The following is a 57142-nucleotide window of genomic DNA, read 5'->3' on the forward strand; positions in this document are numbered from 1 at the left end:
ACGCCGGTCGCCGCCGCCGACGGCGCGATCATCGGTCAGGGCGCCCGATTCGACGGCCAGTCCGCGCTGACCATCCCGGCCGGCCCGCCGCTCGCCACCGCCGAGGGCGGCGAGATGACGTGGTCGCTGTGGCTGAAGAGCGCCGCGCCGCAGCCGCGCGCCGTGCTGTATGCGCGGCGCGACGGCGCCAACGCGCTGATCATCGGCCTCGACAACGGCGTGCCGTTCGTCGAAGTGACGGCGGCCGGCGCGACCCAGCGCGGCGTCGGCGGCGCGGCGATCCCCGCCGCCACCTGGCATCATCTCGCCGTCACAGCCAAGGCCGGCCAAATCGTGATCTATGTCGACGGCGCGCAAGCCGGGACGCTCGCGGCGGCGCTGCCGGCGCTGACCGGCATCGCCTCGGTCGGCAAGGATGCGGCCGCCGCGGCTCCGGCGCCGGATGCCGCCGCGGCCCCGGTCGCGGCCGACGCCGCCGCGGCCCCGGCTGCTGCCGGCGACGCCGCGGCAGCACCTGCCGCAACGCCCGACGCCGCAGCCGCGCCGACGGTGCCCGCGGATGCGGCCGTCGCGCCGGACGCGGCCGGCGCCGCGCCGCTCATCGGCTTCGTCGGTGATATCGACGAATTTCAGATCGCCAAGGTCGCGCGGCCTGCCGGGTTCATCAAGGTCGCGGCGATCGGACAGGGGCCGGACCAGGCCAAACTCACAACCTTCAGCGTCGACGAGGAAACCGCAAGCTGGCTCAGCGGCTACTTCGCCGTGATCCTGAAGTCGGTCACGCTCGACGGCTGGATCGTGATCGGCATCCTCGCCATCATGATGGTGATCAGCTGGGTCGTGATGGTCGACCGGGTTTCGTATCTGAACCGGGTCACCAAGGGCAACACCGTCTTCCTGAAGCATTTCCGCGAGGCGGCGAACGATCTCGAAGGCGTGCTGCAGCTCGACAGCGAGGAGAGCGATCCCAGCCTCGGCGGCGGCGTCGACGTCAAGCATCACAAGATCATTCACGCGTCGCCGCTGTATCGGCTGATGCATCTCGGCGCGCAGCAGATCCGCTTGCGCTTTTCCGGCAACGGCGGCGCTCGCGCGCTGTCGCCACAGGCGATCCAGTCGATCCGCGCGGTGCTCGACAGCGGCCTGATCCACGAGGCGCAGCGCCTCAACAAGATGATGGTGATGCTGACGATCGCGATCTCCGGCGGGCCGTTCCTCGGCCTGCTCGGCACCGTGGTCGGCGTGATGATCACCTTCGCGGCGATCGCGGCGTCCGGCGACGTCAACGTCAACGCGATCGCACCCGGCATCGCCGCGGCGCTGGTCGCGACAGTGGCGGGCCTCGCCGTCGCGATCCCGGCGCTGTTCGGCTACAACTACCTGACCATCCGCATCAAGGACGCCACCAACGACATGCACGTCTTCGTCGACGAGCTCGTCACCAAGATGGCCGAGTCCTACCACCAGCAGCCCGGTGCGCCGCGCCGGCAGGCCGCGGAGTGAGACGATGCAGGTCCATTCCGACAGCAAGCCCTACGACGACATCAACATCACCCCGATGCTCGACCTCGCCTACGTGCTGCTGGTGATCTTCATCATCATGACCACGGCGACGGTGCAGGGCATGAAGGTCGATCTGCCCAAAGCGAGCACCGCGCCGAGTCTGGCGCAGCAGACCACCAAGGCGGTCACCGTCACCAACGAGGGCAAGATCTTCCTCGACACCATTCCGGTGACGCTGTCGGAGCTGGAGCAGCGCCTGATCCAGCAGCGCGCGCTGACCCCGGAGTTTCCCATCGTGGTGCGCGGCGACAGCCAGACCCAGTACCAGAACGTGGTCGACGTGCTCGACCTGCTCGGCCGGCTGAACTTCACCCAGGTCGGCATGGCGACCAAGCCGCTGGTGAGATGAGCGCGGAGGCGGATGGCGGATGGACCTGCGCGACGACAGCGATGACGACGAGGACCGCCCGTCGTGGCGCCGCATGGCGCTGCCGATCGGCAGCGGCGTGGTCGTGCTCGCCGTACTGGTCGCGGGGGTCGTGGTCATGCTGAGCGGAGACCAGGAGCCGCCGCGCAAGGTCAACGAGCCGACCATCGTGACCATCATGCCGCCTCCGCCACCGCCTCCGCCGCCTCCACCGCCGCCCGAGCGCGAGCCCGAGCAGAAGGTGGTGGAGCAAACGCCGGTGAAGCAGGAGATCATCGAGGAGAAGGCGGTCGAGATTCCGAAGGATGCGCCGCCGGACCCGAGCGATGCGCCGCCGGACGGACCGCCGGCGCTGGACGCCGACGGCAACGGGCCGGGCGAACTGCTCGGCAAGAAGGGCGGCCGCGGCCTTATCGGCAGTGGCGGCGGCGGAGGTGGCGGCGGCGGCACGAGATGGGGCTGGTACGCCAGCATCGTGCAGGCGCAGATCGAATCGGCGCTGCGCTCCAACGAAAAGACCCGTCACGCCGTGATGCGGATTCAGGTTCGGCTGTGGGCCGATGGAACCGGCCGGGTCAATCGCGTGCAACTGGTGTCTTCGACCGGCAACAGCGAACTCGATTCGGTTCTGCGCGACCAGGTACTCGGCGGATTGACGCTGCGCGAGCCGCCGCCGCGCGACATGCCGATGCCGATCATCACGCGGGTGACCGCACGGAGTCCGTCGTGATCGGTCTGCAAACCCGTTCCAAAGCTTGCCGGCCCTCGCGCCGGCGGTCGAAGCGTGAAGTAACAAGGAGTTCCGTGATGCGCCGATGTGAGATGATGGGATGGAGGCTGGCGCCGGTGTCGGCGGCGCTCGTGGCGCTCATCGTTCCCGCGGCCGCGCAGGACAAGGCCGATCCGGCCGCATCGCTGAAGCTGCCCAAGGTCTCGCGGGCGGCCCCGCCTTCGTCGAACGCCACCGTGAACCTGATCAACCTGCTGGTGAAGCAGGGCGTACTCACGGAGGAACAGGCCGGCGCGCTGGTGAGACAGGCCGAGGACGAGGCCTATGTGGCGCGCCAGGCCGTGCGCGACGCCGCCACCAAGGCGGAGGGGGCCGAGAAGTCGGCGGCGACCGCGGTCGAGGCGACTTCGCCTCGCGGCACCAAGCGGGTCACCTACGTGCCGGAGATCGTCAAGAAGCAGCTCCGCGACGAGATCCGCAAGGAAGTGATGGAAAAGGCCGAAAAGGAAAACTGGGCATCGCCGGGCAAATACCCGGAATGGGCACAACGCATCCGCTTCTACGGCGACGTCCGCCTCCGTCACGACAGCAGCTTCTTCCCCACGGGGAACTACCCGTACACGGTGAACTACAACGCCATCAACACCGGCAGCCCCTACAACGTGCTGAGTGACGGCACCTATGGCAATCCGTACTTCTGGCCCACTTTCAACGTCGACCAGGACCGCCATCGCGAACGGCTAAGGGCGCGGCTCGGCATGGAAGCTGACCTGTTCGACGGCTTCTATGCAGGTCTGCGGATCGCGACCGGCGAGAGCAATGCGCCGGTGTCTTTCAACCAGACCCTTGGCGGCTCGGGAGGAAACTTCAGCAAATACAACATCTGGCTCGACCGTGCCTTCGTGCGCTACAGCCCATGGAACGACATCGCGCTGAGCGGCGGTCGGTTCGACAATCCATTTTTCGCTTCGACGGACCTGGTGTTTCACCGCGATCTCGGCTTCGACGGTGTCGCGGCTCAGGTGCAGCACGAGATCAGCCCCGGTTTCACACCTTTCTTCGTCGCCGGTGCATTCCCGATCTTCAATACCGACTTCAACGTCGGCTCGAGTCTGGATTTCACCAACACCAACGTGCTGCCCGGCAAGGCACCGAGCCGCGACAAATGGATGTTCGGTGGACAGATCGGCGCGCGGGCTGAATTCAGCCCCGATGTCAGCCTGAAATTCGGCACCGCTTATTTCGACTTCACCAACGTCCAGGGCAAGCTGTCGAGCAGCTGTTTGGTCGCCACCGCGACGGACTTTTGCAGTACCGACCTGCTGCGACCGTCATTCGCACAGCGCGGCAACACCTACATGGCACTACGCAACATCGTGCCCCAGTACGACGGTACTAATCTTCTTCCGCAGTACCAGTATTTCGGCCTTGCGTCCGACTTCCGCGAGCTTGTCGTCAGCGCCCGGCTCGATCTCGGCCAGTTCCATCCGTTGCATATCGTGATCGACGGCGAGTATGTCCGCAACCTCGCCTGGGACGCTGCCGATATCGCCGCCAAGGTTGCGGCGAATCCCTTGCCGGCCGGTCCGATCGCCGGCTGCAGCTCGGCCACCAATTGCACCCAGGTCTATGCCGGCGGCAATCAGGGTTGGCTCGGGCGGATGACCGTCGGTCACCGCGAGATCCGGCAGTTGTGGGACTGGAGCGCCTTCGTCGGCTACAAATATCTGGAGTCCGACGCCGTGCTCGACGCCTTCGCGGATTCCGATTTCGGTCTCGGCGGCACCAATCTCAAGGGATACTTCGTCGGCGGCAGCCTCGGCCTCGGTTCCAACGTCTGGGCTACCGCGCGCTGGATGAGCGCCAACCAGGTCGCGGGCGCGCCCTACGCCGTCGACATCTTCCAGCTCGATCTCAATGCGAGGTTCTGACGATGCGCGGGATACTTGGTCTCGCCGGCCTGGGCCTTTGCCTCGCCTGGGCCGGGCCCGCCCTGGCGGAAAATGAAACCGCGCGCCTGCGCGAGGCGCTGCGCTCAGCCACCGCACAGGTTCGTTCGCTCGAAGACCAGCGCGCCGCGCTCCAGGCCAAGCTGACGGCCACCGAGCAGGAGCGCGACACCGCAAAGAAGCAGAACACCGCGCTGCGCGCCGAGGTCAAAGAAGTGAACCAGGCCTACCGCCAGGCGGTGAAGGACTTCAACGACCGACTCGCCGAGCGAGACGACACGCTGGAGAAGTGGAAGAGTGCCTACGCCGAGGCGGCGTCGGTGGCTCGCGCCAAGGACGCCGAGCGCGCCAAGTTCGAAGGCGAGGCCAAGGCGTTCCGGGCCAGCACCAAATCCTGCGAAGCCAAGAACGGCAAGCTCGTCAAGATCAGCAACGACGTCGTCACCAAGTACGAGGCGATGGATCCGCTCGAAAAGGTGCTCGATCACGATCCGCTGTTCGGGATGCAGCGTGTCCAGCACCAGAACCAAGCTCAGGATTTCCGCGACCAGATCCTCGATCAGAAAGCCAAGCCATGACCCGTGCCGTCGTCACCAGCGGACTGCTCGCTGCAATCACCTTGGCGCTCGCGCTTGCGGAAGCATCGGCGCAGCAGCGCACACCGCAACAGCCGGTCCAGCCTCAGCAGGCCGCCGCACCGCAGCCCGGCCGTGCCGCGCAGCCGGTGGCGGACGCCGGGTCCGCAGTGAAGGATAGCGACGTCGTCGCCAAGATCGGGGGCAGCGACGTCACCGCCGCCGAGGTGCGATCGGCGATCAGCTTCCTCGATCCGCGGCAGCAGGCGGCGCTGGCGCGCGATCCGGCGCTACTGAGTCAGACCGTGCGCGCGATCCTGGCCAATCGCTTGGCTTACAAGGAGGCGCTGTCGAAAAAGTGGGAAGAGCAGCCGGCGGTGCAGGCTCAGATCGCGCGTGTCCGCGAGAGCGTGATCGTCGACGGTTATCTCAAATCGGTGACGGCGCCGCCTGAATCCTATCCGAGCGAGGCCGAGGTCAAGGCTGTGTACGATGCGAACGCCAGCGCGCTGCTGCTCCCGCGCCGGTTTCGGCTCGCCCAGGTGCTGATCGCGCTGCCCAAGGACGCCGACAAGGATGCCGATGAGGCGGCGCGCAAGAAGCTCGCCGAGGCGCTGAAGAAGCTGAAGGCGCCCGGCGCCGACTTCGGCAAGCTCGCCAGGGAGCTGTCCGAGGATCCAGCCTCCGCAGAACGGGAAGGGGAATTAGGGTGGGTCGGTGAGCCCGACCTGCGACCGGAAATTCGCAGCCAGGTGACCGGCCTGGCGAAAGGCGCCGTGTCGGAGCCGGTTCGGCTCGACGACGGCTGGCACGTGCTCAAGCTGCTCGATACCGAGGCGGCGCGGCAGCGAACGCTGGCTGAAGTCCGCGACGGCCTGGTGCAGCGTCTGCGGGCCGAGAAGGCCGAGGCCAACAGAAGGGCCTATGTCAACGAATTGTTGAAGCAGTCGCCGCCGGTGCTCAACGAGATCGCGCTGTCGCGACTGATCGAGGCCAAGACGGAATCCCGATAGCGAACGACTTCGGGCCTCGACCCGTGAGCCTGTGCCACGCCGATCCGGCGAAAGTGCCTTATAACATATACCGTTAACAATTAGTTAAACTATCACATTCGTATGATATTGCGTCTGCATCGGATTGCTGCGGTGCAGGTGCGACGTGACGGACACCATCAACCCGGTCGATGCTCTCGACGCGGACCATCAGGCCGCCAGCCTCCGGGACGCAACCAAGCAGCGCTTTTCGCTTCCTTTCGCAGTCATCGGACCGGCGCTGGCGCTCGCCGACACTTTGATCATCGTGGCTGCTGGGACGCTCGGCGGAGTGCTCTATCAACAGGCGCTGGGAGGCATCGTTCAGGTCAGCATCTATGCCGGCCTCGGGCTGGTGGCGAGCTTGCTGTATGTGCTCGCTGCGCACCGGGCCGGTCTGTATCGGGTCAACGGCGTCATCGAGCCGCGTCCCAGCCATGGCCGCGTTGCGGCGAGCTGGTGCTTTGCGATGCTGGCGCTGGCGGTGATCCTGTTCATGCTCAAATCCGGCAGCGAGGTGTCGCGCGGTGCGATCGTCTGCATGTTTGCACTCGGCGCCTGCGGATTGTTGTGGTGGCGGCGGTTCGCCAAGCAGCGGTTGCGTTCCGCGCTCGCAGCGGGTGCGATCGCCGGCCGGCGTGCAGTGGTGATCGGGACTCGCGCCGAGCTGACTCGCTACTCGCGAGGCGTGTTGCTGCGCGACTTTGGTCTGGACGAAGTCGATCGCGTCATTGTGTCCCGTCCGGAGGCGGTCGACCGGGGCGCCGAGCTGCCGTTGCAACGGATCAACGTCGCGGTCCAGCGTATCCGGGCCTCGACGGCCGAGGAAATCGTGCTGGCGTTGCCGTGGTCGAACAACGCCGAATTCGAGACGCTGCTCGATCGCCTCCGGATATTCCCGCTGCCTGTCCGTCTGCTGCCGGATTGCGCAGTATCGTCGATCCTGGATCGACAGGGAGCGTCGGTCCCGCACGTCTATATGGTCGAATTGCAGCGACCGCCGCTGACCGCGCTGGAGCGCGGCGCCAAGCGGCTGCTGGACGTCATGGTCGCCCTGACCGCACTGGTGCTGCTGTCGCCGCTGCTGCTGGTGGCCGCGGTCGCCATTAAACTCGAGTCCCGAGGTCCGGTCATCTTCCGGCAGCGCCGCCACGGGTTCAACGGCCGGCCATTCATGATCTACAAACTGCGTTCGATGCGGGTCCAGGAAGACGGGGCGGCGGTGGTCCAGGCCACCAAGCGCGACCCGCGCGTAACCCGGGTGGGGCGGATTCTGCGCGAGACCAGCATCGACGAGCTTCCGCAGCTTGTGAATGTTCTGCAAGGGTACATGTCGGTGGTCGGGCCCCGTCCGCACGCGCTGGTGCACGATCACGAATACGGCAAGCTGATCGACAGCTACGCCTTCCGGCATCACGTCAAGCCTGGCATCACCGGCTGGGCGCAGGTTCACGGCGCGCGCGGCGGAACTCCGCGTCTCGAATTGATGGAACGGCGAGTCGCGCTCGATCTTTGGTATATCGACAATTGGAGCCTGGCGCTCGATATCCATATCATGATCAAGACCTGTTTCGAATTGATCAGGCGGCGGAATGCGTACTGACCCGTTGCGATGAGAATAGGATACCGTCTTGGGCCTGTCATATCGTCCCGCCGCGATCTTGCCTGCCCAGCGGAAGCTCCGTCGACGATCCGGTGAGTATCGGTTGTCGTCGGCGATCGCGCCGAACGGCAGCGGGGAGTTGCAGCCAACCAAATTTGTTGGGAGGCCTATTGAAAACTTTGGGGAATCACGCTTACTAGATTCTCTCGCACAGGTTCGTCGTGCGAGATGTGGTTCGGAGACAGCGACATGGTCGGTAGGAGGCATCCCTCTGAGGAAATTGCGACCAAGCTCGCCCAAGCCAACGAACTGGCAGCCAAAGGCAAGACGCAGCGAGAGATTTCCAAGGCGCTCGGCGTCAGCGTTATGACCTATCATCGCTGGAAGAAGATGCCAATCTCATCCGCAGGCTCGACTGCCACAGGCGACACCCGAGAGGACGATGCGCCGCAGGCCGAGTCCGATGATGCGCTCAAGCATCTCGAGCTGGAAAATTCCCGGCTGCGTAAGTTGGTGACCGACCTTCTGCTCGAGAAGATCAGCCTGGAGGAAGAGCTGCGCGACCGACATGCGGCGCGGCAGCGGCGATCCGAAAAAACCAAGTAGCTTCCCTGGCGAAGCCACGGCCGCGGCCTCCAACCGGAGGGCGTTTTCTTGGCACGGGGCGTGTAGGCTCAGGGGGACGATGGCGTCGAGCGGCGTCTTTCCGGAAGCCGCGTCGGTGGTCCCGGTCACGCCGCCGATCTCTGCTGCGCGGACGGCGGCCAGTTCGACGCATAATAGCCGCCGCGGTACAACCCCGGCTGCTCGAACCGTTCCAGCGCTCGCAGGTCCACCTTGTTCAGAACGACCCCGAGCAGTCGATCGTAAAGCTCGGGGCGCGCCATCAGGTGATGTTGCACCGTCCGGATCGGAGTCTTGCCCCATTCCACCACGAATACCAGCCAGTCGATCAGCGGCAGCGTCGCGCGCACGTCGATCACCGGCGCAATCGGCGGCAGATCGACGATGATATAGTCGTAGCGTCGCCGCAGGTCCTCGATCAGGCCAGAGAACGCCGGCGACGACAAGATTTCGTCTCCGTGCACGGGATGGTCCGCGCTCAGCAACGGGAGCAAAGCCAGTCCTGTGTCTGGTGCGCACCCGATTGCCCGGTCGAGAACCGCCTGGCCCTCGAGCACTTCGAGCCATCCGGCGGTGGGGCGCGGCACCAGGACGCTGGCGAGCGTCGGGCTTCGGAGATCGAGGTCCAGCAGGATCACGCGCTTGCCGGCGTCGGCCATCAGCATCGCGAGGTTGCAGGCGATCGTCGACTTGCCCTCGTTCGGCAGCGTCGAAGTGACGCCGATCACCTTGTTGTCGCGCACCGCGGGGCGCAGCTCCGCGGTCACCTTGATGGCGCGGAACGCCTCAGTGAAGATCGACAGCGGCTCGTCGACGGACCGCCGCATCAGCGGCTCGGCGATCGCCAATGGCGGGACGGTGGAACCCTCGGTCGCGGCACGCGGCTCATCGCCGGACTCTCGCTTCCGTGCCCAGCGGCCGTCGCGCGGTGCGCCAGCGCCGCGCCCCAGGCGAGTGCCGATTGACGGCACGACCGCCAGGCATTTGGTCCGCAGCGCCTGTTGGATCTGCTTCTGGGTGCGGAACGTGCCGTCGACCGCCTCACGCAGCGCCGCCACGCCGAAGCTGAGAATGATCCCGAAGGCTGCGGAGATCGCCAGCACCAGCGAGGTGATCGGCTTGCTCTTGTGCAGCGGCGGCGACGCAGAATTGATCACCCTGGCTTCCGTGATCGGAAACGACTCCTGCTGGATCACTTCCGCGTAGCGGCCGAGAAAGCTCTCATAGATCGTGTGATAGGTCTTGGCCGAGCTTTCCAATTCGGCGAGACCGATCCTGTCCCTGTTGGTGCTCTGGCCTTCCGACACCAGATTGGCCAACTCGGCCTCGAGATTCTGCTCGCGTGTCCTGGCGATCTCGTAGTCGCTCTGATAGCTCGCAGCAATCCGCCCGAGCTCGGCGGCGATGTTCCGGCTGAGCTCCTGCATCTGCTCGCGCAGATTGACCGCGGCGCTGTGATCCGCGCCGTAGCGCGCCGACAGGCTGGCGGCTCGTCCCGACAGGTCGAGATACTGATTGCGCAGCCGGGTCACGACGTCGTTCTTGAGCAGATCGGAGACCGCGGCCTCGCCAATGTCCAGCTTGCGGATTTGTTCGATCCGGTCGAGCCGCGCTTTCGCCTCGGTGGTGGCCCCGCGCGCGGTGGAGAGCTGGCTATTGAGGTCGAACAGCTGCTGCTCGCCGATCAGCCGGTTCTGACCGCCCGCCGCCGTCGTGGCGTGGCCGCCGCCGAAATCGACGATCTTGTTCCTCTCTTTGTATTCGAGAACAGCCTTGTCGGCGGCGGTGACCTTCGCTCTCAGCTCGTTGATGCGGTCCTGCAGCCAAGTGCTGGCGCGCCGGGTCGTCTCGTATTTGGCGTCGAGCTGGTCGTCGATATAGGTCTCGGCGATGGCGTTGGCGATCCGCGCGGCGAGTTCGGGATTCCGCGCGGTGTAGGAAATGTTCAGGGCATAGGTCCGCTCGACGCGGGCGATGCTGCGACGACCGAGCAATTCGTTGACGGCCCGCCGCTCCTGGTCCACGGCGCCGTTGTCGGACCAGGACACCAGGTTCCTGATCCGGCCGAGGGTGCCGCCCGAAGAGACGAAGTTCGGATCGTCGGCCAGCCGCAATTGCCGCACCACGGCGCGCGCGATCCGTTCGGACGCGAGAATCTCGACTTGCGAGCCGACCTGGATGGTGTCGAGCGGCATGTCGGCCGAGGACTGCAACTGGTTCTGAAAGATCCGCAGCTTGCTGCTGTCGATCAGCAGCGTCGCGGTCGCGGTGTATTCCGGCGGCGTCGTGGCCAGATAGGCGATTCCGACAGCGACGGTCGCGGCCGGAATCCCGATGAAGATCACGATCTGGCGGCGGAGGAATCCACCGAGTTGCTCGATCAGAGACGCCATCTGCGCGGCGGGGCTCTCGTCCCGGGACATCTCGTGATCAGCCGGATCGGATGATCGGCGCGACAGCATATCCATCGATGCGGTATCCTGGCCGAGCACTCGGTACGCAATCCGCCCCGAGGCCGAAGACTGCGGCGTGACGATCGCGCAGCCATCGATCGCGCAGAACCCGCACGTCGCCGGCGTGCGGCCGATCGGTCACATTCGTGTCTAGCCAAGAAATAATACACAATTGTAACAGATGATATTGGCGACACAGCAAGACGTCGACATATCATGCCGGTCGGGCCCCGGTGTAGCGATGTGGCCGAGCCCGTGTTCGAAGGCGCAGGGACAGGGCGTCGCGGTGATCCGCGGTTGACCGGCGCGGCTGGCCGGTCCGGGGCTCCGGGCCCTGAGCCCTCCTCAGCGCCTGAAGTCCGGCCTGCGCTTCTGCTGGAATGCGGCGACGCCTTCGGCGAATTCGGCGCTGCCGAACGCGGCACCCTGGGCGAAGGCTTCGAGTGCAAAGAACTGCTCGATCGGTTCGAACGCGCCGTTGATCAGCATCTTGGTAAGGCCGAGCGAGGTGGCGGGACCGGCGGCGAGCTCGGCGGCGAGCTTCAGCGCCTCGTCCATCAGCGTATCCGCCGGCACCACGCGTTTGGCGATGCCGAGGGACAGCGCCTCATCCGCTTCGACCCGGCGGTTGGTGAGCAGGATGTCCTTGGCCCGCATCGCGCCGATTGCGCGCGGCAGTGTCAGCGCCAGGCCGAGATCCGGGGCGGCACCGAGCCCGGGAAACGCCGCGCGGAAGTAGGCCTGGTCGGACATCAGCACGATGTCGCACAGCAGCGCCAGTGAGAAGCCGGCGCCGGCCGCGGAGCCGTTGACGGCGGCGATCACCGGCTTTTCGGCGGTGAGCAGCATCTTGGCCCAGCCGTGCGTGACCTGCATCCGCCGCCGTACCTGCGGCGCGCCGCGCTCGCCCATGTTGTTGATGTCGCCGCCGGCGCAGAACGATCCCGCGCTGCCGGTGATGACCAGAGAGCGAACCGCCGGATCGGTGAGCAATTCCGGGAGACGCGTTTCCAGATGCTGCTTCACCGCCGGCTGCAGCGCGTTGCGCGTCGACGGGCTGTTGAGGCGAACCACCACGACGTCGTCATGGCGTTCGAACACGACGGCATTGCCGTCGGCTGCGCTGCCTGCAGGCATGTGTTTCCACCCTTGTGTTGTTTCGGGTGACGATAGCGCAGTTGGCGAGAATTTGCGAAAACGATTTTCGCAATGCTAGAACGCGTCCCAAGCAACGATAGCAACAGGGTGGAGCGCGACATGCAATTGACGGCGGGCTTGCGCAAGGCGGCCTCGTTCCGCGCCGAGGAAACGGCCCTCGTCACCCCCGAGCGCAGCTTCAGCCACGGCGATTTGCTGGACCGGGTGGCGCGCCTTGCGGGTGTGTTCCGCCGCTTCGGCGTCGGGGCCGGTGAACCGGTCGCGATCCTCGCGGCCAACGGCCGCGAGTATATCGAGTGCTATTTCGCGGTGCTCTGGGCCGGCGGGGTCGTGGTGCCGGTGAATTCCCGGTTCTCGCTGCCGGAAATGATCGAACAGGTGACCGACGCCGAGCCGTCGCTGCTGGTGTGCGATCACAGCTTTCTGAACAGTGCCGTTCAACTCGCCGAGGCTTGCCGCTGCCTCACCGCCGTGATCGCGGCGGCGCCGAACGTGGCGGGGCTGCCGAAACTCCATGATTACGACGCCGCGGTCGCGGACGAGCGGCCCTGCGCCGACGCTGGCCGCGGCGGCGACGATCTCGCCTGCCTGTTCTACACCGGCGGCACCACCGGCCGTGCCAAGGGCGTGATGCTCAGCCACCGCAACCTGTGGGTCAACGCGGTGGTGACGTCGCTGTCTTTCGGCTTCGACGAGACTACGGTGGCACTCCACGCCGGCCCGCTGTTCCATCTCGGAGCCGGCGCGCGCGTCTACACCACCTCGATCATGGGCGGGCGTCATGTGGTGATTCCGCGTTTCTCGCCGAACGACGTGCTGGCGGCGATCAGCCGGCACAAGGTGACGGTGGCGACGTTCGTCCCGACGATGCTCGGCATGATCCTGCAAATGCCGGATCTCGACAGCTACGATCTGTCGAGCCTGAAGCTGATCACCTATGGCGCCTCGCCGATGCCGGAGGCGGTGCTGCAGGAATGTCTGCGGCGGTTTCCATCGATCAGGTTCGGCCAATCCTACGGCATGACCGAGCTGTCGCCGGTCGCGACCATTCTGTCGCCGGCCGATCATCTGCCGACCGCGCCGCGGCATCGGTTGCGCTCGGCGGGGCGGCCGATCGTGTCGGCCGAAGTCAGGATCGTCGATGCCCAGGATCGCGAGCTGAAGACCGGCGAGGTCGGCGAAGTGGTGGTGCGCGGGCCGATGGTGATGATGGGCTATTGGAAGCAGCCGGAACTGACGGCGCAGGTGCTGCGCGGCGGCTGGATGCACACCGGCGATTCCGGCAGGTTCGATGCCGACGGCTATCTCTATATCTCCGACCGGATCAAGGACATGATCATCACCGGAGGTGAGAACGTGTACTCGGTCGAGGTCGAGAACGCGATCGCGGCGCATCCAGACGTGCTGCAATGCGCGGTGATCGGCATTCCGCACGCCAAATGGGGCGAGGCGGTGCATGCGGTGGTGGTGCGCCGCGCCGGATCGTCGCTGACGGCGGAGCAACTGATCGCGTTCTGCCGCTCCGCGATTGCCGACTACAAATCGCCGCGCAGCATCGAATTCCGCGACGACCCGCTGCCACTGTCCAGCGTCAACAAGATCAACAAGGCGGCGCTTCGCGCGCCGTATTGGACCGACAAGGACCGGCGGGTGAATTGAGGTGTCTTCTCAGGCACCGCGCCGCCTCTGTCGTTGTTGCGAGCGAAGCGATCCAAAGGCGCAATGCAAGGGAGCTGGATTGCTTCGCTTCGCTCGCAATGACGTGGTGAGGGCGGCCGCTTTCTCGAATTCTAGCAGCGGAGACGTCTCATCCCCCCAGCGCGAAGCTTATCGCCTTGGCGGCGCGGGCCAGAGCAGGACCGTGTTTCTCGATCAGCTGCTGCTGCGACACCAGATAGGCCGGGCCGCCGAAGCTGAGCGTGTAGACCGGCCCGCCGTTCGGCGGGACGATCGCGGCGCCCACGGCGTTGATGTCCTTGCGCCATTCGCCGATCGAGATGCAGAAGCCGCTCTTCGCCATCTCCCGCGCCGAACGGGCAATGGCCTTTTCCAGCTTGGGCCAATCGTTGCCATGGTGGGCGCGGAGCTCGGCGAGCAGCGGGGTTCGCTCGTCTTCTCCGATCGCCGCCAGATAGGCTCTGCCGAGCGAGGTGGTGGCGATCGGCACCCGCGAGCCCGGCGGCAGGCGAAGGCCGATCAGCGCGTCGCTCTCGCAGCTTTCGATGTTGAGCATCATCAGCCGTTCGCGGGTGCCGAGCCCGACATGCAACTGGCTGTCCTCGGCCAGCCTGGTCATGATCGGCAATGCCGCCTTGCGAACGTCGAGATTGGCGAGCGCCGCATAGCTCAGCGCCAGCGCCCGCGCGCCGAGCTGATAGGTCGCCGAGCGCGGCTCATAGGTGAGATAGCCGAGCTGGATCAGCGTGTGGGTCATCCGCGAGATCGTCGGCTTCGGCAGGCCGGTGCGCTCCGCGAGTTCCTGATTGCCGAGCGCACGGTCGCCGGCGCGAAAGGCGCCGAGCACTTCGAGGCCGCGCGCCAGCGCCGAGACGAACAGCCGGCCCCCGGCGTCGTCGCGATCGGCGGCATCCGCGCGCGGCCGGCGTGCGGCTCGCTGCAGCGATTGACGTTCCACCCGGCGCTGTGCGCGATCTTCAGCACCGGCCGACGCGGATTGTTTCGCGGCTTTCACGGGTGTGCGTGGCTTGGCGGTCGTGGGCCGGTGCGTGGTTGTCTTAGCCGCCATGATGGTGTGTTCCGTGCGGCGCGGCCGCGGGTAGCCAGTGCGAAAATCGATTTCGCATATTGTGCGACCGCCGCTGCGGTGGCAAGCTGCACAAAAAACAAGAGGAAGCGGAAGGATGCCCATCGACCCCGCGCGCTTGCGCAACTGGCCCATTCCCGAGATCGAGCAGAGCTACACCGAGCGCGACACCATGCTGTACGCGCTGGGCGTCGGCTATGGCGACGCGCCGCTCGATGCGAACCAGCTTCGCTACGTCTACGAGCAGGATCTGCAGGTGCTGCCGTCGATGTCGGTGGTGCTGGGCTATCCGGGATTCTGGCTCGGCAATGAAGACACCGGCGTCGATTGGCGCAAGGTGCTGCACGGCGAACAGGGCTTCGAGATCTTCAAGCCGCTGCCGCCGAAGGCGACGGTGGTCGGCCGCTCGCGCGTCACCGGTCTGTTCGACAAGGGCGCCGGCAAGGGAGCGGTGCTGCTGTCGGAACGCGACGTGGTCGACAAGGCGACCGGCGAGCTGCTGTGCCGCCTGACCTCGACCACGATGCTGCGCGGCGACGGCGGGTTCGGTGGGCCGTCCGGGCCATTGCCAGTCCCGCATGCGCTGCCCGATCGCGCACCCGACCTGTCGTCGCGGATCGCGACCTCGCCGCGCGCCGCCCTGCTGTATCGGCTGTCCGGCGACTACAATCCGCTGCACGCCGATCCCGAGGTCGCGCGCAAGGCCGGGTTCGACAAGCCGATCCTGCACGGGCTGTGCAGCTTCGGCGTGGTGTGCCGTGCCTTGGTCGAACTCTGCTGCGATGGCGATCCTACGCGTCTGACCAAGATGCAGGTGCGGTTCTCGTCGCCGGTGTACCCCGGCGAGACCATCGTCACCGAGGTGTGGAACGATGCGGAAGGACGCACCTCGTTCCGCGCCAAGGTCGCCGAGCGGGACGTCGTCGTCATCAACAACGGCTTCGCCGCAGTGTCGTAATGAATTCGGTGTTATTCCGTTTGCAGGAAATTGTCGCGATCGAGCCTCGCTCTGATTGCGATGAGTCAGATGCGGTTGTGAGCGCGCGCTCCAATCGCGGGGGCACAATGCAGATTGGTAGTTCGCCGGAGTTTTGAGTGTGACTTTCGGCGGGCATCGCGTATAAGTCCGCCGACGCTGCAGTAACAACAAACAACAAAGAGGAACGCCCGTGTCCATTTCCCGACGTTCATTCGGAATCGGTGCGACTGGTCTGGTGCTCGGAACGGTCGCAGCGCCCTGGGTCCGCAACGCCAGCGCAGAGCCGGCGCCGATCAAGATCGGCGTGATCAATTCGATGAGCGGCGGTCTGTCGGCCTACGCCCAGGAAGGCAAGCCGGCGTTCGACTACATTATCGACCAGATCAACAAGAACGGCGGCATCAAGAGCAAGGACGGCGCCAAGATTCAATTGCTGCAGGCCGACGACGCCAGCCAGCCGGCGCGCACCGCGACCGAAGCGCGGCGCCTGATCACCGAGGAGAAGGTGCCGCTGCTCACCGGCACCATCCTCAGTGCCCAGATGCTGGCGCTGACGCCGGTGCTCGACGAATTGAAGGTGCCGACGCTGTCGATCTGGGCCGGCGGCGCCAAGTCGAACTACATGTTCTCGCTCGGCTACCCGTATGATCGCGGATACGCGCAGTCGATGCACGATTTCATCGTGTCGCTGCGCGACAACGACAAGTTTCCGATCAAGACCGCGGCGATGTGCTACTCGAACTATGAGGCCGGTCAGCAGGTCAACAAGTTCCTGGTCGACAAGCTGAAGGCCAGCGGCATCGAGGTGATCGGCGAAGCGCCGCTCGACACCAAGGCGCAAGATCAGACCTCCGCAATGATCCGCATCCGCTCGCTGAAGCCGGACGTCGTCACCGGCTTGGTGACGCCGCGCGACGGCATTCTGATGCATCAGGCGCGCTACAATCTCAACTATCAGGGCAGCCTGTTCGTCGGCGGCACCGGCGGCTATTCGGACCTGTCGCTGTGGAAGGATCTCGGCCCGGAGATCGGCAAGGCGGTGCTGACGCGCAACCTGTTCGGCATGACCGGATTCAGCCCCGGCGCCAAGATGGACTCGATGCAGAAGATCATCACCGAGCTCCGCGACGTCGCCAAGCTCGACCGCATCGGTCAGGGAGCTGTTCAATACGCTCAGGGCGCGCGCGTGCTGCAGCAGGTGTTGGAGAACGCCAAGTCGCTCGAACCCGACGCGTTGCTCGAGGCATTCAAGGGCTTCAAGATGCCGTTCGGCGACCCGCATCTCTACATCGCCAAGCCCAAGGGGCTGCAGTTCGCCGAGGATCGGCTGCTGACCGACGGTTCGGCGATGATGATCCAGTGGATGCCGGATCAGAGCCAGGAGGTCGTGTTCCCGAAGGAGTTCGCGCAGGCCGCTCCGCGTCCCAAGAGCTGATCCGGTCGTGCCCCTTCTCGAAGTCGACAACATCAGCAAGCGTTTCGGCGGCCTGCTCGCGCTGAACGACGTCTCGTTCGGCGTCGAGCAGGGCGAGATCCTCGGCATCATCGGCCCGAACGGCGCCGGCAAGACGACGCTGTTCGGCGTGGTCTCCGGCTTCATGCCGCCGTCCAGCGGCGACGTCCGGTTCGACGGCCAGCGCATCACCGGCATCTCGCCGGATCGGCTGACGCGCCGCGGTTTGGTGCGCAGCTTCCAGATCGTCCAGACCTTCGCCGACATGACGACGCTCGACGTCGTCACAACCGCGGCGTTGACACGACGGCCGCTGCGCGACGCGATCGACTACGCGGCCGAAGTGCTCACGCGGGTCGGCCTCGGCGCCAAACTCGACGAAACCCCGGCGACGCTGTCGCTGCAGGACAAGAAGCTGCTCGAGGTCGCCAAATGCGTTGCGACCGATCCGCAGTGCATCCTGCTCGACGAGGTGATGGCCGGCCTGACCATGGCCGAGACCGAGGCGCCGATGGCAATCATCCGCGACCTCAACCGCTCCGGCGTCACCATCGTGATGGTCGAGCACGTGATGCCGGTGATCATGCGGATGGCGACCCGGATGGTGGTGATCAATTTCGGCGAGAAGATCGCCGAGGGCACACCGGACGAGATCATCAAGGACCGCAAGGTGATCGACGCTTACTTCGGAGAGCATCTCGATGCTTGAGGTCGAAGGTCTGGTCGCAGGCTACGGCGGCTCGCCAATCCTGCGCGACGTCTCGGTGCGGCTCGCGGCCGGCGAGATCGTCGGCCTGCTCGGCGCCAACAATGCCGGCAAGACGACGCTGATCAACTGCCTGTCGGGGATCGTGCAGCCGATGTCCGGCCGCATCGTGTTCGACGGCCAGGACGTCACCCGCGCCACCGCGCGCGAACGCGTCGAGCTCGGCATCATCCAGGTGCCGGAAGGGCGGCTGGTGTTCCCGGAGATGAGCATCCGCGAGAACCTGCTGCTCGGCGGGTTCTGCGATCGCGCTCGGCCGCATCGGCCGGCGCAGATGGATAAAGTGCTAGAGCTGTTTCCGCGGCTGAAGGAGCGGCTGACGCAGGCCGCCGGCACGCTGTCCGGCGGCGAGCAGCAGATGCTGGCGATCGGCCGCGGGCTGATGGCGGAAGCGCGCATCCTGATGCTGGACGAGCCGTCCCTCGGCCTGTCGCCGTTGTTCGTGCAATACATCTTCGAAATCATCGACCAGTTGCACAAGAGCGGGCTGACCATGCTGCTGGTCGAGCAGAACCTCAATCTGACGCTGCGGCATGCGCAGCGCTGCTACGTGCTCGAGCGCGGCCATGTCGCGGTCGAGGGCGAGGCCGATTTGGTCAGAAGCGATCCGCGCACGCGGCAGGCTTATCTAGGTCTGTGAACGGAGACGGCAAGTGAGCGAATTTTGGCAGGCCTTGGCGCAAGGCGTTCTGATCGGAAGCACCTACGGGCTGCTCGCGCTGGGCATGGGGCTGGTGTACGGCGTGTCCGGCATCGTCAACTTCGCCCACGGCGATTTCATCTCGCTGGCGATGTTCATGTCGCTGGCGCTGTTCTCCGCCTTCGCGCTCGATCCTTACGTCTCCGCGGTGATCACCATCCCGGTGATGGCGCTGATCGGAGGGCTGGTCTATCGCTACCTGTTACGGCCGATGGCCGGGCATCAGTTCCTGATGATCGTGCAGCTCACGCTGGGTCTCAGCCTGGTGCTGCAGAACGGCATCCTGATGGTGTTCGGCGGCCAGCCGGCGCGCACGCCGTCGATCGTCGAATCCAAGCTGATCATCCTCGGCGACGTCGTGCTGCGGCTGCCGCATCTGATCGCCTTCGTGGTCGCGTTCGCGATGGCGATCGGGCTGTACGTGATGCTGCGCTCGACCGATTTCGGCCGCTCGATCCGCGCGGTTCACCAGAATGCCCGCGCCGCGGCGCTGATGGGCGTCGACGTCGGCCGGGTTCAAGTCGTCACCTTCGCGATCGGCGTCGCGATCCTCGCTGTCGCCGCGGCGCTGCTGCTGCCGGGCACGCCGATCACTCCGACCCAGGGCCTGCAATATACCGTGATCACGCTGCTGGTCGTGGTGCTCGGCGGCATGACCAATTTCGTCAGCATCATGCTCAGCGGCCTGGTGATCGGCATCTCCGAAGCGTTCGGTCAGATCTACGTGTCGGATACGCTCGGCCGGCTGGTGCCCTACGTGATCTTCGTCGTGATCATGCTGTTCCGGCCACAAGGCCTGACCTGGAGGACGTCATGATCGGTAAGGGCTTCTATCAGACCCTGGCGTCACCGTGGTTGTGGGGCGTCCTGGTTGTCGCGGCCTGCCTGCCGCTCCTGCTGAACAGCTATCATCTGCACCTTCTCACCCTGGCGCTGGTCTATGTGGCGCTGGCGTCGGCCTGGAACATCGTCGGCGGCATGGCCGGCCAGGTCTCGCTGGCGCACAGCCTGTTCATCGGCACCGGCGCAATGCTGGCGGCGGCGCTGCAGGTCAAGCTCGGCATCAACATGTGGGCCGGGCTGGTGATCTCGGCCGCGATCGCCGGCGCGCTCGGCGCGATGATCGCCTGGATCGACTTCCGGTTTCAACTCGGCCATTTGTCGTTCGTGCTTATCACGCTGGCGTTTGCCGAGATGGGGGCGATCATTGTCGAGGGCTGGGAATTCCTCGGCGGCGCCTCCGGCCTGCTGCTTCCGCGTGATACCGGCGACCTGCTGGCGTTCCAGTTCGGTGGCGGCCACGGTGCGTTCTGGGTGATGCTCGGGCTGGCGGCGATCATCGTGCTGGTCAACGTCGCAATCCTCAACGCGCCGCTCGGCTACTATTTGCGCACGATCCGCGATAACGAGAAGGCCGCGCAGGCGATCGGCGTCAACGTGCTGCGCCACAAGATCACCGCGATGACGATTTCGGCGGTGCTCACGTCGATCGTCGGCACCTGCTATGTCCGCTATCTGACCTTCGCCGATCCATATCTGCTGGCGACGCCGGTGATCACCATCGAGATCGTGCTGTTCGCCACCGTCGGGGGGCTCGGCCGCGCTTTCGGTCCGGCGCTGGGCGCACTGCTGCTGGTGCCGCTCGGCGAGGTGCTGCGCGGCCAGCTCGGTGGTGCGGTGCCGGGGCTGCACTACTTCATCTACGGCGTCGTCGTCATCGTGGTGATCCTCGCCACTCCGCGCGGACTGTTGCCGCTCGCCGAGCGGGCTTGGCGCGGCCTGCGCCGCCGCGGCCCCGAGCCGCGGCCGGCGTCTGTGTCGTAAAGCCATAGAGACTGCGGGCCGGGAGATTATTCTCCCGGCAGCAGCGCGGCTGCCGTCGTGCGACGGCTCGCGGCGCGGTTCAGTTTGAAGCCTTCGATGAGCCCGTAGATCGCCGGGATCACGATCAGTGTCAGCAGCGTCGACGACACCATGCCGCCGATCATCGGCACCGCGATCCGCTGCATGATCTCCGATCCCGTGCCGCTGCTCCACAGGATCGGCAGCAGGCCGGCCATGATCGCCACCACGGTCATCATCTTCGGTCGGACGCGCTCGACCGCGCCCTCCATGATCGCACCCTGCAGATCGCGCTGCGTCAGGCTCCGGCCCTCGGCGAGGCATTTCGCCTTGGCGGCGGCGAGCGCGTGATCGAGATAGATCAGCATCACGACGCCGGTCTCGGCGGCGACGCCGGCCAGCGCGATGAAGCCGACCGCCACCGCCACTGAGAGGTCGAAGCAGAGCCCCCACATCAGCCAAAGTCCGCCCACCAGTGCGAACGGCAGCGACAGCATCACGATCAGCGTCTCGGTCAGCGAGCGGAAGTTCAGGTACAGCAACAGGAAGATGATCGTGAGCGTGACCGGCACCACGATCTTCAGCCGTGCGGTGGCACGTTCTAGATACTCGTACTGTCCGCTCCAGGTCACATAGGTGCCGGGCGGGAAGCTGACGCCGTCCTGCACCGCCTGCTTGGCATCTGCGACGTAGCCGCCGAGGTCGCGGTCGCGAATATCGACATAGATGTAGGTCGCGAGCTGGCCGTTCTCGGTGCGGATCGCGGTCGGGCCGCGCGCCGGCTGCACTGTTGCCACCTCGCCGAGTGGCACGGCGCCGCCGGCCGGCAGCGGCACCAGCACGTCGCGGGCGATTCCTTGCGGATCGTCGCGCAGCTCGCGCGGATAGCGCATGTTGACGGTAAAGCGCTGGCGGCCTTCGACGGTGGTGGTCACGGTTTGGCCGCCGAGCGCGGTGGCGATGGTGTCCTGCGCGTCCTGGACCGCCAGCCCATAGCGCGCCAGAGCCGGTCGATCCGGAACGATCTCCAGATAGTAGCCGCCGATGGTGCGTTCGGCATAGGCCGAGGAGGTGCCGGGCACGGTCTTGAGCACCTGCTCGACCTGCTTGGCGAGGCGGTCGATCTCGGCAAGGTCAGTGCCCATCACCTTGACGCCGACCGGAGTGCGGATGCCTGTCGACAGCATGTCGATCCGCGCCTTGATCGGCATCGTCCAGGCATTGGAGACGCCGGGGAATTGCAGAGCCTTGTCCATCTCGGCAATCAGCTTGTCGGTGGTCAGGCCGGGGCGCCATTCCGTTTTCGGTTTGAGATTGATCACCGTTTCGAACATTTCGGTCGGCGCCGGATCGGTCGCCGTCGATGCGCGGCCGGCCTTGCCGTAGACCGAGGCAACCTCGGGAAAGCCGCGGATGATGCGGTCCTGGATCTGCAGCAGCTCGGCGGCCTTGGTGATCGACAGGCCGGGCAGGGTGGTCGGCATATAGAGCAGCGTGCCTTCGTCGAGCGACGGCATGAACTCGGTGCCGAGCTGGCGTGCCGGCCAGATCGAGATGCCGAGCACCACCAGCGCCAGCACGATCACCAGCGTCTTGGCGCGCAGCACACCGCGGATCACCGGACGATAGATCCAGATCAACGCTCGATTGATGATGTTGCGGTGTTCCGGGACGATCCTGCCGCGGACGAAGATCACCATCAGCGCCGGCACCAGCGTCACCGACAGCAGCGCCGCCGCCGCCATCGCGAACGTCTTGGTGAAGGCGAGCGGCCCGAACAGCCGCCCCTCCTGCGATTCCAGCGTGAAGATCGGCAGGAACGACACGGTGATGATCAGCAGGCTGAAGAACAGCGCCGGCCCGACCTCGGATGCGGCCTCGATCAGGATGGTGACTCGCGATTTGCCCGGCTCGGCGCGTTCGAGGTGCTTGTGGGCGTTCTCGATCATCACGATCGCGGCGTCGACCATGGCGCCGATCGCGATCGCGATGCCGCCGAGGCTCATGATGTTGGAGCCGAGGCCGAGCAGCTTCATCGCCGCGAACGCCATCAGCACGCCGATCGGCAACATCAGGATCGCCACCAACGCGCTGCGGACGTGGAGCAGAAACACGATGCACACTGCGGCCACCACCAGGCTCTCTTCCAGCAGCGTGTGCTTCAAGGTGTCGATCGCGCTGTAGATCAGCGTCGAGCGGTCATACACCGGCACGATCTCGACCGATTTCGGCAGGCTGCTGGCGATCTCCTGAAAGCGCTTCTTGACGTGTTCGATCACGTCGAGCGCGTTGACGCCGAAGCGCTGCAGCACGATGCCGCTGGCGACTTCGCCTTCGCCGTTGAGCTCGGCGACGCCGCGCCGTTCGTCCGGGCCGAGTTCGACCCGCGCGACGTCCTTCAGCAGCACCGGCGTTCCGCCGCTGGCCTTCAGCACGATGTTGCCGAGGTCGTTGATGTCCTTGATGTAGCCCTTGCCACGGATGACGTATTCGAACTCCGACAGTTCGACGGTGCGGCCGCCGACGTCGGCGTTGGAGGCGCGGATCGCCTCGCGCATCCGCGCCATCGTGATGCCGCGGTCGCGCATTCGCTGCGGATCGAGCACCACGTTGTACTGCTTGACGAAGCCTCCGATGCTCGCGACCTCGGCGACGCCTTCGGCCTTGGCGAGCGCAAACCGCAGATTCCAGTCCTGGATCGCGCGGGTGTCGGCGAGGTTCAGCTGCTTCGACATCACCGCATATTGATAGACCCAGCCGACGCCGGTGGCGTCCGGGCCGATGCTCGGCGCGACACCCGTCGGCAGGCGGGAGGCAGCGCCGTTGAGGAATTCCAGCACCCGCGAGCGCGCCCAATAGATGTCGGTTCCGTCCTCGAAGATGACGTAGACGAACGACACGCCGAAGAACGAGAAGCCGCGTACCACCTTCGACTTCGGCACGGTCAGCATCGCTGTGGTCAGCGGATAGGTGACCTGATCCTCGATCACCTGCGGCGCTTGTCCGGGATATTCGGTGTAGACGACGACCTGAGTGTCGGAGAGATCCGGAATAGCGTCGAGCGGCAGATGCAGCAGGGCGTAGAGGCCTGCGGCTGCCGCAAAGCCGGTGCCGAACAGCACCAGCAGCAGATTACGCGCCGACCAGGAGATGATGCGGGCAATCATTGCTGGGCTCCGGTGTGATCATGTGAATGGCTGTGGGACGACGCGGAGGGCTCGGCGGCAGGCGCGTCCGCCGCTTCGGCAAACCCCTTCAGCGCCGCCTTCAGGTTGCTCTCGGCATCGATCAGGAAGTTGGCCGAGGTGACCACCGCTTCGCCTTCGTCGACCCCATGTTTGATCTCGACGATGCCGTCGCCGCGTCGTCCGAGCGTCACGGCGCGCGGCTCGAACCGGCCATCACCCTTGTCGATCAGCACGATGCGACGACTGCCGCTGTCGAGCACCGCCGAGGTCGGAATCGTCAGCACCGGCGCGTCGCCGCCGACGTCGATCTCGGCATCGACATACATGTCCGGCAGCAGCTTCAGGTCGGGATTGGCGAGCTCGACCCGCAGCCGGGTGGTGCGGGTGTCGCGATTGACCTGCGGATAGATCACCGCAATCGTTCCGGACAGCGCGCGATCCGGGAAGGCGCGCGCCCGGATCGTCACCTTCTGGCCGACAGAGAGAGAGCCGAGATCGCGTTCAGCGACGTCGACCAGCGCCCACACCGTCGAGATGTCGGCGATCCGAAACAGCACATCGCCGACATTGGCGCGCATGCCCTCGGTGGCGTTGCGTTCCAGCACGATGCCGTCACGCGGCGCACGCCACTGCACGCGCACAGGCGCGGTCCGCGTTCGATCCATCTCGGCGATGGTTTCCTCGGGCACGTCGAGATTAACCAGCCGCTGCCGGGAGCCGCGGCCGAATGCTTCGATCGTGCCGGTGGTCTTCGAGTTGATGGTCGACAGATATTCGGCGGCGGCCGAGCTGATCGCCGAGCTGTAGATCTGCATCAGTGGCTGCCCGGCTTTGACGAAGCTGCCGGTGGTGACGTCGGCGATCTTCTCGACGAAGCTCTCGCTGCGCATCGCGATCACCGAGACGCGGCGCTCGTCGAGCTGGATCACGCCCGGCGCCTTCACCAGCACATGGAGGGCGCGGCGCTCGGCCGGCTCGGATTTGACGCCGCTACGCTGGATCTTGCCCGGAGAGAGTTTCACCGTGCCGTCGGTGCTGTCCTCGCCCTCATAAACCGGGACGTAGTCCATCCCCATCGAGTCTTTCTTCGGCACCTTGGAGATGTCGGGCAGCCCCATCGGATTGCGGTAGTACAGGATCTTGCGACTCGGATCGGGCACAGGCTTCGGCGCCGGCTGCGTCGAGGGCTCGTCCGCTTCGTAGACCGGCAGAAAAGCGTGACCTTGGGCGTCGGTCTTCGGTACAGCCGACCAGCGCGGCGCGCCGGATGGATCGCGGTAGTACAACGGCGACCGCTCGTCAGCCGCGGCAGGCGCAGCGAGACAGAGTCCGATCAGAAGCAGCAGGAATGGTGAGCGCAGTGTAGCCATGACGTGCACCGTCGCGCGCCGCGAGGGCGCAGTTCGATTGTCGGGAGAAGTGAAAGACGGCGGCGCCGCGGCATGCGGCGCCGCTTGCGCCTACTTGAACGCCTTGACGATCACCTTTCCGGTGACGGTTTCGGGCTCGCCTTGGACCTTCGCCGACAGCGTGATCAGGTAGCGGCCCGCCATCGGCAGGTCGGTCTTGAAGGCGTACACGCCGGGCTCGGGCGACGGCAGCGCCGTCACTGGCGACACCATGTCGGCCATGTTGTCCGGCGCCATGTCGACGCGGGTCTTGAAGATCACCGCGCCTTCCACCGGTTTGCCGGTGGTCTTGTGGGTCAGGCGAATGCTGACGGTGACGTCGTCGCCTTTCTTGATTTCGGCCTTAGTGGCCTCGAACGCGTAGTCACCCGCACCGGCGATCGCGGCGGTCGCAAACAGGGTGAGCGCGGCGGCGACGGCCGCTGCGGTGCTTAATTTCGCAGTCATCATGATCTCCAAACGTGTCTGATCTCGTGCCGCGGCCTGACGGCACGCAGCAGCTAGCGGCGCGGGCGACGTGCCCGCGCGGTTCGTCAGCAGGAGATCAGATGCGAGGAGGTCGGAACGGCGGGCTGCCGGCGTGGTCCGGCACGAACAGGTCGGCCGGCGGGAAAACCGTGCCGGCGGGCTGGGCGATGAACTTCACCGGCACAGAAGGAGCCGGCGAGAAACCGACCGAGGCGCCGACGCAGCAGAACCCGAGGGGGCATTTGGCCGGATGTTGCGGCAGGGACGGCGTTGCTGGCGCCGCATCGGCGGGGATGCCGTGGCAAGATTCGAGGGCGGCGGTGACGTGGTCAGCGTGGGCGCTGACGTGATGCTCATGGTGTTGGAGGTGCTGCGCGGCTTCCGCCGGTCCGGTAGGCAGCATGACGGCCGACGCCGAGCCGACCGGCAAAGCCGCCAGCGACAACGCGATCATCAGCGCCAAGATCGTCCGGAACAGTCGCATTCCGCTTTCAGTTCGTCGCGAGCTATCTATCAATTCGATAGCAGCACCATGGTCGTGCGACTTGTCACAGGTCAAGATCGAAGTCGTATTCGGCTTTGCCGGCTGCAAGTCGACCTTGTCGTCCCTTATACCCCTGCCGGGTATTTGATGGCAAGGTGGATGGCGCCGCATTGCGATTGTCACAACAACGAGAGTCTCTCGTCTCGGTTTCGCGAGGATGTCGTGACGTCGATGGCATGAGAAGGATTTTTCCTTTTACTCCGCATTTCGCGTCAAAGACCGTCAGAGTTCGTCGCTTTGACGCTGCCTGCGTTGTTTTTATTCTCCGGGCATTGCGAGGCGCAACTTCGCCCGGTAGTCGATAGGGAACGCCGCCACGAGGGCGGCCACCTGGAATCGATGAACGAGCCGATCATGAATGCTCCCTGGCAACCGCCTGCGGGAGAGCGCCCCGCCTTTGTGTCGTCACAGCCCACGACCGGGATCCTGATTGATCGCGTCCGCAAGGTGTATCCGGCGCGCAAGAGCAGCACGGAAGTGGTCGCCCTGGACGACATCAGCCTGACCGTGCCGAAGGGCTCGATCCTCGGCGTGATCGGCCGCAGCGGCGCCGGCAAGTCGACGCTGATCCGGCTGATCAACGGCCTCGACAAGCCGTCGAGCGGCCGCGTCGTCATCAACGGCGTCGAGATCACCGCGCTGTCCGAGCGCGATCTGCGCACCGCGCGGCGCTCGATCGGCATGGTGTTTCAGCATTTCAATCTGCTGTCGTCGCGCACCGCGTTCGGCAACGTCGCACTGCCGCTCGAGATCGCCGGCACGCCCAAAGCCGAGATCGAAAAGCGCGTGCTGCCGCTGCTCGACATGGTCGGGCTCGCCGACAAGCGCGACCGTTATCCGGCGGAGCTGTCCGGCGGCCAGAAGCAGCGCGTCGGCATTGCCCGCGCGCTCGCGACCGAACCCTCGGTGCTGCTGTCGGACGAAGCGACGTCCGCGCTCGATCCGGAAACCACCGACCAAATTCTCGAGCTGTTGAAGCAGATCAATCGCGATCTGCATCTCACCATCCTGTTCATCACCCACGAGATGGCGGTGGTGAAGGCGCTGGCCGACCGCGTCGCGGTGATCGAAGGCGGCCGCATCGTCGAGGACGGCGCGACCTTCGATGTGTTCGCCACTCCGCGCCACGAGGTGACGCGGCGTTTCGTCTCGTCGGTGACCGGCAGCGGCGCGCCGGACTGGCTCTTGGAAAAACTACAGCCGCAGCAGCCGCCGGGCGGAAGTGCGGTGCTGCGCATCACCTTCAAGGGCAGCGACGCCAGCCAGCCGCTGCTGTCGCGGGTGTCGCGCGGCGTCGGCGTCGATCTCAACATTCTGTCGGGGCAGGTCGAGATGATCGCCGGCCATCCGTTCGGCACGCTGATTGTGACGCTCGACGCCGCGCCCGAGGTGCTGCGCCAGGTGATCGCGCAACTGTCGGCCGGCAACAATCTGGTGGAGCAGCTCGGCTATGTCGCCTGAACTCATTCGCATGATTGCGTCGTCGACGCTCGACACCCTCTACATGGTCGGGCTGGCGGGTCTGTTCGGCACGCTGATCGGCCTGCCGCTCGGCATCTTCCTCGCCACTTCTCAGCCCGGCGAGCTGTTCGCCGCGCCGGTCGCCAATCGCCTGATCGGCGTCGTCGTCAACGCGACGCGCTCGACGCCGTTCATCATCCTGGTTGTGGCGATCGTGCCGCTGACCCGGCTGATCGCCGGAACCTCGATCGGCACCGCGGCGGCGACCGTGCCGCTGACGATTGCGGCGATCCCGTTCATCGCCCGCGTCATCGAGGCGGCGATCCGCGAGGTCGACCACGGCCTGATCGAAGCCGCGCGTGCGTTCGGCGCCAGCCCGCTGCAGATCGTGCGCAAGGTGCTGCTGCCCGAAGCGATGCCGGCAGTGACGATGGCGCTGACCCTCACGCTCGTCAGCCTGCTCGGCTATTCGGCGATGGTCGGCGCGGTCGGCGGCGGTGGCCTCGGCGACCTCGGCATCCGCTACGGCTATCAGCGCTTCATGCCGGAGGTGATGCTGACCGTGGTGCTGGTGCTGATCGCGCTGGTGCAGGGCGTGCAGACGCTCGGCGACACCCTGGCGCGCAAGCTCGATAAGCGCCGCATCCGCCGTCACTGATTTTCGCTGTTCAGACCAGGAGTATCCGATGCGCCGTCTTGCCGTTTCCCTGATCGCGTTGGCCTTCGCCGGCGCCGCCCATGCCGAGACCATCCGGGTCGGCGTCACCGCCGGCCCGCACGCCGAGATCCTCGACGTGGTCAAGAAGGTCGCCGCCGAGCGCGGCCTCGACATCAAGCCTGTCGAGTTCACCGACTACGTGGTGCCGAACCAGGCGCTGGCGCAGAAGGAACTCGAGGCCAATTCGTTTCAGCACGAGCCGTATCTGAAGGCGCAGCTCGCCAAGACCGGCTGGACCATCGTCAAGGTCGCCAACACCATCGCGTCGCCGCAGGGCGTGTATTCGGTCAAGGTCAAGGCGCTCGCCGATCTGAAGCCGGGCGCCACCGTGGCGATCGCCAACGATCCGTCCAACGGCGCGCGCGGCCTGCAGATCCTGGCGCTGCACGGCCTGATCAAGCTGAAGGACGGCGTCGGCGCCACCGCGACGGTCGCCGACATCATCGACAACCCGAAGAAGCTGAAATTCGTCGAACTCGACGCCGCGCAGCTGCCGCGGTCGCTGCAGGACGTCGATCTGGTGTCGATCAACAACAACTACGCGGTGCAGGCCGGCCTCGATCCGTCCAAGGACGCGCTCGCCCGTGAGAATGTCGAGGGCCCCTGGGTCAACATCATCGCGGTGCGCGAGGAAGACAAGGACAAGCCCTGGGTCAAGCAACTGATCGACGCCTATCACTCGGACCCGGTCAAGCAGTTCGTCGAGACGCGATTCAAGGGGACGTATATCCCGGCGTGGTGAAGGCGCACCTTTCACGCAACCACAAACGTCATCCCCCGCGCATGCGGGGGATCTAGTATTGCAGTGCTTCAGTGACTGACGCAGGGCGCCTCAATGGCAACGCTCTGGGATACTGGGTCGCCCGCCTTCGCGGGCGACGACGGTAGAGGGTGAGGCATACTCAGCAGCTCGACAGCGAACATTGAACCGTTAAGGCGCGTCGCGGTATCGCTTGTTACCAAACGCCCATTCCCGTCATTGCAAGCGCAGCGAAGCAATCCACAAAGCCTCGTGCGCGGAGCTGGATTGCTTCGTCGACTTCGCCTCCTCGCAATGACGATGCGGAGAGGTGCGGCGGAACGTTGAGGCTCCGCCGCCTGGTCCTCAGACCTCTTCGTCAGCTCCACACCCCGCTGCGTCGATCCTCGACCCGTTTGGCCTTGTGAGTGGCGCGGGGCAGGGTGTCGGGCTTCAGCACCGTGACCGCGGCCGAGACGCCGGTGATGGCCTTGAGCTGCGTTCGAACCGGTCGGCGAGCGCATGGGGCTCGCCGTTGTAGCCGTGGATGTGCTTCACTTCGACGGTGAGGCGATCGAGGTGATTGATCCGATCGACCACCAGCCGATATTCGCCGGTCAGCTCGTGATCCTGCCGCGCCACCGCCTCGACGTCACTCGGGAACAGGTTGACGCCCTTGATGATCAGCATGTCGTCGCGCCGGCCGTGGACGCCGTTGAGGCGGATCGCGGTGCGGCCGCAGCGGCACGGCTCCGGATTGAAGCTGACGATGTCGCCGGTGCGGAACCGGATCATCGGCCGCGCGGTCTTCTGCAGCGTGGTCAGCACCATTTCGCCGCGGTCCCCCGCCTTCACCGGTTCGCCGCTGTCGGGATCGATCACTTCGACCAGGATGTGATCCTCGGCCCAGTGCAGCCCGTCCTTCTCCTCGCACATTCCGGCGCAGGAGCCGAAGATGTCGGACAGGCCGTAGTAGTCGTAAACGGACGCCCCCCATAGTTGCTCGATCCGGTTGCGGGTTTCGGGAATCGAGCCGCCGGGCTCGCCGGCGACGAAGATCCGGCGGACGGCCAGATCCTTGCGCAGGTCGTAACCTTCCTTGATGGCGGTCTCGCCCAAGTACCAGGCGTAAGACGGCGTGGTCCAGATCACCGTGGCGTGGAATTGGCGCAGGATCTGCAGCAGCCGGTCGGATGGAATCGTGCCGGCGTGGATCGTCAGCGCGCCGAGCTTCTGCGCGCCGAGCACGCACGGCCCGCCGATGAACAGCGAGAAGTTCAGCGAATGTACGTAGCGATCGCTTGGCCGCATTCCGGACGACCAGAACTGCCGCGCCTCATATCGATCCAGCCGTCGAAGTCCGATTGCGTGAACGGCGAGGCGGTCGGGACGCCGGTCGAGCCGGACGACGCGGAGATATAGACGATGTCACGCTCCGGCACGGCGACGAGGTCGCCGAACGGCGGCACCGCGAGCTGGCGGTCACGCAAGCTGCGCTTGTCGATGAACGGAAAGCGGCGGATGTCGTCGAGCGATTTGATCTGGTCGGGCGAAACCTTCGCGGCGTCGAACGCGGCGCGATAGGCCGGCGAGCCCGCAGTGGCGTGGGCGACGTGCTTTTGCAGCAGCGACAGTTTCAGCGCGTCCCAGTCGGCGCGCGATTGGGTTTCGAGCTTGGCGTCCCAATACGGACGCTCGTCGGAAGTCGTAGTCATGTGCGGTGGTCCTGAATGCGGACGACCGGCCGCAGGGCCGGTCGTGCTCTCGATGCAAGGATGAGGGACGATCGAGGCGGCGGCCGGGCTCACCAGGTGGTGAGAATGGTGCCGTTGAAGCGTTTCTCGGTGAAGACCTTGACCTCCGGCGAGCGATAGATCTCGACGAACTTCTTCAGCGTCGCGTTGTCCTTGTTCTTGGCGCGGACCGCGAACACCAGGTTCCAGTTGGTGTCGGCGCCTTCGAGCAGCAGCGCGCTCTTCGGGTCGAGCCCGGCGCTGAGCGCGTAGTTGAGATTGACCGCCGAGAAATCGAGGTCGTTCAGCGAGCGCGGCAGTTGCGCAGCGTCGAGCTCGACGATCTTGAGCTTCTTCGGGTTGTCGGCGATATCGGCGATCGTCGCCTTGATGCCGATGCCAGGCTTCAGCTTGATCAGACCGGCTTTTTCGAACAGTTGCAGCGCGCGGGCGCCGTTGGAAGGATCGTTCGGGATCGCTGCGCTGGCGCCGTCCTTGATGTCGCTCAGCGTCTTGACCTTGTTCGAGTAGAGTCCGATCGGCACGATGATGCTCTTGGCGATCGACACGATGTCGTAGCCACGTTGCGCCACCTGGTTGTCGAGATAGGGCTGGTGCTGGAAGTTGTTGATGTCGAGATCGTCCTGCGCCAGGGCCGCATTCGGCACGGTGTAGTCGGTGAATTCGGTGATCTTCACCTCGATGCCCTGCTTGGCGGCGAGATCGCCGGCATAGCGCAGGATCTCGGCGTAGGGACCGGCGGTGGTGCCGATCCGGACCACTTCGGTGCCGAAGGCCGGAGCCGCGGCGGTGAGTGCGGCGAAAGCTGCCGCGGCGAAAACGAGTTTACGTGCCATGGGAATTCAACCTCGATACGTGACCATCTTGGTGGTCGTGGTTTGCGGGGAAACTACCGGCCGCCCGAACCAGCGGCCATTTCGAAATCCGTGACGGGGCGAGATCGGGATTTCCCGATCTGCCGTCGTCGCAGAAGATTCGTGTTGCGTGTGCGGCCCGCGATGCCCGCCGCGCCTTCGCGCTGCGCGCGACGCGAAGGTGGCTTGGGCGCCGTTTGGGTGGCGGGACGCGGTGCCGCTGCTGGTTACTGCAGCCGCGGGCGGACATCTTTCGCGCAGCGGGTCGCGGCCTTCTGGGCGGCGACCAGCGAACCGAACGACTGTCGCTCCAGACTGTTGAAGTCGTGATGGGCCGCGAAGAAGCAGAACTTGCGTCCGTCCCGGACGACGATGCCGGCGGTGCGGGCGTGAACTTCAATGACGTAAGCGTCGGACATGACTCTCCCACTGGCAAAGCCAGCGCCTTCTGATCTCTGATGATGTCGGTGGTGTCGAAACGGTGTCGGCGTCAGCCGAGGATCATTCGACAGCGACAACAGAGGCCGGAGCGGGGAGGAGAGAGCCGGGTGGCCGTCCGGGCCGGCGCGGTCGCGCGCAATGCAGTGGTGGTGCGGCGATGCGTGGCAGGTCGTTCAGCAATGATCGAGATGTTGGCGTTCATGAGCCGATCTCCGTCAACAAAGGAGCCCACGAGCCGTGTCGTGGCGCTTTAGCGATTAAACCCGCGGCGCAAGCTGCTCCGTCAAATCCCGCGATCCGCGTCAACGAAGGACGTCGGACGAGTCAAATCTGCCTGACCTCGATGTGAAGTCAACGTTCGCGGAAAAATAAGATCGATTTGGCGCGGGATCGCGACAACGAGCAAGCGGTGATGTCTGCGCGATCGCGTGGAGAGAAATTTCTGCTGCGCTGCGCCTGTCGCTTGCTTGGCGGAAATCCGGAGGCGACCGGCATCGACGGCAGAGGCGGTGTGCGAGCAATGATCGGAATCGCAGGTGCCGGTCAGGGCTGAGCCGCGGGACCGGACGGTCGTGCTGTCCCGCCCGCAATGCCGGTACCGTCGGCCGCCGCGATCCCGCTGAAGTCGATCGCCTCTCCGCGCATCCGCGACAACGAGGCGAGCGCGCGGTCGCGATCGCCCTCGAGCAGTTCGCGGTAGTGGGATTCGGCCGCATTCGGGCGGCGTTGACGGATCGAGCGCAAGGTCGCCGCCATCAGGTCAGCGCTGAGCCGGCGGATCTTGCGGGTCTGATAGTCGAGCGGCGATTTCCAGATCGTGGTCCACACCGTCTGGTTGGCGAGGTCGGCGAGCAGTTCGACCAGCAACTCGTTGCCGGAACCCCGCGCAATGGTTCTGACAGCGCGGGTCGTGGTGCGCGCGAAGCCGATCGGATCGTCGATCTCGACACCCGCATTCAGCTCGTCGCAGCGCCGCGCCAGAGTCTCGACGAAGCTCTCGATCGGCGAGGTCGCCATCGTCCGCACCGCGAGCATCGACAGCGCCGTGCGGACGTTGAACAGATCGGCCACCGACTTCAGCGACAGCGGTTTGACGTAGGCGCCGCGCCGCGGGTTCAGTTCGACCAGCCGGCGCCGTTCGAGAATGCGGATCGCTTCGCGGATCGGGCCGCGACTGACGCCGAAGTCGCGCGCCAGATCGAGCTCGACGAGACGCTCGCCGGCCTTGCGGCGGCCGGAGACGATATCGGCGCCGAGTTCTTCGGCGATCTGATCGGGCAGCGTCCGCAGAGAGAAACGGCCCGCCGGGGCGCCGTCGTCGTCGCCCACAGCCCTGCGATGGTTTGTCGCTGCCATGATGTCTCCTCGCCTCCGTGACGGCGGCTCGCGCGTTGCCGCTCCTTCGTAGCGCGACAGTCGATTGTTGACAATCGACAAACCGTGTCCTTTGATGGCGCCGCCGACGCCGGTCAGGGACCGGCGACAAGCCGAAACAGGCGACGGCCCGCACGCGGACGCGGCGGATCAAGGGAGGATATGGCGATGACGTTCGCGCAGGTGCGAACCCGCACCCGAGATGTCGGGTCGAAGTGGCTTGAAGTAAGCGCCGCCTCGCCGCTGTCGCTCGTGTTGAATCGGTTCGCGCCTGGCTCTGCGGTCGCCGTCCGCGGCGTGCTGAGCTGACGCGCGCGATGTCGGTTGGCCAGACCATCGAGTTGAACGGAGCAGCCGCGCCGAGCGGCGGTGGATCGCCGCTTCTGGCGGTGCGCGATTTGTCGCTGTCGTTTGCCACGGCCAGCGGTTCATTGCCGATCACGCGCAACGTCGGCTTTTCGATCGCGCCCGGCGAACGCGTCGGGTTGGTCGGCGAAAGTGGCTGCGGCAAGACGGTCACCGGGCTCTCGCTGCTGCGGCTGCTGCCGGCGCACAACGCGCAGGTCCGCGGCGAGATCAGGTTCGAAGGCGTCAACCTGTTGGAATTGTCCCCGCGGCGGATGCGGGCGGTGCGCGGCCGCGACATCGCGATGATTTTTCAGGAGCCGATGAGTGCGCTCGATCCGGTGTTCACCGTCGGCGATCAGATCAGCGAAGCCTATCGGGTGCATTTTCCGGTCAGCCGGGCCGAGGGCCGTGACCGCGCCATCGAGGCGCTGCGCGAGGTCGGCATTCCGGCGCCGGAACGGCGCTGCGACGAGTATCCGCATCAACTCTCCGGCGGCATGCGGCAGCGCGTGATGATCGCGATGGCGCTGATCTGCAAGCCGAAGCTGTTGATCGCCGACGAGCCGACCACGGCGCTAGACGTTACCGTCCAGGCCCAGATCACCGACCTGCTGCGGTCGCTGAGCGAACGGACCGGTACCGCGCTGATTTTCATCACCCACGATCTCGGCGTTGTCGCCGAGACCTGCACGCGGATGATCACGATGTATGCCGGCGAGGTCGTCGAAGACGCACCGGTCGACGACGTGCTGACGCGGCCGCGCCATCCCTACACCTCGGGTCTGCTGCGTTCGCTGCCGGGACTCAGCGCGCGCCGCGGTGTGCTGTCGTCGATTCCCGGCCGCGTGCCGTCGCCGAATGCGATGCCGGCCGGCTGCCGGTTTCGCGCGCGCTGCGCCCACGCGGCGGCCGGTTGCGAACGCGAGCAGGCGATGGTCGAGGTCGATGCCGGCCATGGCGCTCGCTGCTGGCGCGCGGCCGAACTGGCGTTGCCGGGAGCGGTGAATTGACAGATTCAACTTCGCCCACTCCGAGCGAGATCATCGCGGTGCGCGATCTGCGCATCCTGTTTCCGACCCGCGACGGCCACGACACCGTCAAGGCGGTCGACGGCATGGATTTCGAAGTCCGGAGCGGCGAGACCTTCGGCATCATTGGCGAGTCCGGGTCGGGCAAGACCACGCTCGGCCGCGCTTTGGTATCGCTGCTGAAGCCGACCGAGGGACAGATCCTGCATCAGGGCGTCGATCCCGCTGGGCTCGGCGCCAAGGCGTTTCGTCGGCACCGCCGCGACTACCAGATCGTGTTTCAGGACCCCAACGCCGCGCTCAACCCGCGAATGACCATCATCGACAGCGTGATGGAGCCGCTGGAGATCGTCGGCGAGGGCGATGCGGCATCGCGCCGTCGCCGCGGCATCGCGGCGATCGAGCGGGTCGGTCTGTCTCCCGAGGCCGCCGATCGCTATCCGCATCAGCTCTCCGGCGGACAGAAGCAGCGCGTCAACATCGCGCGGGTGTTGACGCTGCGTCCCAAAGTGATCGTCTGCGACGAGGTGGTGGCGGCGCTCGACGTCTCGATCCGCGGGGACGTGCTCAACCTGTTCGCCGATCTGCAGCGCGAGTTCGGTCTCACCTATGTGTTCATCACACACGATATCTCGGTGGTGTCGCACATCTCCGATCGGATTGCCGTCACCTATCTTGGCAAGCTGATGGAGCTCGGGCCCGCCGAAGACGTGATCGAGCGCCCGATGCATCCTTATACGCGTGCGCTGCTGTCGGCGGAGCCGATTCCATTGCCCTCGCATCTGCGGGTCGATCGCCGCATCATTCTCGAAGGCGAGATTCCGAGCCCGGTGGCGCCGCCGTCCGGCTGCCGGTTTCGCACGCGCTGCCCCTCGGTGCAGCCGCGCTGCGCCGCCGAGGCGCCGGCGTGGCGCGAGGTCAGGTCGGGACACCGCGTCGCCTGTCATTTCGCGACCACGGAAGGTCCGCCACCCGATCAACGACAAGCAGAAAACACAACAATCATGGGAGGACCAACATGCGCGTGATCGATTTGGGAAACCGCACCTTACGCCGTCGCGAAGTTCTGGCGCTGTTCGGCGGCGCCGCCGCGGCCGGCGTGCTCGGGTTGCCGGGCGAAGTGCTGGCCGCCAAGACCGGCGGCATACTCAAGGTCGCTGCGCCTGCCAATCCGTCGTCGCTCGATCCGGCGACCGGTGGCGCCGGCTCCGATCACAGCATCCTGTGGACCATGTACGACACGCTGGTCGAATGGGACTACGACACGTTGAAGCCGAAGCCCGGCATGGCGAAGTGGTCGTATCCCGATCCCAAGACCATGGTGCTGGAGATTGCCGAGGGCATCAAGTTTCACGACGGCACGCCGCTCGACGCCGAGGCAGTCAAGTTCAACCTCGATCGCAATCGCTCCGACCAGCGTTCCAACGTCAAATCCGATCTGCTGACCATAGAAGCTGTTGAAGTGACCGGCCCGCTTCAGGTGACGCTGAAGCTGAAGAATCCCGACACCTCGCTGCCGGCGATCCTGTCGGACCGCGCCGGCATGATGGTGTCGCCGACCAATATCAAGGCGCTCGGCAACGAAACCGACCGCAAGCCGGTTGGCGCCGGCCCCTGGAAATTCGTGCGCTGGAACGACAACGAAATTATCGTCGTCGCCCGCAATGAGAATTACTGGCGCAAGGGCCGACCGTTCCTCGATGGTATCGAGTTCAACATCATCCCGGAGAACGCCACTGCGCTGCGCTCGGTGGTCGCCGGCCAGAACGACATGACGTTTCAATTGCCGGCGCGGCTGAAGCCGGTGATCGAGCGCGCCAAGGATCTCAAGATGGTGTCGTCGCCGACGCTGTACTGCATCCAGGTGTATTTCAACTACGCCCGCGCGCCGCTCGACAACGTCAAGGTCCGTCAAGCGATCAACTTCGCGCTCGATCGCGACGCCTTCGTCAAGGCGGCGCTGAGCGGGCTCGGCGAACCGGCCCGGATGACGCTCCCGAGCACCCATTGGGCCTACGCCAAGGACGTCGCCGGCACCTATCCGCACGATCCGGAGAAGGCGAAGAAGCTTCTCGCCGAAGCCGGCTACAAGGACGGGCTGGAAATGTCGATCGGCGGCTACACCGACCAGGATTCGGTGCGGCGCGGTGAGATCATCCAGGATCAGCTCGGCAAGGTCGGCATCAGACTGAAGTTCACCCGCGGCACCATCGCCGAGATCAGCGCGCAGTTCTTCGCCCAGGAGAAGAAGTTCGACCTCTTGGTGTCGGCCTGGACCGGCCGGCCCGATCCGAGCATGACCTACGCGCTCGGCTTCGACAAAGGCGCCTACTACAACGCCGGCCGCACCGCCGATCCCGAGCTGTCGAAGCTGATCCAGGAGAGCCGGGCCAGCCAGGATCTCGCCGAGCGCGCTGCGGTGTTCGCCAAGATTCAGCGCATCACCGTGGGGCAGGCGCTGTCGGCTCCGCTGGCGTTCCAGTACGAGCTCGATGCGCTGTCGGCGAAGGTGAAGGACTTCCAGCCGAACCTGCTCGGCAAGCCGAAGTTCGAGAACGTCTCGCTCGCCTGATCGTCCGGCGCCGCGAGCGATCGCGGCGCCCTTCTCTGGACTGGTTTCGCCATGTTGAACGCTCCGCGTCTGCGCATCATCGGTCGCCGCCTGCTGCACGCGGTGCCGGTGGTGGTGCTGTCCACCTTCATCGTGTTCGGGCTGCTCAAGCTGGTGCCGGGCGACGTCGCGGTGACGCTGGCAGGCGACAACGCGTCCGAGCAGCGCATCGCCGAGATCCGCGAACTCTACGGCCTGAACCAGCCGTTCCTGGTGCAATACGGCTCGTGGCTGGCGAAGGCGGTGCAGGGCGATCTGTCGAATTCGCTGGTGTCGAGCGAGGCGGTGCTGACTTCGATCGAACGCTGTCTGCCGCACACGCTGCTGATCGTGGCGCTGGCGCTGCTCACAGCGCTGGTGATCGGCGTGCCGCTCGGCATCGCGGCTGCGGCGAAGCCCGGCTCGTGGATCGACGGGATCGTGATGGCGGTCGCATCGCTCGGCGTCGCGGTGCCGAATTTCTGGCTCGGCATGCTGCTGGTGGCGTTCTTCTCGCTGCAGCTCAACTGGCTGCCGGCCACCGGTGCGGTGTCGCTGATGAAGGACCCGGCCGCCGCGCTCAGCCACGCGCTTCTGCCGGCATTGGCGCTCGCCTCCGGCGGCATTGCCGAGGTGGCGCGGCAACTGCGCTCTTCGCTGGTCGAGATCATGTCGTCGCAGCAGGTCCGCACGCTGCACGCCAAGGGCCTGCCGCCGTCGTCGATCCTGTGGCGGCACGGGCTGAAGAACGTCAGCGTCAATTTGCTCACCGTGATCAGCCTGCTCGCCAACCGGATGCTGGCCGCAACCGTGGTGGTGGAGGCGGTGTTCGCCATTCCGGGGATGGGCGGTCTGATCGTCAACGCCGCGATGAACCGTGATTTTCCGGTGGTGCAGGGCGTGGTGTTCACCATGGTGCTGATCGTGGTGGCGCTGAATCTGCTCACCGACATTCTCTACAGCGTGCTCGACCCGAGGATCTCGTCATGACGACGGTCTCGCTCACCGCCCCGCAGCATCACCACCGCTGGCGTCGATCGCGCCGTTTCCTGCGCTGGTTCGTCTCCGATCTGCGCGGCGCCATCAGCCTCACGTTTCTGCTGATCCTGCTGGTGATCTCGCTGTTGGCGCCGTGGATTGCGCCATACGATCCGGTCGCCCAGGACATCGATGCGGCGCTGGCGCCGATGTCGGCACAGCATTGGCTCGGAGCGGACGATCTCGGCCGCGACACCCTGAGCCGGTTGATCTACGGCGGCATGGCGTCGCTGTATGCGAGCTTCCTGGCGGTCGCGATCGCCGTGCTGATCGGCGTCCCGGTCGGCATCCTCGCCGGCTATCTCGGCGGCTGGGTCGATACCATGATCAGCCGCGTCATCGACAGCTTCCTGTCTTTCCCGGCGATCGTGCTGGCGATCGCCGTCACCGGCGCGCTCGGCATCGGTCTCACCAACGGCATGATCTCGGTCGGCATCGTGTTCGCGCCGCAGCTTGCGCGGCTGGTGCGCGCCCGGACGCTGGTGGTGCGGCAGGAGCTGTATGTCGACGCCGCGCGCTGCTTCGGTGGTTCGACCGGCCGCATCCTGTGGCGTCATGTTCTGCCGAATGCGATCCAGCCGGTGATCGTGCAGGTGACGCTGCTGCTCGCCGCGGCGCTGCTCGCCGAGGCCAGCCTCAGCTTCCTCGGCCTCGGCATTCAGCCGCCCGATCCGAGCTGGGGCGCGATGCTGGCGCGCGCCTATCAGAACATGGAGATCGCGCCGGAGCAGATGTATCCGCCGGGGCTCGCCATCCTGTTCACCGCGCTCGCCTACAACACGCTCGGGGAATCCTTGCGAGCGGCGCTCGATCCGACGATGAAACGCAACTGATCAATCAAGAACAACAAGGACGGGACATGACCGTGGACGCCAAGGAAGCCGACTATCTGGCAAAGCTGCACGAGCTGTGGGCCAAGGCGTGGCCCAAGGGCACGCCGCGCGAGCCGCAATATCTGCACGGCGAAGTCGCGCTCAGCGAGTACCTGCGCGCCTGGGCGAAATCGGCGCCGCTGCGGCCGGCGGTGATCTTCTACGGCCACGTCACCACCTACGCGGATCTCGACGAGCAGAGCGACCGCTTCGCTGCATTGTTGATGCAGAAGGGCGTGAAGAAGGGCGACCGCGTCGCGGTGTTCCTGCCGAACTGCCCGCAGTTCCACATCGTATTCTTCGGCATCCTGAAGCTGGGCGCCATCCATGTGCCGGTCAGCCCGCTGTCGCGGGCGTTCGAGCTGTCCTACGAGCTCAACGATACCGACGCCGAAGTCATCGTCGCGCTCGACCAGCTTGCTGGCGTGGTGGAACAGGTTCGCGGCGAAACCTCGCTGCGCGAAGTGATCGTCACCAGCTTTGCCGATGTGATCCCGGCCGATCCGACGATTCCCGTGCCGGATTCGGTCAGCGGCCCGCGGATAGCGGTGCCCGGCGCGACCGACCTGCTGCCGGCGCTCGCCGCGCTGCCGAAGCCGGAGCCGCTGCCGCCGGCCGCGCTCGATGACGTCGCGGCGCTGAACTACACCGGCGGCACCACGGGCATGCCGAAGGGCTGCGTCCACACTCAGCGCGACATGGTCTACACGGCGGCCGCTAATCACGGCATCTCGGTGGTGGCCGATCAGAACAGCGTGTTCCTGTCGTTCTTCCCTGAGTTCTGGATCGCCGGCGAGAATTTCGGTCTGATCTTCCCGTTGTTCACCGGCGCAACGCTGGTGCTGCTGGCACGGTGGGATGCGCTCGGCGTGCTGAGCGCGATCCAGCGCTATAAGGTCAACGTCACGGCGATGCCGGTCGACGGCGCGGTCGAATTGATGGATCACCCGCGCTTCAAGGAGTTCGATCTGTCCTCGCTCAGCCAGGTGCGGGTGGTGTCGTTCGTCAAGAAGCTCAACCCGACCTATCGCAAGCGCTGGAAGGATCTCACCGGCACGATCCTCACCGAAGCCGCGTGGGGGATGACCGAGACCCACACCTCCAACACCTTTACGGCAGGCTTTCAGGGCGACGATTTCGATCTGGTGTCGCAGCCGATCTTCGTCGGGCTGCCGGTGCCGGGCGCTGAGTTCAAGATCACCGACTTCGAGACCGGCGAGCTGGTGCCGCTCGGCGGCGAAGGCGAAATCCGCGTGCGCACGCCGTCGTTGTTGAAGAGTTACTGGAACAAGCCCGAGGCGACCGCGCAATCGCTGGTCGATGGCTGGCTGCGCACCGGCGACATCGGCACCATCGATTCCGATGGCTTCCTGCACTTCCTCGGCCGCCGCAAGGAGATGCTCAAGGTCAAGGGCATGAGCGTGTTTCCGCCGGAGATCGAAGCGCTGCTCGGTCAGCATCCGAAGGTGCTCGGCTCAGGCGTTGTGGGACGCGACGATCCCGGCAAGGGCCAGGTGCCGGTCGCCTTCATCCAGCTCAAGCCGGAAGCCGAAGGCACAATCACGCCGGCCGAGCTGCAGGCCTGGTGCGCCGAGCGGATGGCGGTCTACAAGGTTCCGGAGATCCGTATTATCGACGCGCTGCCGATGACCGCGACCGGCAAGGTGAAGAAGCAAGAGCTCAACGCCAACGCGCCGCTGTGAAACGAGACGGCCGGCGACGCGAAGGCGTCGCCGGCTCATGCGACCTGCTGAGGAAATCCCCAATGTCGTTCCGAAAATTGCTGATCGCCAACCGCGGCGAGATCGCGATCCGTATCGCGCGTGCCGCCGCCGAGTCCGGCCTCACCACGGTGGCGATCCATCCCGCCGACGATGCGGCATCGCTGCACGTCCGCATCGCCGATCACGCCGAGCAGATCCCCGGCCGCGGCGCGCGGGCTTATCTCGATATCGAGGCGGTGATCGCGGCGGCGAAGGCGGCTGGCTGCGATGCGCTGCATCCCGGCTACGGCTTCCTCAGTGAGAATGCCGACCTGGCGCGTCGCTGCGCCGAGGAGGGCATCACCTTCGTCGGTCCGTCGCCGGAGGCGCTGCGGCTGTTCGGCGACAAGGTCGCCGCCAAGGAGCTGGCGAAGCGCTGCGACGTTCCGATCATCGCCGGCACCGTCGGCCCGTCGTCGCTCGAAGAGATTCAGACGTTCTTCGCATCGCTCGGCGACAAGCCGGCGGTGATGATCAAGGCGATGGCTGGCGGCGGCGGCCGCGGCATGCGCGTGGTCGAGCGCGCCGAGGATCTCGCCGACGCCTATGCGCGCTGCCAATCCGAGGCCAAAGCGGCGTTCGGCTACGAGGGTGTCTATGCCGAGCGGCTGATCCGCAACGCGCGGCACATCGAGGTGCAGATCATCGGCGACCGCCATGGCAATGTCAGCCAGCTGTGGGAGCGCGAATGCACGATCCAGCGCCGCAATCAGAAGCTGGTCGAGATCGCGCCGAGCCCGTCGCTATCGGAGAGCCTGCGCGGCCGCATCGTCGAGGCCGCCAAGGCGCTGGCATCGATGGCGAACTACGACAGCCTCGGCACTTTCGAATTCCTGGTCGACGGCGACGCCGGTGAAGGCGACGGCGTCTATGCGTTCATCGAGGCCAATCCGCGACTCCAGGTCGAACACACCGTGACCGAAGAGGTGCTGTCGGTCGATCTGGTGCGCGCCCAGCTCGCGGTCGCAGGTGGCGCAACGCTGGCATCGCTCGGACTCGATCAGCCCTCGGTGCCGCGGCCGCGCGGCTTCGCGATTCAGCTCCGCGTCAACATGGAGACGATGGACGCCAAAGGCGCGACCAAGCCGACCGGCGGCACGCTGGCGATCTTCGAGCCGCCGTCCGGCCCTGGCGTTCGCGTCGATACGTTCGGCTACGCCGGCTACACCACCAGCGCGGCTTACGACTCGCTGCTGGCCAAGGTGATCGTGCACGGCCGCGGCGACTGGGCCGAGGCGGTTGCAAAGGCCGCGCGGACGCTGCGCGAATTCCGCATCGGCGGCGTTGCCACCAACGTGCCGTTGCTGCAGGCGATCCTCGCGCACGCCGATTTCAAGGCCAATCGGGTCAGCACCAGTTTTATCGATCGCCATGTTGCCGAGCTGGTCGAGGCTGCGCAGCAATTCGACCATCCGCTGATCGCGACCGAAGGCGCCGACCCGCGCGGCAGCAGCGCGACGGTTGCTTCGGAGCCGGTCCCCGAAGGCGCGGTCGCGATCGCCGCGCCGCTGCAGGGCACCGTGGTGGCGATCACGGTCGCGGAAGGCGACGTGGTGCGGCCGGGGCAGCAGCTCGCGGTGATCGAGTCGATGAAGATGGAGCATCTAGTCGCGGCCGAGCAGGGCGGCCGCATCCGCCGCATCGTCGCCGCCGACGGCGTGACGCTGATGCAGGGCGAGCCGATCCTGTATGTCGAACCGCAGGAGGTCGAAGGCGATCACGTCGTCGCCGAACAGGATGTCGATCTCGACGCGATCCGGCCCGACCTCGCCGAGATGCTGGCGCGACAGGCCAACACCCTCGATGAGAACCGGCCGGACTCGGTGGGGCGGCGGCGCAAGACCAATCAGCGCACCGCGCGCGAGAACATCGCGCAGCTCGTCGACGACGGCTCCTTCATGGAATACGGCAGCCTGGCGATCGCCGGCCAGCGCCGTCGTCGCTCGCTCGACGATTTGATCAAGAACACCCCGGCCGATGGTCTCGTCACCGGTGTCGCCACCGTCAATGCCGCGGAGTTCGGCGAGCACGCCGCGCGCTGCATGGTGATCGCCTACGACTACACCGTGCTGGCCGGCACCCAGGGCCACATGAACCACAAGAAGATCGACCGGATGCTGACGCTGGTCGAGCAGTGGCGGATGCCGCTGGTGTTCTACGCCGAGGGCGGCGGCGGCCGGCCGGGCGACACCGACCGGCTCGGCATGACCGGGCTCGACGGCCCGTCCTTCGTGCAGTTCGCCAAGCTGTCCGGCCTGGTGCCGGTGGTCGGCGTCGTCTCCGGCTATTGCTTCGCCGGCAACGCCGCGATGCTCGGCTGCTGCGATGTCATCATCGCCACCCAGAACGCCTCGATAGGCATGGGCGGGCCGGCGATGATCGAGGGCGGCGGCCTCGGCGTGTATCACCCGGCCGAAGTCGGCCCGGTGTCGTTCCAGGCGCCGAACGGCGTGGTCGACATTCTGGTGCAGGACGAAGAGGAGGCGACCCGGGTCGCGCAGAAATATCTGTCCTACTTCCAGGGCGCGGTTGCCGAGTGGAAAGCGCCGGACCAGCGGCTGCTGCGGCGGGCAATTCCGGAGAACCGGCTGCGGGTCTACGATATCCGCAGCGTCATCGATCTGATCGCGGACGAAGACTCGGTGCTCGAACTGCGCCGCGATTTCGGCGTCGGCATGATCACCGCCTTCATCCGGATCGAGGGCAAGCCGTTCGGCCTGATCGCCAACAATCCGAAGCATCTCGGGGGCGCGATCGACGCCGACGCCGGCGACAAGGCGGCGCGCTTCCTGCAGCTCTGCGATGCGTTCGACATTCCGATCGTGTCGCTGTGCGATACGCCCGGCTTCATGGTCGGTCCGGAAGCGGAGAAGACCGCGATCGTCCGCCATGTCGCGCGGATGTTCGTCACCGGTGCCAGCCTCACCGTGCCGCTGTTCGGCATCGTGCTACGCAAGGGCTACGGCCTTGGCGCGCAATCGATGATCGGCGGCGGTTTCCACGCCTCGTTCTTCACCGCGGCCTGGCCGACCGGTGAATTCGGCGGCATGGGCCTGGAAGGTTACGTCCGCCTCGGCTTCCGCAAGGAGATGGAGGCGATCGCCGATCCGGCCGAGCGGGAAGCTTATTACAAGAACAAGGTCGCGGAGCTGTATGCCAACGGCAAGGCGGTCTCGATCGCCTCGGTGTTCGAGATCGACAACGTGATCGACCCGGCCGAGACGCGGCGCTGGGTCATGGCCGGGCTGCGCTCGGTGCCGACGCCGCCGGAGCGCACCGAGCGCAAGCGGCCCTGCATCGATACCTGGTAGCAGCCGACGACTGTCCGAACGCATTGGGAGTGAGACGATGACGCAAGCCGCTTTCGAGACGCCGATCGACGACACCGGCGAGGCGCTGGCCGGGCCGTGGCGACAGCCGCGGCAGATGCTGCATGCGCAGGTCTACGACTCGCACGCCTCGATCCACGACGACGCAACCGCGCAGAAGCTCGGCTTCAAGGGCGGCACCATCGAGGGCCCGACGCATTTCAGCCAGTTCGCGCCGCTGTGCGAACGGCTGTGGGGCAAGGAGTGGTTCGAGACCGGCTGCATCTCGGCGCATTATCGTAACGCCGCGTTCGAGGGCGAGGACGTTCAGGCGATCCTCGATAAGCCGGTGGCGGGCGCCCGTCACACCACGATCCGCATGGTCAAGCGCGACGGCACCGAAGTGCTGCGCGGCACCGCCTCGGTCGGCCGCGACGCGCCGGCTTCGGCGCTCGACGTCCGGCTCACCGAGCTGAAGCCTTTGGCCGATCCGGTGATCCTGCGCGACATCTCGGTCGGGATGACCACCAAGACCCAGGCGGCGCAGATGGACCATGAGCAGATCATGGGCGAGCTGTATCCGTTCTCGCTGGCGCAGAAGCTCGAGGTGATCACCGAGCCGTCGCCGTATTATCGGCCGGGCGGCGGCTCGCCGTGGGGCAAGCCGATCATCCCGCTGGAGATGCTCAGCGTGCTGTTCCAGTATCTCAGCAAGCAGGATGGATTGCCGGTGCGTGGTCCGGTGGTCGGCCTGTTCGCCGATCAGGAGATCCGGCTGATCGAGGGGCCGCTGTTCGTCGGCGAGCCGTACCGGATCGAGCGCAAGGTGGTGGCGCTGTCCGGCAGCAAGCGGACCGAGAGCATGTGGGTACGCAGCGAAGCCTATGACGCCACCGGTCGCCTGGTCGCGACCATGCTGCTGAATTCGGCGACGCTGAAGGATTCCTACGCGCCTTATGCGCAGGAATACGCCGCGCTGTATCCAGCGCGATAGACGCCGGCCTATTGCGTCAGGAACAAACTCGCGGCGATCGCCACCGTGATGATTGCGGTGGCGACGACACCGGTCGTCTGCAGTGCGCCGAACCGGCGCATGACGAACGCGAAGGCGATGATGATCGCCGAGACGACGATCAGCCCCAGCTTGGCTTCGGTCATGTTTTCCCTCTTTCTCCGAGTGGCGGCGATTCTAGCGGCCGGCGGGGAGCGTAGTTTGTCGGGGCGCAACCTGCGGTGAACTGCCTGCGAGTTTGTCGCGGCACAACGTTCCGGTGGGCTCGCCGTCTATCGTCGCGCCATGACCGACGCGATCGCAGCGGGCCTGCCCGCCTTGCCCGACAGCCCCGAGAGCCGCATCGCGCCCGGGGCCAGCGCGCTCGACTCGCTCCCCGGTCACCTGATGATGTGGGTGCTGATCTTCAGCGAACTCGCTGCGTTCGGCGCGTTGCTGATCGGGTTCCAGATCGCGCGGGCGCTGCAGCCGGATGCGTTCTCGGCCGGGCAGGCGCAGCTCGACCCGGCGCTCGCCGCCGCCAATACGCTCTGTCTGGTGTCGAGCGGCTGGTTCGCCGCCAAGGCCAGCGCCGCCGCTCATGATGGGGCACGCGATGCGACGTGGCGCTGGACCCTAGGGGCCTGTCTGCTCGGCGTAGCGTTCATCGCCATCAAGCTGTTCGAATACGCCGTCGAGATCGGCCGCGGCGCCGACATCGACGGCAGCACCTTCTTCACGCTGTACTTCTTGCTCACCGGGTTCCATCTGCTGCACGTCGCGCTCGGAATCGCGATCCTGCTCGCCGTCGCCTGGCGCGCCAATGCGGCCGCGGTCGAAAGCGGAACTTGTTTCTGGCACATGGTCGATCTGGTGTGGCTGGTGATGTTCCCGATCGTCTATCTGATGCGGTGACGCGATGATCCAGTTCACTCAGCGCCGGGATCGCAGCGCGATTGCTCTGCTGCTGCTGACCATCCTCGGTGTTTTACTCAGTCGGGGTGCCGCTGCGGCGTTCGCCGGCGGCGCCGTGCTGATGGTGATCGCGGTGCTGAAGGCCCGCCTGGTCGTGCTCGATTACTTCGGGTTCCGCGGTGCGCCCGGGCCGTGGCGGGCGCTGTTGTTGGGCTGGATCGCGCTGGTGGCGTGCGGTGCACTCGCCTCGCCATTGGCGCAGGCCCTTCGCTAATCGTTCCGAACCTTGAGCTAGCACAAAGTTGCGGCGGTCCGGTCGATTAGTTTCGCAGCCGAAGCTGCAGCGCCGCACCTTCGCCTCCCCACATCGAAAAAGGAATCACGTGATGGCTGAACGCCTCACCAAGTCTGCCGCGCGCAACGTGTTCTTCGGCGGCTCGGCCTTCTTCTTCGCGATCTTCGTCGGGCTCACCGCCCACAGCCATTATTACATCGCGACCAAGTCGACCGACGCCTCGACACTGACCCCGTCGGTGGCCCGCGGCAAACACGTCTGGGAAAAGAACTCCTGCATTAACTGCCACACCCTGCTCGGTGAGGGTGCGTATTTTGCTCCTGAACTCAGCAATGTCTGGGTGCGCTGGGGCGGCGACAAGGATCCGGCCCAGGCCCGCGAAATGCTGAAATCCTGGATGGCGTCGCAGCCCTCCGGCGTCCCGGGGCGGCGGCAGATGCCGCAATTCCACCTGACCGATCAGGAGGTCGGAGATCTGGCTGATTTCCTGGAATGGACCAGCAAGATCAAGACCCAGAACTGGCCGCCGAACGACGCCGGCTGAACCGACCCTCGCGCATCCGCATCAGAAAGACCTCGTGATGAAATACCAAACCCAAAAGGTCGCGTTGCTGTATTTCTACGGCGCGTTGACGCTGTTCCTCGCCCAGGTGACGTTCGGCGTGCTCGCCGGCACCATCTACGTGCTGCCGAACACGCTCTCGGAGCTGCTGCCCTTCAACATCGTCCGGATGATCCACACCAATGCGCTGATCGTCTGGCTGCTGATGGGCTTCATGGGCTGCGCCTATTATCTGGTGCCCGAAGAAGCCGAGAACGAGCTGTTCAGCCCGTTGCTGGCGAAGCTGCAGTTCTGGCTGTTCTTCGGCGCCGCCGGCGCCGCCGTGGTCGGCTACCTGTTCCACTATCACGAGGGTCGCGAATTCCTCGAGCAGCCATTCGTGATCAAGATCGGCATCGTCGTGGTCTGCCTGATCTTCCTGTTCAACATCACCATGACGGTGCTGAAGGGCCGCAAGACCACCATCACCAACATTCTGCTGTTCGGGCTGTGGGGCGTGGCGATCTTCTTCCTGTTTGCGTTCTACAACCCGATCAACCTCGCGCTCGACAAGATGTACTGGTGGTACGTCGTGCACCTCTGGGTCGAGGGCGTGTGGGAGCTGATCATGGCGTCGGTGCTGGCGTTTCTGATGATCAAGCTCAACGGCATCGATCGCGAAGTGGTCGAGAAATGGCTGTACGTCATCATCGGCCTCGCGCTGTTCTCCGGCATTCTGGGCACCGGCCACCACTATTACTGGATCGGCGCGCCGGGCTATTGGCAGTGGATCGGCTCACTGTTCTCAACTCTCGAAGTCGCGCCGTTCTTCACCATGGTGGTGTTCACCGTGCAGATGACCTGGAAGGCTGGGCGCAAGCACGAGAACCGCGCTGCACTGCTGTGGTCGGTGGGCTGCTCGGTGATGGCGTTCTTCGGTGCCGGCGTCTGGGGCTTCCTGCACACGCTGTCCAGCGTGAACTACTACACCCACGGCACCCAGGTCACCGCGGCGCACGGCCATCTCGCCTTCTTCGGCGCCTATGTGATGCTGAACCTGGCGATGATGACCTACGCCATCCCGCAGCTCCGCGGCCGCGCGCCTTACAATCAGGCGCTGTCGATCGCCAGCTTCTGGCTGATGTGCACGGCGATGAGCGTGATGACCTTCGCGCTGACCTTCGCCGGCATCATTCAGGTGCATCTGCAGCGCGTGCTCGGCCAGAGCTACATGGAGGTGCAAGACCAGGTTGCGCTGTTCTACTGGGTGCGGCTCGGCTCCGGCGTCGCCGTGCTGATCTCCGCGCTGATGTTCGTCTGGGCGATTCTCGTCGCCGGACGCACCAAGCAGGCCACGCTCCCAGGCGCCCTGCAGCCGGCCGAATAGGCTTCCCGGCGGCCACGGTGATCGTGGCCGCCTCTTTCCTCCCACGGAGATCGCCATGAAGCCCGCTCTGCACGCCATCGACGCGACGCTGCCCGCTCCGCCACCCTACACGCCCGCCGGCAACGAACGCGCGCTGTTCGAACACGCCTGGAAGCGACGGGTGCCGCTGCTGCTGAAGGGGCCGACCGGCTGCGGCAAGACCCGCTTCGTCGCCCATATGGCGGCGCGGCTCGGCCTGCCGCTGTTCACCGTGTCCTGCCACGACGACCTCACCGCGGCGGATCTCACCGGCCGCTATCTGCTGAAGGGCGGCGAAACGGTGTGGGTCGATGGCCCGCTGACCCGCGCGGTGCGGGAAGGCGGCATCTGTTATCTCGACGAGGTGGTGGAGGCCCGCAAGGACGTCGCGGTGGTGCTGCATCCGCTGGCGGACGATCGCCGCGTGCTGCCGCTGGAGCGCACCGGCGAGGAGCTGCAGGCGCCGCCGCATTTCATGCTCGTGGTGTCGTACAACCCTGGTTACCAGAGCCTGCTCAAGGCGCTGAAGCCGTCCACCCGGCAGCGCTTCGCCGCTATCGAGTTCGGATTCCTTGCACCCGAGCAGGAGATCGCGGTGGTGGCCGCCGAGAGCGGTCTGCCGAGCGAGCGCGTCGCGCCGCTGGTCGCGCTCGCCGGCCGGCTGCGCAAACTCAAGGGTCACGATCTCGAAGAGGGCGTCTCCACCCGGCTATTGGTGTATTGCGCCAGCCTGATCGGCGAAGGCCTCCCGGTGCGCGACGCCGTGCTCGCCGGCCTGATCGAGCCGCTGACTGACGACGCGGATGTGAAGGCCGCGCTGATCGACGTCGCCGGCGCGGTGCTCGGGTGACCTGATCTCGACGCGGTCATTCCGGGGCGCCGCGCAGCGGCGAACCCGGAATCACTCTCGACAACAATCTCGGGATTTCGGGTTCGCGAGCTGCGCTAGCGTCCCGAACGACTCCCTGGGACTTCGCGGACTGACACCATGCTCGACTTCCTCGAACTCGAAGAGACCGTCGGCCGTGCCTGGCATCGGCTGGTCGGGCGCGCCGCGAGCTATCCGGAGCATCCTGAGCACGCGGCGACGCTGAACGACTGCCGCGCCGCGCTCGGCGTGATGTATCGCGGGCTCGGTGGTGAGACTGCGGTGCAGCTTGCTGCGAGCAGCGCGCGCACCTCCGGACATCGGCTCGGTTGGCGGCAGCGTATCGGGCTCGGCGAGGAGCGGCTGATGCAGCCCGGCCGCGACGACGCGACGTTGTTTTTGCCCGACCGCATCGCGCTGTTCGCCGATGTCGATCTCAATCGCGCGTTGTATCGCTGGCTGGCGGCGTGGTTTGCGGTGGCGCCGGACGGCAGGGTGCAGGAAGCCGATCCGCTGCGGCGCGACGTTCTGCTGCTGCGACGGGCATACGCGACGACGCAACAGGTGCTGGCCGCCTATCCCGGTCTCCGCGGCTCCTACCATCAACTTGCGGCAGCGACGGCTGCGGCGCGGCCACGCCGGGCGTTGCCGCGGATGGAGAGCGATCTCGAAACGGCGATCCAGGCGCTGCTCGGTGCGGACGTGACGCCGGACACCGAGCTGTGGCGGATGATCGTGACCGATGGCGAGATCTCCGTGAACTCGCCGCCGGGTTATCAGCCGTTCCTGCCGTGCCCGTTGTGGGGCGAGGTCTGGACCCGCGACGTCGAGGATCCGGGCCGCGATCCCGACGAAACCGACGAGGCGACGTCCAAGTCATGTTCGGAGCCACGGCGCAAGGCGGCAAAGCGGAAGGCGGACGATGGGCCGAGGCGCGATCCCTTGGCGCTCAACCGGTTCGAGAAGATCCTGGCGATGGCCGAGATGGTCAATGTCGATCGGCCGACCGACGAGGATGACGACGAACATGCCGACAAGGCGGCCGACGATCTCGACGAGATCACCATCGGCAAATCCACCAAGAAGCCCGCGAGCAAATTCCGCTTCGATCTCGATCTGCCGCCGCAGGCGATCGAACACAGCCGGCTCACCGCCGGCAAACTGTATCCGGAATGGGACTACAAGCGCGGCGGTTACCTCGCAGACCATTGCCGGGTGCTGGCGCAGGTGGCACCGGAGCAGGGCGAGGCATGGCAATGCGGTGAGGCGACACGGGCGCTGATCAAACGGGTGCGGCGCCAGTTCGAAGCGCTGCGCCCGCGGCACGAGGTGCTGCGGGCGCAAGCCGACGGTCATGATCTCGATCTCGACGCGCTGGTGCGCTCGCGCTGCGAGATCGCCGCCGGCGACGGTGGCTTCGACCGCTTCCATCTCGCGGCCCGGCCGCAGGCGCGCGATCTGGCGGTGACGCTGCTGGTCGATGTCTCGTTGTCGACCGATGCCTGGATCGACAACCGCCGCGTGCTCGACGTCGAGAAGGAAGCGCTGACGGTGCTGGCCCATGGCATCGAAGCCTGCGGCGATCAGCACAGCATCCTGACCTTCACGTCGCGGCGCCGGGATTGGGTGCGGGTCGAGACGGTGAAGGGCTTTAACGAGAGCATGAGCCCGCTGGTCGAACGGAGGATCGCCGCGCTGAAGCCGGGTTACTACACGCGGATCGGCGCGGCGCTCCGCCATGCCGGCGCCGAGCTGGCCAGGCAGCCGCAGCGCAAGAAGCTGCTGTTGGTGCTGACCGACGGCAAGCCCAACGACGTCGACCATTACGAGGGCCGGTTCGCGCTCGAGGACAGCCGCAGGGCGGTGCAGGAATCGCGCCGCAGCGGCATCGCGGTGTTCGGCGTCACCATCGATGTCGACGCGCAGGCGTATTTCCCGACGCTGTTCGGCCGCGCCGGCTATGCCATCGTCGGCCACATCGGCCGGCTGCCGGCGGCGCTGCCCGGCATCTATCGCAATCTGATGGGGTGAGCGGCCGGGGCCGCTCACTTCATTTCCTTCATCACCTGGGCGTAGGTCAGCAGCGCGAACAGCGCGGTGCCGCCGAACACGTTGCCGATCAGCACCGGCGCGATGAACCCGCCGAGCACCTGGACGACGCTGACCGAGCCGTCCCACATCAGCATGAAAGCCTCCATGCTGCCGGCGACGATATGCAGGAAGCCGCCGGCCGAAATCAGCCAGGTCATGACGATGATGATCCAGACCTGGCTGCCTTCGGCGCTCGGCAGCAGCCACACCATCGCGGCGATCAGGAAGCCGGCGGCGATCGCCCTGAACATCGAATCGAGCCAGCCATAGGCCAGCGCATGCCGGCTGAGCTCGAGCATTTCGCGCTTGAGATCGGGATCGATGGCCGGCGTGAAACTGCAGAACGCCGCCGCGAACAGCGTGCCGGCGAAATTCGCCAGCAGCACCACCGCCCACAAGCGCGCCGCGCGGCCGAGATTGCCGATCGACCAATCGGCGATCACCGGCAGCACCACCGTGATGGTGTTCTCGGTGAACAACTGCTGGCGTCCCAGCACCACCATCAGAAAGCCGATCGAGTAGCCGAAACTGGTGACGAGCAGCCGCCAGCCTGCGGGTTCAAGATGCTGCTGCAGCACCGCCTGCGCCAGCAATGAGAAACTGATCGACAGGCCGGCGGCGAGCCCCGACCACCACAGCGACACCACCGGCCGTGCCATTTCCTCTTCGCCCAGCCGGCGGACGATCTCGTAGATGACCGGCGTGCGCGGCGTCGATCGCGCTTCGACGTCCTCTACCTCGCGCTCGGAGATCGGCGCATGGTTGGCCGGCGTGTCGGCGGCGACGCGGGTCGAGTCGGGCGAATGATAATGCTGCGCTGACGCCATCGATCACCTCGGTTGCGCGGGGGCACGCACGGGATCGCGCCGCCCTCGGAACCCCTGTCAAGCAGGACCAGCGGTCGAAGTTCCAGCCGGACGCCGCCACGACGTGGCGTTCGCTGCGTAGCATCCGCGGTTGTGTTTCGTTCGGGACGTTGGTCAGGCCTGGGCGGCAGCCCAGTTCGGGAACGGATCGGGTAGCTGCCGCCACGCATCCGGCGTGAACTCCGTATCTTCGCCGACGAGGCACAGATCGAGCTGGCGGCGCAGTGCAGTCTCGTCCATCTCGCCGGTGCCGATGAACACGATCTCCTGGCGGCGGTCGCCCCAGACGGGATCGAAATACGGCTTCATCGCCTCGTGCCAGTCGGCGCTGTCCGGCCAGTGCGTCTTCGGCACCGCCGACCACCACAGCCCGCGCTTGGAGGTCCGGACCATCGCGCCGGCCTGCGCGATTTCGCCGACGTGCTGCGGCCGCGTCGCCAGCCAGAAGAAGCCCTTGGCGCGGATCACGCCCGGCCAGCTCCGATTGCAGAACGACTGAAAGCGCAGCGGATGAAACGGCCGCCGCGCGCGATACACGAACGAGCGGATGCCGTATTCCTCGGTCTCGGGAACGTGATCGGCGAAGCCGTTCAGCTCCTTGAACCACAGCGGATGCTGGTGCGCGCGCTCGAAATCGAACAGCCCGGTGTGCAGCACCGACGACAGCGGCACGTCGCCGAAATCGGCCTCGATGATCTTGGCATCCGAGTTCAGCGCCCGCACGATCGACCGCGCGGTCTCGCGCCGGCTCGGCGAGGTTGCAGAGACCTTGTTGAGCACGATGACATCGGCGAATTCGATCTGCTCGACTAAAAGATCGACCAGAGTGCGCTCGTCGTCGTCGCCGGCGACCTCGCCGCGATCGCACAGGAACTCCTGGCTGGAGTAGTTCGCCAGCAGGCTGGCGGTGTCGACCACCGTCACCATGGTGTCGAGCCGGGCGATGTCCGACAGGCTGTCGCCGTTCTCGTCGCGGAATTCGAACGTCGCGGCCACCGGCAGCGGCTCGGCGATCCCGGTGGATTCGATCACCAGCGCGTCGAACCGGCCGCTCTCGGCGAGCTTGCGGACTTCGACCAGCAGATCTTCGCGCAGCGTGCAGCAGATACAGCCGTTGGTCATCTCGACCAGAGTTTCCTCCGACCGCGTCAGCCCGCCGTCCTGACGCACCAGCTCGGCGTCGATGTTCACCTCGCTCATGTCGTTGACGATCACCGCCAGACGCCGCCCCTCCCGATTGGCCAGCATCCGGTTGAGCAAGGTGGTTTTGCCGGCGCCGAGAAAGCCGGACAGTACGGTAACCGGGAGCAGGGGGTGATCCATGACGGGAGAGACCTTCGATTGCAGGCAATAGCGGGTTGCGATTGAAATGTTATAACGTTACATATCCAATCAGCAAGCCATCCGACCAGGCGCCGCGCGGACGCCGTTCAATTGTTTGTGCGCAGCCGGCGTGACCCCGGCATTGCACGCGATCATGGTTGTCCCACGGGGCTGGCCCCGGACCGTGCGTCCGGCGACCATTGAGAGGCCGCTGGTTCTGCAGTAAGGCTTATCGATGGTCGCTTCGCTTCGGCGCGCCTTTCACTGAAGCCCTGTTTTCGGCCGCCGGCGCGCCCTCCGGCGACGGACATTTTCACGGAACAGTTCAATGCCTGCTTATCGATCGAGAACGACGACCCACGGCCGCAACATGGCCGGCGCGCGCGGCCTGTGGCGCGCCACCGGTATGAAGGATTCCGATTTCGGCAAGCCGATCATCGCGGTGGTCAATTCGTTCACCCAGTTCGTGCCCGGCCACGTCCATCTCAAGGACCTCGGCCAGCTCGTCGCGCGCGAGATCGAAGCCGCCGGCGGCGTCGCCAAGGAGTTCAACACCATCGCGGTCGACGACGGCATCGCGATGGGCCACGACGGCATGCTGTATTCGCTGCCGTCGCGCGAGCTGATCGCCGACAGCGTCGAGTATATGGTCAATGCGCACTGCGCCGACGCGATGGTGTGCATCTCCAATTGCGACAAGATCACGCCCGGCATGCTGATGGCGGCGATGCGGCTGAACATTCCGGCCGTGTTCGTCTCCGGCGGCCCGATGGAAGCCGGCAAGGTGGTGCTGAAGGGCAAGACCCACGCAGTCGATCTGATCGACGCGATGGTCGCCGCTGCCGACAGCGCGATGAGCGACGAAGACGTGCAGACGATGGAGCGCTCGGCGTGCCCGACCTGCGGCTCGTGCTCGGGCATGTTCACCGCCAATTCGATGAACTGCCTCACCGAAGCGCTCGGGCTGTCGCTGCCCGGCAACGGCTCGGTGCTCGCCACCCACGCCGATCGCAAGCGGCTGTTCGTCGAGGCCGGCCACACCATCGTCGATCTGGCGCGACGCTACTACGAGCGCGACGACTCCTCGGTTCTGCCGCGCAACATCGCTAACTTCAAGGCGTTCGAGAACGCTATGACGCTCGATATCGCGATGGGCGGCTCGACCAACACCGTGCTGCATCTGCTGGCTGCCGCGCGCGAGGCCGAACTCGATTTCTCGATGAAGGATATCGACCGGTTGTCGCGCCGGGTGCCGTGCCTCAGCAAGATCGCGCCGTCGGTCTCCGACGTGCACATGGAAGACGTGCATCGCGCCGGAGGCATCATGGCCATCCTCGGCGAACTCGACCGCGGCGGGCTGCTCGACACCTCTTGCGCCACGGTGCACTCAGAAACGCTGGGCGCAGCGCTGGCGCGCTGGGACATCCGCCAGAGCAACAGCGAGAGCGTCCGCACCTTCTTCCGGGCGGCGCCGGGCGGTGTGCCGTCGCAGACCGCGTTCAGCCAGGAGCGTCGCTACGACGAGCTCGATCTCGATCGTGAGAAGGGCGTGATCCGTGACGTTGCGCATGCGTTCAGCAAGGACGGCGGCCTCGCCGTGCTGTACGGCAACATCGCGCAGGACGGCTGCATCGTGAAGACCGCAGGCGTCGACGCCTCGATCCTGACCTTCTCCGGCCCGGTCAAGGTGTTCGAGAGCCAGGACGACGCGGTGTCGGCGATCCTGACCAACAAGATCGTCGCCGGCGACGTCGTGGTGATCCGCTACGAAGGTCCGCGCGGCGGCCCGGGCATGCAGGAGATGCTGTATCCGACCAGCTACCTGAAATCGAAGGGCCTCGGCAAAGCCTGTGCGCTGATCACCGACGGCCGGTTCTCCGGCGGCACGTCGGGCCTTTCGATCGGTCACGTCTCGCCGGAAGCGGCCGAGGGCGGACCGATCGCGCTGGTGCGTGACGGCGACCGGATATCGATCGATATTCCGAACCGGACCATCTCGCTGGATGTCTCCGAGGCCGAACTGGCAAAGCGCAACGAGGAAGAGCGGGCGCGGGGCGATCAAGCCTTCACGCCCAAGGATCGCAAGCGCAACGTCTCGGCGGCGCTGCAGGCCTATGCGATGCTGACCACCAGCGCCGCCAACGGCGCGGTCCGCGACGTCAAGCGGCGGGGACGGTAAGCTGAACTAAGCGGCTGACTTTCGGCGGGCCAGTTCTGTGTTGATCAACTCAGAGCTGCCCGCTACCGAGCGCGATACAAGTACCTCCTCATGGTGAGGAGGCGCGAAGCGCCGTCTCGAACCATGGGCCACAAGCACCCGTGGCCTCATCCTTCGAGACGCCCCGGCTGCGCCCTTCGGGCTACGCCGCGGCTCCTCAGGATGAGGACGTCGTGCATGATGCTGCGCCCTAGCCCGAACGCCTCAGCGCGGCCGGCCGCTGCCGAGCGGCGCGATACGCGGTGACCGCTTCGCCGAAAGCGAGAAACAGCGCGCGGTTGATCGGATTGACCTGCGGATCGTATTCGGCGTGCCACTGCACGCCGAGCGCGAAGCCGGGCGCATCGGCAATGCGGATCGCCTCGATGGTGCCGTCTTCTGCGACGCCTTCGATCACGACGCGCGGGCCGGGCTCGAGAATGCCCTGGCCGTGCAGCGAATTCACCCGGATCAGATCGCGGCCGAGCAGCCGCGCGAATTCGCCACCTTGGGTGAGCTGCACGTCGTGGCGATCGGCGAACACCACGGTCGGATCGGGATGGATCTCGCCATTCTCCAGCCGCGGCATACGGTGATTGAGTCGTCCCGGCAATTCGCGGATCTCCGGATGCAGCGAGCCGCCATAGGCGACGTTCATCTCCTGAAAGCCGCGGCAGATCCCGAACAGCGGCACGCCGCGCTCGACGCAGGTGCGCACCAGCGCCAGCGCCAGCTCGTCGCGCGGCTGGTCGTAGGGTTCGTGGCGGGGATTGGGCTCGGTCTTGAAGTAGGTCGGATGCACATTGGCCCGGCCGCCGGTCAGCAGGATGCCGTCGACCACCGTCAGCAGGTCCTCGATCTCGGTGAACTCGGACGAGCCGCCGAACATCAGCGGCAGCGCGCCGGCGACGTCGGCCACCGCCCGCAGGTTGCGCTCGCCCACATGCTGGACGGCAAATCGATTATCGACGAGATGAGCGTTGCCGATCACGCCGATCACCGCTCTGCCAGTCATCCTGTTCCTCCCTGACAACCCTCGGACCATACAGACAAAACGGCGAAAATCGAGCCCGGCGATGCTGCCTTATTCGGGTGACTGCTCTGCGCTGGCGATCCGTCGGATCAACCGCTAGAAGCTGGCGCCAATCAGCCGAGTGCGTGCGGTGCTGGAACCGGCACGGACTTGTATCTTCCGA

49 protein-coding genes and 2 pseudogenes (1 of these 51 running past the window's edge) are annotated in these 57142 nt (G+C 65.8%); 34 read left to right on the forward strand and 17 right to left on the reverse strand.

Going from position 1 to position 57142, the window contains the following annotated elements:
• The 8 genes from DWA33_RS10095 to DWA33_RS10130 form a co-directional block, all read left to right on the forward strand.
• Window positions 1-1503: the 3' portion of a DUF2341 domain-containing protein gene (locus tag DWA33_RS10095; RefSeq protein WP_114357966.1), read on the forward strand. The gene continues 525 nt to the left of window position 1, outside the view; the window shows 1503 of its 2028 coding nt (coding positions 526-2028); the start codon falls outside the window, past its left edge; its stop codon occupies window positions 1501-1503.
• A gap of 4 nt (window positions 1504-1507) precedes the next feature.
• The gene (locus DWA33_RS10100) at window positions 1508-1912 is read left to right on the forward strand and encodes an ExbD/TolR family protein (protein WP_114358080.1); all 405 of its coding nucleotides are present in this window, start codon (window positions 1508-1510) and stop codon (window positions 1910-1912) included.
• A gap of 19 nt (window positions 1913-1931) precedes the next feature.
• A complete protein-coding gene (locus DWA33_RS10105) occupies window positions 1932-2660 on the forward strand; it encodes a TonB C-terminal domain-containing protein (RefSeq protein WP_114357967.1) in 729 nt (242 codons plus the stop codon).
• 77 nt (window positions 2661-2737) lie between these two features.
• Entirely contained in the window at window positions 2738-4591 is a 1854-nt protein-coding gene (locus tag DWA33_RS10110) for a putative porin (RefSeq protein WP_114357968.1), read from the forward strand.
• A 2-nt stretch (window positions 4592-4593) separates the two neighbouring features.
• On the forward strand, window positions 4594-5187 hold the full coding sequence (locus DWA33_RS10115; protein WP_114357969.1) for a hypothetical protein: 594 nt from the start codon (window positions 4594-4596) through the stop codon (window positions 5185-5187).
• Window positions 5184-6197, forward strand: coding sequence for a peptidylprolyl isomerase (locus DWA33_RS10120; RefSeq protein ID WP_114357970.1), 1014 nt, complete (start codon window positions 5184-5186; stop codon window positions 6195-6197). Before DWA33_RS10115 ends, DWA33_RS10120 begins: the two co-directional genes overlap by 4 nt.
• A 145-nt stretch (window positions 6198-6342) precedes the next feature.
• The gene (locus DWA33_RS10125) at window positions 6343-7818 is read left to right on the forward strand and encodes an undecaprenyl-phosphate glucose phosphotransferase (protein WP_244601247.1); all 1476 of its coding nucleotides are present in this window, start codon (window positions 6343-6345) and stop codon (window positions 7816-7818) included.
• Window positions 7819-8046: 228 nt separating this feature from the next.
• Window positions 8047-8424 carry a helix-turn-helix domain-containing protein gene (locus DWA33_RS10130; RefSeq protein WP_244601248.1) on the forward strand — a complete coding sequence of 126 codons (378 nt, stop codon included), beginning with the start codon at window positions 8047-8049 and terminating at the stop codon, window positions 8422-8424.
• Window positions 8425-8549: 125 nt separating this feature from the next.
• Here DWA33_RS10130 and DWA33_RS10135 read toward each other — a convergent pair whose 3' ends face one another.
• Together DWA33_RS10135 and DWA33_RS10140 are read right to left on the reverse strand one after the other, a co-directional pair.
• Window positions 8550-10910 carry a nucleotide-binding protein gene (locus tag DWA33_RS10135; RefSeq protein ID WP_208639117.1) on the reverse strand — a complete coding sequence of 787 codons (2361 nt, stop codon included), beginning with the start codon at window positions 10908-10910 and terminating at the stop codon, window positions 8550-8552.
• A gap of 330 nt (window positions 10911-11240) precedes the next feature.
• A complete protein-coding gene (locus DWA33_RS10140) occupies window positions 11241-12032 on the reverse strand; it encodes an enoyl-CoA hydratase/isomerase family protein (protein WP_114357971.1) in 792 nt (263 codons plus the stop codon).
• Between the two features lie 120 nt (window positions 12033-12152).
• Between DWA33_RS10140 and DWA33_RS10145 the strand changes: the two genes are divergently transcribed.
• Entirely contained in the window at window positions 12153-13712 is a 1560-nt protein-coding gene (locus DWA33_RS10145; RefSeq protein ID WP_114358084.1) for a class I adenylate-forming enzyme family protein, read from the forward strand.
• Window positions 13713-13860: 148 nt separating this feature from the next.
• On the opposite strand, the gene DWA33_RS10150 is transcribed toward DWA33_RS10145, so the two are convergent.
• Complete coding sequence (locus tag DWA33_RS10150) at window positions 13861-14688, reverse strand: IclR family transcriptional regulator (protein ID WP_244601249.1); 828 nt, start codon at window positions 14686-14688, stop codon at window positions 13861-13863.
• A gap of 226 nt (window positions 14689-14914) precedes the next feature.
• On the opposite strand from DWA33_RS10150, the gene DWA33_RS10155 reads away from it, so the two are divergent.
• The 6 genes from DWA33_RS10155 (at window position 14915) to DWA33_RS10180 (ending at window position 20539) form a co-directional block, all read left to right on the forward strand.
• Window positions 14915-15775 carry a MaoC/PaaZ C-terminal domain-containing protein gene (locus DWA33_RS10155; RefSeq protein WP_114357973.1) on the forward strand — a complete coding sequence of 287 codons (861 nt, stop codon included), beginning with the start codon at window positions 14915-14917 and terminating at the stop codon, window positions 15773-15775.
• A gap of 211 nt (window positions 15776-15986) precedes the next feature.
• Window positions 15987-17231 carry an ABC transporter substrate-binding protein gene (locus tag DWA33_RS10160; protein ID WP_114357974.1) on the forward strand — a complete coding sequence of 415 codons (1245 nt, stop codon included), beginning with the start codon at window positions 15987-15989 and terminating at the stop codon, window positions 17229-17231.
• A gap of 7 nt (window positions 17232-17238) precedes the next feature.
• The gene (locus tag DWA33_RS10165) at window positions 17239-17958 is read left to right on the forward strand and encodes an ABC transporter ATP-binding protein (protein WP_114357975.1); all 720 of its coding nucleotides are present in this window, start codon (window positions 17239-17241) and stop codon (window positions 17956-17958) included.
• Window positions 17951-18655, forward strand: coding sequence for an ABC transporter ATP-binding protein (locus DWA33_RS10170; RefSeq protein WP_114357976.1), 705 nt, complete (start codon window positions 17951-17953; stop codon window positions 18653-18655). Before DWA33_RS10165 ends, DWA33_RS10170 begins: the two co-directional genes overlap by 8 nt.
• A 13-nt stretch (window positions 18656-18668) precedes the next feature.
• Entirely contained in the window at window positions 18669-19532 is an 864-nt protein-coding gene (locus DWA33_RS10175) for a branched-chain amino acid ABC transporter permease (RefSeq protein WP_114357977.1), read from the forward strand.
• Entirely contained in the window at window positions 19529-20539 is a 1011-nt protein-coding gene (locus DWA33_RS10180) for a branched-chain amino acid ABC transporter permease (RefSeq protein WP_114357978.1), read from the forward strand. Before DWA33_RS10175 ends, DWA33_RS10180 begins: the two co-directional genes overlap by 4 nt.
• A gap of 26 nt (window positions 20540-20565) precedes the next feature.
• On the opposite strand, the gene DWA33_RS10185 is transcribed toward DWA33_RS10180, so the two are convergent.
• From DWA33_RS10185 to DWA33_RS10200, 4 genes are all read right to left on the reverse strand, one after another.
• Window positions 20566-23724, reverse strand: coding sequence for an efflux RND transporter permease subunit (locus DWA33_RS10185; RefSeq protein WP_114357979.1), 3159 nt, complete (start codon window positions 23722-23724; stop codon window positions 20566-20568).
• A complete protein-coding gene (locus DWA33_RS10190) occupies window positions 23721-25115 on the reverse strand; it encodes an efflux RND transporter periplasmic adaptor subunit (protein WP_114357980.1) in 1395 nt (464 codons plus the stop codon). Before DWA33_RS10190 ends, DWA33_RS10185 begins: the two co-directional genes overlap by 4 nt.
• Window positions 25116-25205: 90 nt before the next feature.
• On the reverse strand, window positions 25206-25601 hold the full coding sequence (locus DWA33_RS10195) for a FixH family protein (protein WP_114358085.1): 396 nt from the start codon (window positions 25599-25601) through the stop codon (window positions 25206-25208).
• Between the two features lie 97 nt (window positions 25602-25698).
• The gene (locus DWA33_RS10200) at window positions 25699-26106 is read right to left on the reverse strand and encodes a hypothetical protein (protein ID WP_114357981.1); all 408 of its coding nucleotides are present in this window, start codon (window positions 26104-26106) and stop codon (window positions 25699-25701) included.
• A 414-nt stretch (window positions 26107-26520) separates the two neighbouring features.
• On the opposite strand from DWA33_RS10200, the gene DWA33_RS10205 reads away from it, so the two are divergent.
• From DWA33_RS10205 to DWA33_RS10215, 3 genes are read left to right on the forward strand one after another with little or no spacing between them, the layout of a single operon-like run.
• Window positions 26521-27627: a methionine ABC transporter ATP-binding protein gene (locus DWA33_RS10205; protein ID WP_114358086.1), complete on the forward strand. Its 1107-nt coding sequence runs from the start codon at window positions 26521-26523 to the stop codon at window positions 27625-27627.
• Window positions 27617-28285 carry a methionine ABC transporter permease gene (locus DWA33_RS10210; RefSeq protein ID WP_114357982.1) on the forward strand — a complete coding sequence of 223 codons (669 nt, stop codon included), beginning with the start codon at window positions 27617-27619 and terminating at the stop codon, window positions 28283-28285. Before DWA33_RS10205 ends, DWA33_RS10210 begins: the two co-directional genes overlap by 11 nt.
• 28 nt (window positions 28286-28313) lie before the next feature.
• Complete coding sequence (locus DWA33_RS10215) at window positions 28314-29087, forward strand: MetQ/NlpA family ABC transporter substrate-binding protein (protein WP_114357983.1); 774 nt, start codon at window positions 28314-28316, stop codon at window positions 29085-29087.
• A 376-nt stretch (window positions 29088-29463) separates the two neighbouring features.
• Here the strand turns inward: DWA33_RS10215 and DWA33_RS25405 are convergent.
• The 6 genes and pseudogenes from DWA33_RS25405 to DWA33_RS10235 form a co-directional block, all read right to left on the reverse strand.
• Window positions 29464-30395 (reverse strand): annotated as a pseudogene (locus tag DWA33_RS25405) (phenylacetate--CoA ligase family protein).
• On the reverse strand, window positions 30362-30799 hold the full coding sequence (locus tag DWA33_RS25410) for a phenylacetate--CoA ligase family protein (RefSeq protein ID WP_244601251.1): 438 nt from the start codon (window positions 30797-30799) through the stop codon (window positions 30362-30364). The pseudogene DWA33_RS25405 and the gene DWA33_RS25410 overlap by 34 nt, the downstream one beginning before the upstream one ends.
• A gap of 89 nt (window positions 30800-30888) precedes the next feature.
• Window positions 30889-31674 carry a MetQ/NlpA family ABC transporter substrate-binding protein gene (locus tag DWA33_RS10225; protein ID WP_114357984.1) on the reverse strand — a complete coding sequence of 262 codons (786 nt, stop codon included), beginning with the start codon at window positions 31672-31674 and terminating at the stop codon, window positions 30889-30891.
• A 245-nt stretch (window positions 31675-31919) separates the two neighbouring features.
• Window positions 31920-32111, reverse strand: a complete 192-nt coding sequence (locus DWA33_RS10230; RefSeq protein WP_110784744.1) for a hypothetical protein — start codon at window positions 32109-32111, stop codon at window positions 31920-31922.
• A 71-nt stretch (window positions 32112-32182) separates the two neighbouring features.
• A complete protein-coding gene (locus DWA33_RS25160; protein ID WP_167443177.1) occupies window positions 32183-32335 on the reverse strand; it encodes a hypothetical protein in 153 nt (50 codons plus the stop codon).
• A 341-nt stretch (window positions 32336-32676) separates the two neighbouring features.
• On the reverse strand, window positions 32677-33489 hold the full coding sequence (locus DWA33_RS10235; RefSeq protein WP_114357985.1) for a GntR family transcriptional regulator: 813 nt from the start codon (window positions 33487-33489) through the stop codon (window positions 32677-32679).
• Window positions 33490-33956: 467 nt separating this feature from the next.
• Here DWA33_RS10235 and DWA33_RS25685 point away from each other — a divergent pair.
• The 9 genes and pseudogenes from DWA33_RS25685 to DWA33_RS10275 all read left to right on the forward strand — a co-directional run.
• Window positions 33957-34520: pseudogene (locus DWA33_RS25685) on the forward strand (ABC transporter ATP-binding protein); the annotation flags it as partial.
• Between the two features lie 39 nt (window positions 34521-34559).
• Window positions 34560-34865, forward strand: a complete 306-nt coding sequence (locus DWA33_RS25690; RefSeq protein ID WP_430707875.1) for an oligopeptide/dipeptide ABC transporter ATP-binding protein — start codon at window positions 34560-34562, stop codon at window positions 34863-34865.
• The gene (locus DWA33_RS10245) at window positions 34862-35911 is read left to right on the forward strand and encodes an ABC transporter ATP-binding protein (RefSeq protein ID WP_114357987.1); all 1050 of its coding nucleotides are present in this window, start codon (window positions 34862-34864) and stop codon (window positions 35909-35911) included. The genes DWA33_RS25690 and DWA33_RS10245 overlap by 4 nt, the downstream gene beginning before the upstream one ends.
• The gene (locus DWA33_RS10250) at window positions 35902-37455 is read left to right on the forward strand and encodes an ABC transporter substrate-binding protein (RefSeq protein WP_114357988.1); all 1554 of its coding nucleotides are present in this window, start codon (window positions 35902-35904) and stop codon (window positions 37453-37455) included. Before DWA33_RS10245 ends, DWA33_RS10250 begins: the two co-directional genes overlap by 10 nt.
• Before the next feature lie 51 nt (window positions 37456-37506).
• Window positions 37507-38463, forward strand: coding sequence for an ABC transporter permease (locus DWA33_RS10255; RefSeq protein ID WP_114357989.1), 957 nt, complete (start codon window positions 37507-37509; stop codon window positions 38461-38463).
• The gene (locus DWA33_RS10260) at window positions 38460-39344 is read left to right on the forward strand and encodes an ABC transporter permease (RefSeq protein WP_114357990.1); all 885 of its coding nucleotides are present in this window, start codon (window positions 38460-38462) and stop codon (window positions 39342-39344) included. The genes DWA33_RS10255 and DWA33_RS10260 overlap by 4 nt, the downstream gene beginning before the upstream one ends.
• A 26-nt stretch (window positions 39345-39370) precedes the next feature.
• Window positions 39371-41086: an AMP-binding protein gene (locus DWA33_RS10265; RefSeq protein WP_114357991.1), complete on the forward strand. Its 1716-nt coding sequence runs from the start codon at window positions 39371-39373 to the stop codon at window positions 41084-41086.
• 62 nt (window positions 41087-41148) lie between these two features.
• Window positions 41149-44457: an acetyl-CoA carboxylase family protein gene (locus DWA33_RS10270; RefSeq protein WP_114357992.1), complete on the forward strand. Its 3309-nt coding sequence runs from the start codon at window positions 41149-41151 to the stop codon at window positions 44455-44457.
• 37 nt (window positions 44458-44494) lie between these two features.
• Complete coding sequence (locus DWA33_RS10275; RefSeq protein WP_114357993.1) at window positions 44495-45448, forward strand: hotdog fold domain-containing protein; 954 nt, start codon at window positions 44495-44497, stop codon at window positions 45446-45448.
• An 8-nt stretch (window positions 45449-45456) separates the two neighbouring features.
• On the opposite strand, the gene DWA33_RS25165 is transcribed toward DWA33_RS10275, so the two are convergent.
• Window positions 45457-45612 (reverse strand): hypothetical protein, encoded by a 156-nt coding sequence (locus tag DWA33_RS25165; RefSeq protein WP_167443178.1) that lies wholly within the window; start codon window positions 45610-45612, stop codon window positions 45457-45459.
• A 139-nt stretch (window positions 45613-45751) separates the two neighbouring features.
• Between DWA33_RS25165 and DWA33_RS10280 the strand changes: the two genes are divergently transcribed.
• The 6 genes from DWA33_RS10280 to DWA33_RS10305 all read left to right on the forward strand — a co-directional run bounded on the left by DWA33_RS10280 (window position 45752) and on the right by DWA33_RS10305 (window position 51500).
• A complete protein-coding gene (locus tag DWA33_RS10280) occupies window positions 45752-46360 on the forward strand; it encodes a cytochrome c oxidase subunit 3 family protein (RefSeq protein ID WP_114357994.1) in 609 nt (202 codons plus the stop codon).
• Window positions 46361-46364: 4 nt separating this feature from the next.
• Window positions 46365-46634, forward strand: coding sequence for a cytochrome C oxidase subunit IV family protein (locus DWA33_RS10285; RefSeq protein ID WP_114357995.1), 270 nt, complete (start codon window positions 46365-46367; stop codon window positions 46632-46634).
• 112 nt (window positions 46635-46746) lie between these two features.
• Entirely contained in the window at window positions 46747-47199 is a 453-nt protein-coding gene (locus tag DWA33_RS10290) for a c-type cytochrome (RefSeq protein ID WP_114357996.1), read from the forward strand.
• Between the two features lie 37 nt (window positions 47200-47236).
• Window positions 47237-48583, forward strand: a complete 1347-nt coding sequence (locus DWA33_RS10295) for a cbb3-type cytochrome c oxidase subunit I (RefSeq protein ID WP_114357997.1) — start codon at window positions 47237-47239, stop codon at window positions 48581-48583.
• A 55-nt stretch (window positions 48584-48638) separates the two neighbouring features.
• Window positions 48639-49451 (forward strand): CbbQ/NirQ/NorQ/GpvN family protein, encoded by an 813-nt coding sequence (locus DWA33_RS10300; protein WP_114357998.1) that lies wholly within the window; start codon window positions 48639-48641, stop codon window positions 49449-49451.
• Window positions 49452-49589: 138 nt separating this feature from the next.
• Window positions 49590-51500, forward strand: coding sequence for a nitric oxide reductase activation protein NorD (locus DWA33_RS10305; protein WP_114357999.1), 1911 nt, complete (start codon window positions 49590-49592; stop codon window positions 51498-51500).
• Window positions 51501-51514: 14 nt separating this feature from the next.
• Here DWA33_RS10305 and DWA33_RS10310 read toward each other — a convergent pair whose 3' ends face one another.
• Together DWA33_RS10310 and DWA33_RS10315 are read right to left on the reverse strand one after the other, a co-directional pair.
• Window positions 51515-52387, reverse strand: a complete 873-nt coding sequence (locus DWA33_RS10310; RefSeq protein WP_114358000.1) for a formate/nitrite transporter family protein — start codon at window positions 52385-52387, stop codon at window positions 51515-51517.
• A gap of 153 nt (window positions 52388-52540) precedes the next feature.
• Window positions 52541-53749: a GTP-binding protein gene (locus tag DWA33_RS10315; RefSeq protein ID WP_114358001.1), complete on the reverse strand. Its 1209-nt coding sequence runs from the start codon at window positions 53747-53749 to the stop codon at window positions 52541-52543.
• Between the two features lie 328 nt (window positions 53750-54077).
• Between DWA33_RS10315 and ilvD the strand changes: the two genes are divergently transcribed.
• Entirely contained in the window at window positions 54078-55928 is a 1851-nt protein-coding gene (gene ilvD, locus DWA33_RS10320; protein ID WP_114358002.1) for a dihydroxy-acid dehydratase, read from the forward strand.
• Window positions 55929-56157: 229 nt separating this feature from the next.
• Here ilvD and DWA33_RS10325 read toward each other — a convergent pair whose 3' ends face one another.
• On the reverse strand, window positions 56158-56961 hold the full coding sequence (locus tag DWA33_RS10325) for a gamma-glutamyl-gamma-aminobutyrate hydrolase family protein (RefSeq protein ID WP_114358003.1): 804 nt from the start codon (window positions 56959-56961) through the stop codon (window positions 56158-56160).
• Window positions 56962-57142: the final 181 nt, after the last annotated feature.

The organism is Rhodopseudomonas pentothenatexigens (assembly GCF_900218015.1).
Taxonomy (GTDB): Bacteria; Pseudomonadota; Alphaproteobacteria; order Rhizobiales; family Xanthobacteraceae; genus Rhodopseudomonas; species Rhodopseudomonas pentothenatexigens.

Bases quoted from the DNA above. Each gene is read 5' to 3' on its own strand.
- DWA33_RS10105 (WP_114357967.1), top strand. From the start codon at position 1,932: ATGGACCTGCGCGACGACAGCGATGACGACGAGGACCGCCCGTCGTGG.
- DWA33_RS25410 (WP_244601251.1), bottom strand. From the start codon at position 30,799: ATGACTACGACTTCCGACGAGCGTCCGTATTGGGACGCCAAGCTCGAA.
- DWA33_RS10100 (WP_114358080.1), top strand. From the start codon at position 1,508: ATGCAGGTCCATTCCGACAGCAAGCCCTACGACGACATCAACATCACC.
- DWA33_RS25160 (WP_167443177.1), bottom strand. From the start codon at position 32,335: ATGAACGCCAACATCTCGATCATTGCTGAACGACCTGCCACGCATCGC.
- DWA33_RS10145 (WP_114358084.1), top strand. From the start codon at position 12,153: ATGCAATTGACGGCGGGCTTGCGCAAGGCGGCCTCGTTCCGCGCCGAG.
- DWA33_RS10280 (WP_114357994.1), top strand. From the start codon at position 45,752: ATGACCGACGCGATCGCAGCGGGCCTGCCCGCCTTGCCCGACAGCCCC.
- DWA33_RS10155 (WP_114357973.1), top strand. From the start codon at position 14,915: ATGCCCATCGACCCCGCGCGCTTGCGCAACTGGCCCATTCCCGAGATC.
- DWA33_RS10260 (WP_114357990.1), top strand. From the start codon at position 38,460: ATGACGACGGTCTCGCTCACCGCCCCGCAGCATCACCACCGCTGGCGT.
- DWA33_RS10215 (WP_114357983.1), top strand. From the start codon at position 28,314: ATGCGCCGTCTTGCCGTTTCCCTGATCGCGTTGGCCTTCGCCGGCGCC.
- DWA33_RS10205 (WP_114358086.1), top strand. From the start codon at position 26,521: ATGAATGCTCCCTGGCAACCGCCTGCGGGAGAGCGCCCCGCCTTTGTG.
- DWA33_RS10295 (WP_114357997.1), top strand. From the start codon at position 47,237: ATGAAATACCAAACCCAAAAGGTCGCGTTGCTGTATTTCTACGGCGCG.
- DWA33_RS10135 (WP_208639117.1), bottom strand. From the start codon at position 10,910: ATGGATATGCTGTCGCGCCGATCATCCGATCCGGCTGATCACGAGATG.
- DWA33_RS10255 (WP_114357989.1), top strand. From the start codon at position 37,507: ATGTTGAACGCTCCGCGTCTGCGCATCATCGGTCGCCGCCTGCTGCAC.
- DWA33_RS10210 (WP_114357982.1), top strand. From the start codon at position 27,617: ATGTCGCCTGAACTCATTCGCATGATTGCGTCGTCGACGCTCGACACC.
- DWA33_RS25690 (WP_430707875.1), top strand. From the start codon at position 34,560: ATGTATGCCGGCGAGGTCGTCGAAGACGCACCGGTCGACGACGTGCTG.
- DWA33_RS10190 (WP_114357980.1), bottom strand. From the start codon at position 25,115: ATGGCTACACTGCGCTCACCATTCCTGCTGCTTCTGATCGGACTCTGT.
- DWA33_RS10110 (WP_114357968.1), top strand. From the start codon at position 2,738: ATGCGCCGATGTGAGATGATGGGATGGAGGCTGGCGCCGGTGTCGGCG.
- DWA33_RS10180 (WP_114357978.1), top strand. From the start codon at position 19,529: ATGATCGGTAAGGGCTTCTATCAGACCCTGGCGTCACCGTGGTTGTGG.
- DWA33_RS10115 (WP_114357969.1), top strand. From the start codon at position 4,594: ATGCGCGGGATACTTGGTCTCGCCGGCCTGGGCCTTTGCCTCGCCTGG.
- DWA33_RS10315 (WP_114358001.1), bottom strand. From the start codon at position 53,749: ATGGATCACCCCCTGCTCCCGGTTACCGTACTGTCCGGCTTTCTCGGC.
- DWA33_RS10310 (WP_114358000.1), bottom strand. From the start codon at position 52,387: ATGGCGTCAGCGCAGCATTATCATTCGCCCGACTCGACCCGCGTCGCC.
- DWA33_RS10250 (WP_114357988.1), top strand. From the start codon at position 35,902: ATGCGCGTGATCGATTTGGGAAACCGCACCTTACGCCGTCGCGAAGTT.
- DWA33_RS10200 (WP_114357981.1), bottom strand. From the start codon at position 26,106: ATGCGACTGTTCCGGACGATCTTGGCGCTGATGATCGCGTTGTCGCTG.
- DWA33_RS10285 (WP_114357995.1), top strand. From the start codon at position 46,365: ATGATCCAGTTCACTCAGCGCCGGGATCGCAGCGCGATTGCTCTGCTG.
- DWA33_RS10195 (WP_114358085.1), bottom strand. From the start codon at position 25,601: ATGACTGCGAAATTAAGCACCGCAGCGGCCGTCGCCGCCGCGCTCACC.
- DWA33_RS10120 (WP_114357970.1), top strand. From the start codon at position 5,184: ATGACCCGTGCCGTCGTCACCAGCGGACTGCTCGCTGCAATCACCTTG.
- DWA33_RS10140 (WP_114357971.1), bottom strand. From the start codon at position 12,032: ATGCCTGCAGGCAGCGCAGCCGACGGCAATGCCGTCGTGTTCGAACGC.
- DWA33_RS10265 (WP_114357991.1), top strand. From the start codon at position 39,371: ATGACCGTGGACGCCAAGGAAGCCGACTATCTGGCAAAGCTGCACGAG.
- DWA33_RS10300 (WP_114357998.1), top strand. From the start codon at position 48,639: ATGAAGCCCGCTCTGCACGCCATCGACGCGACGCTGCCCGCTCCGCCA.
- DWA33_RS10270 (WP_114357992.1), top strand. From the start codon at position 41,149: ATGTCGTTCCGAAAATTGCTGATCGCCAACCGCGGCGAGATCGCGATC.
- DWA33_RS10305 (WP_114357999.1), top strand. From the start codon at position 49,590: ATGCTCGACTTCCTCGAACTCGAAGAGACCGTCGGCCGTGCCTGGCAT.
- DWA33_RS10130 (WP_244601248.1), top strand. From the start codon at position 8,047: ATGTGGTTCGGAGACAGCGACATGGTCGGTAGGAGGCATCCCTCTGAG.
- DWA33_RS10230 (WP_110784744.1), bottom strand. From the start codon at position 32,111: ATGTCCGACGCTTACGTCATTGAAGTTCACGCCCGCACCGCCGGCATC.
- DWA33_RS10290 (WP_114357996.1), top strand. From the start codon at position 46,747: ATGGCTGAACGCCTCACCAAGTCTGCCGCGCGCAACGTGTTCTTCGGC.
- DWA33_RS10325 (WP_114358003.1), bottom strand. From the start codon at position 56,961: ATGACTGGCAGAGCGGTGATCGGCGTGATCGGCAACGCTCATCTCGTC.
- DWA33_RS25165 (WP_167443178.1), bottom strand. From the start codon at position 45,612: ATGACCGAAGCCAAGCTGGGGCTGATCGTCGTCTCGGCGATCATCATC.
- ilvD (WP_114358002.1), top strand. From the start codon at position 54,078: ATGCCTGCTTATCGATCGAGAACGACGACCCACGGCCGCAACATGGCC.
- DWA33_RS10275 (WP_114357993.1), top strand. From the start codon at position 44,495: ATGACGCAAGCCGCTTTCGAGACGCCGATCGACGACACCGGCGAGGCG.
- DWA33_RS10235 (WP_114357985.1), bottom strand. From the start codon at position 33,489: ATGGCAGCGACAAACCATCGCAGGGCTGTGGGCGACGACGACGGCGCC.
- DWA33_RS10225 (WP_114357984.1), bottom strand. From the start codon at position 31,674: ATGGCACGTAAACTCGTTTTCGCCGCGGCAGCTTTCGCCGCACTCACC.
- DWA33_RS10185 (WP_114357979.1), bottom strand. From the start codon at position 23,724: ATGATTGCCCGCATCATCTCCTGGTCGGCGCGTAATCTGCTGCTGGTG.
- DWA33_RS10170 (WP_114357976.1), top strand. From the start codon at position 17,951: ATGCTTGAGGTCGAAGGTCTGGTCGCAGGCTACGGCGGCTCGCCAATC.